Raw genomic sequence first — 57671 nt, forward strand, 5'->3', positions numbered from 1 at the left:
GTATTTTGGAGAGGCGGATAACCGTCTCAGGCAGAATATTTACGGAGGAGCGACCAGGAATATTATATACCATTAATGGAAGTTTCGTTTTTTCTGCGATTGCCTTGAAGTGCTGATACAGCCCTTCCTGATTTGGCTTATTGTAATATGGCGCAACGATCATAATTGCATCTACACCAATTTGCTCTGCTTTTTTCGTTAATTCAATTGACTCATAGGTATTATTGCTGCCAGTACCGGCAATAACAGGTACACGTTTGTCAGCCACTTTAACTGCGTGCTGGAACAGTGCCAGCTTTTCCTCTTTTGACAGGGTTGGCGACTCCCCGGTTGTTCCTGCGACAACGATTGACTCTGTACCGTTTTCGATTAGATGGTTGATAAGCTGCGTCGTTTTAGGGAAATCAATATGTCCCTTATGATCGAACGGCGTTACCATTGCAGTGGATACTCGACCAAATAAAACCATTTTTACACTCCTTGCGGCTGTTCAAAAAGTCTTGGAAAAGCGGCCAAATCTCATTGCTTCTCCGACCTTTCCCTTCACTTTTTTGAACTTTTATATTTTTTCAACAAATTAAATAAAGTTAGATATCTGTTCTCTCATATTCTGTCAGATCTTCTTCAAGATGAAAAGCATCATGCAAAGCGTTAACAGCTTTTGTAAGATCTGCTTGCTTTACCAGAACCCAGATGGTTGTATGGCTGTCTGCGGATTGCAAAATGCGGATGCCCTGCTCGGATAGTGCTGTCACAATTCGTGAGGCCACACCAGGAACCCCCTGCATGCCTGCTCCGACTACAGATACTTTGGCACACTCTCTTTCCACTAGCGGATCATGGCCAAGGCTCTTTAGGATACCAATGGCTTTATCGGTCATTTCTTCCGTTACCGTATAATTTACGCCATTTGGATAGATGTTGATAAAGTCTACACTGATCCCCTGATTTGCCATTGCCTTAAATACCTCTGATTGAAGATCATATTGGTCTTTCTTAGCAAGAACCTTAATCTGGGTTATATTGGAAAGGTGTGCGATTCCGGTAACAGACCGTTCCTTAATATCTGTACCGCGCCTGTCTTTATTAAGAGTTGTGACAAGAGTTCCGAGACTGTCCGAATAAGTTGACCGGATCCGAATTGGAATCTTTGCCTGCATAGCAATTTCTACTGCACGAGGGTGGATGACCTTTGCACCCTGGTATGCCATGTTGCAGACCTCAGTGTACGTTACTACTGACAGGGGCCGTGCATTTTCTGCAATGCGCGGATCAGCTGTCATAATGCCTTCCACATCAGTAAAGATATCAATCCACTCTGCATTTAATGCAGCACCTAGCGCAGCTGCGGAGGTATCGCTGCCTCCTCTGCCGATTGTGGTAACTTCACCGTTCTTCGAAGACCCTTGGAAGCCTGCCACGACGACGACATCATGCTCCTCTAATTCTTTTAGGAGCCTGTCGCATTTCATATCAATAATTTTTGCGTTTGTATGATCATTATTGGTCCTGAATCCTGCCTGCGCACCCGTTAAGGCTGCCGCATTAATGCTGTTTTCTCTGAGCATGTTGGAAAAGACAACACTTGAAATCACTTCACCGCAAGATAAAAGAAGGTCTGTTTCCCGCTTGCTAATCTTGCTGTTGCTTCCTTCTACAAGGGAAAGCAAGGTATCTGTTGCATATGGATCACCTTTTCGGCCCATTGCTGAAACTACAACTACAACTTTATATCCATCAGCCAGCGCTTTTTGAATATGCTTAAGCGCATGTTCACGGCTATTTTCATCACGTACTGATGTGCCTCCATATTTTTGAACGATAATATTCATTAAAACACCTCTAACTTCTCTTTACATGAAGAGAAACTCGTTAACTACTTGACTAAACCAAGTTTAATTAAGCTCTCGGCAATTTGCACGGAGTTCCATGCTGCCCCTTTTAGAAGATTATCAGAAACAACCCATATATGGAAGCCTTTATCCTCATCTAAGTCTTTGCGGATACGGCCGACGAATACATCATTTTTCCCAACACAATCAGCAGGCATCGGGTAGATCTGGTTTTCCGGATCATCCTGCAGGACAACGCCTGGAGCATTTTCAAGAAGGCTCTTTACTTCATTTGACGTAACACCATTTGAATCCACTTCGAAATAAAGTGATTCCGAATGGCCAGTTGCCACCGGAAGGCGCACGCAGGTAGCTGCCACTTGCAGTTCCGGCATATGCATAATCTTTTTCGTTTCATTAATCATTTTCATCTCTTCAAAAGTGTATCCATTATCCTGAAACTTATCAATTTGCGGAATGGCATTGAATGCAATTTGATAGTGCTTTTTATCGCCTTTGACCGGAAGGATTGCCGGCTCATACTCTTCATTATTAATAATTGCCTTTGTCTGCTCGTTAAGCTCTTCTACAGCTGCTGCTCCTGAACCTGATACAGCCTGGTAAGTAGATACTATCACTTTTTTCAAGCCGTACTTTTCCTTAACTGGCTGAAGGGCAACTACCATTTGGATTGTAGAACAGTTTGGATTCGCAATAATGCCATTATGCTTGTTAAGATCGTCTTCGTTAACCTCAGGAACAACAAGGGGCACATTCGGATCCATACGGAAAGCACTTGTATTATCTACCACGATTGCGCCGTGTTCAACCGCATGGGGAGCGAGTTCCTGTGAAACGCTTCCTCCAGCACTGAATAAGGCAATATCCACCCCTTTAAAGCTCTCAGGCTTTGCTTCCTGAACGGTATACTCCTTGCCTTTAAAAGTTACCTTTGAACCTGCAGAACGGGCAGATGATAAAAGAGTTAATTGAGAGATAGGAAAATCTCTGTTTTCAAGTGTTTGAATCATTTGCTGGCCAACTGCGCCAGTCGCACCTACTACCGCTACATGAAATCCTTTTTTCTGTTCCAATTTCATTTTCCCCTTCCAGTACTAATATATTTTTCTAGCAAAATTAGTTTTTAATGAACGAGCAATATGCCTAAAATTTAATAGAACGGCGGCCAAAGTAAATTGGCAGCCGCCTTCCTGCCTTTAATGTTTAGAAAGGCATGTATCCATTTATATTAACAGCATATTAGCCATACCTCCAAGATGTTATTAAGCTCTTTTAAACATAGCTTGGAGGTTGGTTATCTTAATAACCTTTATTCTAACATATTCGTTCACTAAAGGACTAAATTTTTTTGCTAGAAAAAATAGGGGCTATTGGTCGTCTTTATACCTTTCCACCACAACAGGCTGAAGCTGCTTGCCCTCCATTGCATGCAGAATTGTATCTGATAATGCAGTCATTCTTGCTACCATTGAATTTGGCTTTTTCACAGGGTCATCCTGGCCGTAAGGGATAAAATAAATATTTTTGGTAGCCATCAGTCTCATTAAGTTTACGCCATTCAGGCCAAGCGCATCATTTGTGGAAATTCCCAGAACAACTGGTTTTCCATTTCTAAGTGTGGCTTTTGCAGCCATTAACACCGGTGAATCGGTCATGGCATTTGCAAATTTGCTCATGGAGCTTCCAGTCAATGGTGCAATTACCATGCAATCAAGCGGAATCTTAGGGCCAAGCGGCTCCGCCTTTACGATCGAATCTATCACCTTATTGCCTGTTAAATCTTCAATTCTTTGTACCCAATCTTCCCCTTTTCCGAACCTTGTTTCCGTATTTTTCACTGTAAAGGTAACAACAGGAAGCACCTCTGCACCTGCGTTAACCAGCTTTTCTATTTCCGGAAATACTGCATCATACGTACAGTGGGATCCCGTTAATCCAAATCCGATTCTTTTCCCTTTTAAACTCATATTGTATTCCCCTTTCTCTTTTGCAAATCTTCCTTAATCAATTGAGAAAGAACATTCGCCAATATTTGCCCTGCCGTCTTTGGTGCGACAATGCCAGGCAATCCTGGTGCAAGCAGAGCTTTAACTCCGCGCTTTTCCGCATAGCGGAAATCAGTGCCCCCTGGCTTGGAAGCAAGGTCAATAATGAGGGTATGTGTCGGCATTTTGGAAATAACAGAAGCTGTTACAACTAAATGGGGTGCTGTATTGATGCAAATATCTGTATCCTTTACCGCATCCTCGATATCTTTTAAGTAAAATGGAGTAAGCCCCATTTCTGTAATCCGGGCAATATGCTCACTCTTCCTTGCCCCGACTTTCACTTTTGCTCCCAAGGCATGGAATGTTCTGGCTACACTCATTCCTACTCTTCCAAGTCCAATTACCGCAATATTGGAACCATGGATGGTAAAATCCGTATGCTGGATAGCCATCATAATGGTTCCTTCAACAGTTGGAATGGAATTGTAGATGGCCACATCATCTCTCTCGAATAATTGTACGAGTCGGCGATCTGCCTGCTTTGTAATTCCTGTTAAATAAGAATTTGTTATTCCTGAATAAACTGTACAATGTTGCGGGGTTTGCGAAAGAATTTCTTCCTCAAAAACCACCTTTTCATTGGAGAAAATCGTCTCAATCTGGCCCTCCAGACCCGTGCCAGGCACTGGCAGAATAATGCCGTCTATATTGGAAAAATCCACTTCATCTATTTTTTCTTTTACCGCACCAGAGAACGCATGATCCAGCTGCTCGAAACCAATCAATGAGAGCTTTGCATCAAGCTCGGTTAGTTTCCGGATGATTTCCAGCTGCCTTGCATCACCGCCGATAACTGCAATTTGGGTTCCTGTCAGCATGCAACACTCACCTTCTTTTTTCTTTCTTTTTTGAAGAAAGCATTTATTTTTGAAGCCATTTATCGCCTGGCTTCGGGTAAAAATGTCCTCGCACCGGCAACGCCACTGTACAATAGCTGCGGCACGAGACAGCAATTGCATAAGCAGGTTTACCTTTGATTGAAATGTGGCGTACTTCATGGCCGGGAATTTCATGTAAATTCCATATAGGAATTGTAATATTGAACTACTTCAACATCTTATGTACGCACGGCGCATTAGGTGAGTTTTCCACCTAAAAGAAAAAAGGTTTATAAACGAAAAGAAGCTTTTTGGGGAGAGGAAATTCAGAAAAAGAAAAAGGAGAAAGCAAAATGGGAAAATATGTGGCGGTTTGCGGGAAATACCTTGTATGATATAGGTTTTATCCGGCAGTTTATTGAGTTTATCTAACCCGATTTAAGTTTTGCCCAGCAAGTCTAAATATTATCAAATATATTGCATAATTTACCGCTAAACTGCAGTGAGCAGAAATAAAAAAGGACCTTTCCCGGCCCTTCTTCATCATCATTATTCAATTTCTTCTTCGTTTTCCGGGATATCGATAATAATCATGTCATTGCCGATTTTTCTGATATGCTGCCACAAAACCCTGATTTCATCTCCCTGACGCTTAAAACCAAACCATTTCAGTGAGGGAATGAGCAAAGCCTGAATCTGCCCGCTTTTTTCATTAATCTCTAGATCTGTCTGCCCAAGGACTCCCAGTCGTTCTGCCCTTTTTACATCAACAATTTCTTTTCCGCTTAACTCACTTAATCTCATGATCAGCCCTCCTTATCTTCCTCTATATATCTTTATCGCTCATCCGAAGTTTTTAGAAGTCTTGGACAAAAGAAAACAGCCTGTCATTGGCTCAGGCTGTTTTAAGTATATTTATACTGATCTTAAAGGTTTTTAGGAAGTTCGCCATCCGGGCTGATCAAAGCCACAGAGTATTTATCCGTAAAAATGGTGTTCGCCATATTGTTCACACCCTGCATGGATACGGCATCAATTTCCTCCACAATTTCATCCATAGAGCGGTGGCGTCCAAGCAGAAGCTCATTTTTGCCGTTTCGGCTCATTCTGCTATTTGTGCTTTCAAGGCTCAGCATTAAGCTGCCTTTAAGCTGCTCTTTGCTGTTGTTCAGCTCTTTATCAGTAATGCCATCTTGTTTAAGGGTAGCAAGGGTTTCCTGGATTGTATCAAACAGGACGTCCAGCTGTTTTGCGCCCGTTCCGCCATAAAGCGTCACAATGCCGCTATCCTGGAATGCAGAATGATAGGAAAAGACAGAATAAGCCAATCCTCTTTGCTCCCTGACATCCTGGAACAGACGGCTGCTCATGCTTCCGCCCAGAATATTATTTAAGACAATAAGGTTGTAAATATCTTTATGCCCCACCTGCAAGCCTTCAAATCCAAGGCATAGGTGTGCTTGTTCAGTATCCTTTTTGCGGGCAATGTGGTTTGAATGGAATTCAGGTTTCTGTTCTCTTCTTTCTCTATTGCCGCCTTCGTAGGAACCAAAATATTTTTCTACTTCTTTAATAAAGGATTCGGTAATATTTCCGGCAATGGAGATAACGACATTTTCTGGTGTGTACGTTTCATGCATGTATTGTTTCAATGTATCACCGTTAAAAGCAGCAAGAGTTCCTTCAGTTCCAAGTATCGGATAACCGAGAGAATGATTTTCATAAATCGCTTTGCTTAAAAGATCGTGAACGATATCATCCGGTGTGTCCTCATACATTTTGATCTCTTCGTAAACGACATTTTTTTCTTTATTCAGTTCTTCATCAACAAAAGTGGAATTAAAGAACATATCCGAGAGTACTTCAAGGGCAAAATCCGAATGTGTATCCAGAACCTTCGCATAATAGCATGTATACTCTTTTGAAGTGAAGGCGTTAACCTGGCCCCCAATACTATCAAAACTCTCAGCAATCTCTCGGGCAGACCTTGTTTTCGTTCCTTTGAAAAACATATGCTCGAGGAAATGGGAAATCCCGTTATTTTCAGTATTTTCGTTCCGTGAGCCTGTTCCGATCCAAACTCCTATCGCAACGGAACGGACGGTTGGAATATTTTCTAGTACGACTCTTACTCCGTTTTGGCAAGTATATTTCTTAATCAAATAAATTCCTCCTGTTCTGAAACCCTAGACATACGCTTCCATTAGTTTATATCATTAATGTTATTTTTTCCAAAACCCTGATTATTATTTTCCCAATATTGGATTCTCTTTTCACTTAATAGTTCAGAAACCGTTCCAATTTGGAGATTCTTCTGCTTTAGTCCCATAATTAATTGATTCAGTGATTTTTCAGTTGAATCAGTTGGATGCATTAAAATTAAAGCGCCATTATGGACCTTGCTTAAAACCCGATTGATTAACTGCTCTGGAGATGGCTTTTTCCAATCTACCGTATCGACTGTCCACATAACCGTCCCGAGGTTCTCTTGTGCTGCGATTTTGACAATTTCGTCTCTATAGCTGCCGCTCGGCGGGGCAAACCAAGTAATCGGCTTGCGCGTTTTTTCAGCCATTGTCGCTTCAATCACATCGTTGGTCTTCTGAATTTCTTCCCTCGCTTTTGCAGAAGAAATCACTTTCATATCCGGATGAGTATATGAGTGATTGCCAACTTCATGGCCTGCGTCCATGATCAATCTGGCAAGCTCTGGATTATTCTTTACCCATCTTCCCTCCAGGAAGAAACTCGCAGATACATTATGTTTTTTCAAAGTGGCAAGCATTCCCGATAAATATTCATTTCCCCATGCAACATTAATAATGAAACTGACCATCGGTTTATCAGGATGGCCTTTATATACAGGGGCCGGGGGAAGATCGCTTAACTTTACTTTTGGTTCCACCTGTTTAAAAACAAGCTTTTCTTCGTTAAACTTTTTCCCTGCCTTCATTTTTTTATAGGAAGCCTCAACATCAACCGCTATTCCATTATAACCTGGTATGGCTTTCCAGACGGGATCTATTTTTGCATCCTGGGCAGGTATGCTGTATTCAGCTGCTTTTGCCTCTATTTCATCATAAAGGGAGTCCTTAGGCTTTGATACAGCCACTGCCCCCGAATCCTCTTTCAATCCTGCAACGTATTGATCTGTAAGCGGATTATTGACAAACACTAATGCAATAACAAACATGATAGCAATATGGATAAACTTCCTCATTCTGCATGCCTCCTTCAATTCATATTATGATTTGAAGGGACAAGGTAGAACGAAAGGGTTTCGTAAAGATATGTAATAGGCAGCCGAAGCCTCAAGAATTTAAATATGTAAAAAGCCAGGGTTTCCCCTGGCTCTATAGGAAGTTAAGCCAATTCAAACTAACAGCTTCCTGTATTATTGCTGAGCTTTTTCCTTTTGCTCGCGCTGTTCACGCAATACCGCTTTGCGGGAAAGGTTTACGCGGCCCTGCTTATCAATTTCAGTTACTTTTACAAGAAGTTCGTCGCCAATGGATACCACGTCTTCCACTTTTCCAACGCGCTCTTCAGCAAGCTCGGAAATGTGGACAAGCCCGTCTTTACCAGAGAAGATCTCAACAAATGCACCGAATTTTTCAATGCGTTTTACCTTGCCAAGGTACATTTGTCCAACTTCAACTTCACGAACAATGTCTTCAATAATTTTCTTTGCTTTTTGGTTCATTGCTTCATCTACAGATGAAATGAACACTGTTCCATCCTGCTCGATATCGATTTTAACGCCTGTTTCTTCGATGATCTTATTAATTTGCTTACCGCTTGGCCCAATAACATCACGAATCTTATCAGGGTTGATTGACATCATTAGAATCTTAGGAGCATATTCAGAAAGCTCTTTTCTCGGCTGTTCAATCGTGCTCAGCATGGAGTCAAGAATCTGCATGCGGCCTTTCTTCGCCTGCTGCAGTGCTTCCTCAAGGATTTCACGGGATAAGCCCTCAATTTTAATATCCATTTGAAGGGCAGTTACACCCTTGGAAGTCCCCGCAACTTTGAAGTCCATGTCGCCAAGATGGTCTTCCATGCCCTGGATATCAGTTAAAATGGAGTAATGCTCACCAGATTTAATAAGTCCCATTGCAATACCGGCAACTGGGGCCTTAATCGGAACACCAGCATCCATCATCGCTAAAGTACTTGCACAGATACTTGCCTGGGATGTTGAACCGTTTGATTCCAATACTTCCGAAACAAGGCGGATTGTATATGGGAAGTCTTTCTCAGAAGGAATAATCGGCTCCAACGCACGCTCGCCCAGAGCACCATGACCGATTTCACGGCGGCCCGGTCCTCTAATAGGCCCTGTTTCACCCACACTGAAGTTAGGGAAGTTATAATGGTGCATAAATCTCTTTTCTTCTTCAATTCCCAAACCATCCAGAATCTGAACGTCTCCAAGTGCACCCAATGTACAAATGCTCAGCGCCTGGGTTTGTCCACGCGTAAATAATCCTGAGCCATGGGTACGAGGAAGCAAGTCAACTTCAGAAGACAGCGGGCGGATTACATCCAGGCCGCGGCCGTCAGGGCGTACTTTATCTTCTGTTATTAAACGACGCACTTCTGCTTTGACAATTTTATCAAGTATTTGCTTGATTTGCTTAAGCTTATCGTCATCCGCTTCTTCTGCTTCATATTTAGCTGTAATTTCTTCTTTTACAGCTTTTATGGCAGCTTCACGAGCATGTTTTTCCTGTACTTGAATTGCAGCAATCATATCCTTCTCACAGATGCCGCGCACTTCAGCCTCGAGATCCTGGTCAACCTGGTATAAAACCACTTCCATTTTCTCTTTGCCAATTTCAGCTGCTATCTCTTCCTGGAAGGCAATCAGGCGCTTAATTTCTTCATGCCCGAACATGATGGCTTCAAGCATTATCTCTTCAGGTACTTCTTCAGCGCCAGCTTCAACCATGTTGATCGCATCCTTTGTTCCGGCTACAACAAGGCTTATGTCGCTCTTTTCTGCCTGGTCCACAGATGGGTTGATGATGAACTCGCCATCAATCCGGCCGATACTTACACCGGCAATCGGTCCTCCGAATGGTATATCAGAGACGCACAGCGCCAATGACGAACCAAACATTGCAGCCATTTCGGATGAACAGTTTTGGTCCACACTCATTACCATGCTGACTACTTGTACATCATTTCTGAATCCGTCAGCAAATAATGGTCTAATCGGCCTGTCAATTAAGCGGCTTGCCAATATAGCTTTCTCACTTGGACGGCCCTCTCTCTTGATGAAACCGCCTGGGATCTTACCTACAGCATATAAACGTTCCTCGTAATTAACTGTCAGTGGAAAGAAATCCAGGTTTTTCGGTTCTTTTGATGCTGTAGCTGTACTAAGAACTACAGTATCTCCATAGCGCACTAAAGCCGCTCCGTTAGCCTGCTTAGCCAGCTGGCCAATTTCAACGGTCAATTTGCGCCCAGCCCAGTCAAGGCTGTAGACATGTTTATCTTGTCCCATATTTTTACCCCTCTCTACATTTCACTTGAAGACCGGCGTCTCATCTGCCTGGTCTATTCAATCATTATTTATCCTGCATTGGCTTCCAGTAATCCTGCAAAAGCACTTGAAGTCTTGGTACTGGCGTTACCTGCCAATACTCCTGGCTGAAGTATACCTGCAGCAGATTTAGTTTTTTATATAGAAAAGCAATAAATGCTCTTAAATCATAATTAAAATATGCATATTATAGTATGCACAGTTTTTCCGTCCGCTAAAATAAGAATAGATTATGTATGTACAAAAAGAAAAGCGTAAGGCCCCCGCTTATCGTGGACAAGTCCCTCGAGCCGATGCCCTCCTCCTAAAAGCTACCGCTTTTAGTCGTGCGCAGGAAATTCTGTCGAAGCCCTACTTGAGAAGCTAGACAGTTCTTGTAAAAAGCATATGATTTGGAACAAAATTCAACTTTTTAAAGCTAATAAAAAAGCGGGAAAAAATCCCGCTTCTGTTGATTATCGACGTAAGCCAAGCTTATTGATTAACTCACGGTAACGCGCAACATCTTTGTTACGAAGGTAAGTCAATAGATTACGACGCTTACCAACCATTTTCAAAAGACCGCGACGTGAATGGTGGTCTTTCTTATGAGTACGTAAATGGTCGTTCAAATTGTTGATTTCTTCAGTAAGGACAGCGATTTGAACTTCTGGAGATCCAGTATCGCTTTCATGAGTTTTGAACTCATTGATTAGCTCATTTTTACGTTCTTTAGTGATTGCCATCCGGTTCACCTCCTAATTTTTCAATCCCCTGTTACTGAGCAAGCGTCGGTGACTCGACTTGCCAAGCAAAGGTTCATTTGGTACGTTACTAAGAATACAACTTTTTGTGACAAAAAGCAAGGCTAAACCCTGTTTTTCTCAAAATATTGCAGTGCCTGCTGTTTATCTTTTCCGATTTGTCCGATCAATTCCTGAACACCTGAAAATTTTTGCTCGCTTCTCAGATGTCTATGCCATTCAACGGTAACTTTCCGGCCATAAATATCTTCAGAGAAATCAAATATATGGACTTCTACCGAAGGCTTGTCCGCTTTTTCTTTATTGAAAGTGGGTTTATAGCCAACATTACATACACCCTCATGCCATTTGCCGTCCGTTAAAAGCCTTACGGAATATACCCCGACCGGCGGAATAATATATTCATCAAAAAGGTCGATATTCGCGGTTGGAAAACCGATTGTCCGCCCTCTTTTATCGCCATGGACGACAAATCCTGAAGTTGTATAATGCCTCCCCAAAAGCTCTGGAAGTTCTTCTGTTTTCCCTTCCCGGATGTATTTTCGTATAAGCGTGGAGCTTATTTTTTCATCTCTATTGGAAAGCTTTTCAATAACAGAATATTCGAATTGGCCTCTTGAATGAAACAAAAGTGTTTCCATTGTACCGCGGCCCATGCGGCCATATGAATAATCAAAGCCTGCAACCACATGTTTTGCATTAAGGGCAATCAAATATTGATCCACGAACTCCTGCGGCAAAAGATTTGCAAATTCTCTTGTAAAATGGACGACAAATAAATAGTCGACGCCAAGATCTGCCATAATGCTGATTTTATCCTGGAGAGGCGTAATATATTCTACATGCTGAACGCTTTTTCCCAATACCACTGAAGGATGGGGATCAAATGTCATAACCGCACTTTTTAAACCTTTTTGACCGGCAATTGCTTTTGCTTGGAGAATGACTTTTTGGTGTCCGCGATGCACTCCATCAAAATATCCAAGTGCTATTGCCATCTCAGGCATGTTATTCTTTTCTATATTATGGGGATGTTGAATATGAATTACTTCCATACTTTCATTTCACCTTTTCTCTACAGAGCCTAGACCTTTAAGAATGCCCAAAAAGACCCTCTTTTTGAACAAGGACTTTATATATCATTTCTTAACACTTTTACTGGCTTCATCAAACCCGGTTTCCGGGAGTGATGTTCATATATAGCTAACACCAAGCCGCCAAGGGTTTCAATGGCTATTGGACCTTTGGTGTCAAGCAAATGATCAGGGATAGTTAATACAGCCCCATTTTTTACTTTCTCTGCTACTTTATCACTTATTTGAAATTTCGGCAAATGAGAAAGCGCGGCTTCCATAGGCCGGAGAATCTCGGTAAAAGTTCCTTTCTCCATCCGATCTTCAATCTCTTCAAATGTAAGGCAATCTTCCAGTGTAAGAGCTGCAGACTGAATTCTTACAAGCTCTGACATATGTGCCGGGTAACCAAGCTCACTACCAATCATGACAGCGAGTGTCCGGATGTATGTCCCTTTGCTGCAGGCTACCCGGAATCGGAAGGTGATGTTCTCACCTGTGAAAACAGCTCTGTCATCCAAAAGTTCAATCGAATAAATATGGACTTGCCTTGAGGGCCTTTCCACTTCAATTCCCTGTCTTGCATATTCATATAGCCGTTTGCCATTCACTTTAACAGCTGAAAACATTGGCGGAGTCTGTGTAATTTCACCGGTCAGACTCTTCAATACTGCCAGTATTTGCTCTCGGGTAATTGGTGCATTTACATCTTTCCGCTCCACCACTTCACCGGATGCATCTTCCGTTGTAGTGGAAAAGCCAATCGTTACTTCACCTTCATAGGACTTCCCTGCATCTGTTATGTACTCTGCCACCTTCGTTGCCCTCCCAAGACAAATAGGAAGAACTCCAGTTACATCCGGATCGAGTGTACCAGTATGGCCGATTTTTTTCATCCTTAAAATCTTGCGCAGCCTGAAGACACAATCATGGGATGTCATGCCTTTTGGTTTAAAAAGCGGTAAAATTCCTTCCATATTATGTACCACCTTATTTAATGTTTAAATATGTTAAACTTGCCTGTTGCTTTCAGCTCAAGAAGCTCAGCAAAAACCGCGCGAAGAAAATGCGAATGCATTTCGAGGATTCCGCATCTTCCGCCTATTTCATAGTGCCAAAATAACAACGGGCTTTAACATAGCCTAATGTTTAGAAAAAAATGGATAGACAAATGTCTATCCATTAAAATTATTCTTCATCTTTAGCGGAATCTTCGTCTTTGGAACGGCCTTCATCCTGAATCTGATGAAGCAATGATTCAATACGGTTACCGTAGTCAATGGATTCATCAAATTCAAACAGGATTTCCGGTGTTTTTCGGAGCCGGATTCTCTGTCCGATTTCAGATCGGATAAATCCTTTTGCTTTAGCCAGTCCGCGAAGTGTATTTTCTCTCTGCTCCTCATCACCCAAAACAGAGATAAACACAGTTGCCTGCTGGAGGTCACCGGTAACTTGAACATCTGTTACTGTAACAAATCCAACCCGCGGATCCTTTATTTTCCGGCCGATGATTTCGCCCAGTTCTTTTTTCATTTGTTCTCCAACTCGATTTGCTCTAAGGCTCATTTCTATTTCACCTCTTCTTAAAGCCACTCTAAATCAGTAATTGTCCGTTCAATTTCGGGGAACGAATCAATCATTTTCAGCGCATTTTGCAGCTCATGTTCCGTTGAAACCTGGGTGGACGAGACAGCCACAATGGCAATTTTGGTTCTTTGCCATAGATCCTGGTAATCCACCTCTGATACAGAAACATTATATCTTTGCTTCAAGCGGGTGATTATCCGCTGCAAAACAGCCCGCTTTTCTTTTAATGAGTGTGTGTCATAAATAATACATTCACAGGCAGCAAGGCCAATTACCATTAACGTTCCACTTCCTGCATAATATATGCTTCGATAACGTCGCCTTCTTTTACGTCATTGAAGTTTTTAATGGTAATACCGCATTCATAGCCCTGTGCTACTTCTTTGGCGTCATCTTTGAAACGCTTCAGCGCATCAACTTCCCCTTCAAAGATAACAACGCCGTCACGAATCAGGCGGATTCCGCTGTCACGCGTAATTTTTCCATCCGTAACATAGGAACCGGCAATTGTACCGATTTTGGAAACTTTGAAAGTCTGGCGGACTTCAGCTTGCCCGATAATTTTTTCTTCAAACTCAGGATCAAGCATACCCTGCATTGCCAATTCAATTTCCTCAATAACTTTATAAATAATGCGGTGCAAGCGGATATCAACATCTTCTGCTTCTGCTGCACGTTTCGCATTATTGTCAGGGCGAACATTAAATCCGATTACGATAGCGTTGAAGGCTGCTGCCAATGTAATATCGGATTCATTGATGGCACCTACACCCGTATGAAGGATACGTACATTTACACCTTCTACGTCAATTTTATGAAGGGCAGCAGTTAAAGCTTCAGCTGAACCTTGAACATCGGCTTTTACTACGATGTTTAGGTCTTTCATTTCCCCTTGTTTCATATGTTCAAACAAGTTATCAAGACTTACGCGGGTTTTTTCGTTGCGCTGAGCCTGCAAAGCCTGTGATGCACGTGCTTCACCAACTTGGCGGGCTGTCTTTTCATCATCAAGAACAACAAAGCGGTCTCCAGCCTGCGGTACATCATTTAGACCCGTTATTTCTACAGGTGTTGACGGTCCCGCAGTTTTAACTCGGCGGCCAAGATCATTCACCATTGCACGAACACGGCCGAATGTATTTCCAACAACGATCGGATCCCCTACCTTCAATGTACCGTTCTGCACAAGAAGTGTAGCGACTGAACCGCGGCCTTTATCTAGCTGTGCTTCGATAACTGTACCAACTGCATTGCGGTCCGGGTTTGCTTTGTATTCTTCCACTTCACCGACAAGCAAAATCATTTCAAGAAGTTCGTCAATTCCTTCGCCCTTAATAGCTGAAATCGGAACAAAGATTGTATCTCCGCCCCAAGCTTCAGGAACAAGGCCATGCTCAGTTAGTTCCTGCATAACTCGATCCGGATTTGCACCTTCTTTATCCATTTTGTTAACAGCCACAATAATTGGCACCTCTGCTGCTTTTGCATGGTTGATTGCTTCAACTGTCTGAGGCATTACACCATCATCGGCTGCAACAACCAGAATCGTGATATCTGTGATTTTCGCACCGCGCGCACGCATTGTTGTAAATGCAGCATGTCCTGGTGTATCAAGGAATGTAATCTTTTTCCCGTTTTCTTCAACCTGGTAAGCCCCGATATGCTGAGTGATACCTCCGGCTTCACCCGCAGTAACCTTCGTATTGCGGATGGAGTCTAGCAATGTTGTTTTACCATGGTCAACGTGGCCCATGATTGTAACAACAGATGGACGTTCAATTAATTCCGCATCTTGATCTTCTGTGAAGTATACTTCAAGATCAGTTGTATCAACTAATACTTCTTCTTCTACTTCAACGCCGTATTCACCAGCAATCAATTCGATGGCATCTTTGTCAAGGTCCTGATTAATGGTTGCCATAACACCAAGCATGAAGAGCTTTTTAATAATTTCAGAAGGTTCGCGGTGCAACTTCTTTGCAAGTTCCGCTACTGTCAGTGATTCGCTGAAAGTAATTTTTGAAGGAAGCTCCTTCACTTTCTTAGGAGCAGGGGCTGCCTGTGTCTGCTGCTGTTGCTTGCCTTTGTTGTTTTTGTTCTTATTATTGTTTCTATTATTATTTCTGTTGTTATTATTGTTTCTATTATTGTTGTTATTGCCTCGGTTATTGCCGGAGAAGCTTTTGGACTGGCTGCCCTGTCCCTGGCTTTTGCCTTCACCTGATTTATTTTGAGGCCTTCCTTTTTGGCCTGATGAATTTTTATCATCAGTCTTGTTGGAAGCCGGTTTTGGACTCCCCTGTGGTTTTTGCTGGTTTTGAGGCTGCTGGCCTGCTTTTTTGCTGAAGATGCCGTCAAGCTTTTGTACTGCATCCGGCTCTATTGTTGTCATATGATTTGAAACCTCAATATTCATGTCTTTTAATTTAGTAATAACATCCTTGCTTGAAATGTTATGTTTTTTCGCATATTCATAAACGCGCATTTTACTCATACTTTCACCCCCGCTAGTATTAATCGAGCAACGTTAACAGCTTTTTTGCAAATCCGGCATCTAATACTGCCACAACAACGCGGGCTTCTTTCCCTATAGCTTGGCCGAGCATTTCCCGGTTTTCTATAAGCTTATAAGGGACCCCGTATGATTTACATTTATCTGTAACCTTTTTTGCCGTATTTGCGGATGCATCTGCAGACAGCAAAACAAGCTTTGCTTTGCCGTTTCTGATATCTTTAACAGCAAGCTCTTCTCCCGAAGTAATTTTCCGTGCCCGATTGGCTAAGCCAAGCAATGACATCCATTTATTTGAGTTCATTTGGATTGCCGTTTCTCCTTCTCTATTAACTCCAAAAGTTCTTCATAAATAGATTCATCTATGGAAACTTCTAATTGATTGGCTAAGATATTCTTCTTTTTGGCTAGTAACACTGCTTCCTTTTCTTTGGAAAGATAAGCGCCGCGCCCTGATTTTTTCCCGGTCGGGTCTACAGAAACTTCTCCTTCTTTGGAGCGAACGATGCGAACGAGTTCTTTTTTCGGTCTCATTTCACCGGTGGCGACACATTTTCGCAAAGGAACTTTTTTACGGCTGTTCACAATCATCCACCTCTTTCCCTATTCTTTCTCCTCTAAGTCATCCTGAAAAGCGAAGTCTGCATCACTATCATACTCTTCGTTTTCATACTCATCATTGTCAAAGTTCAACAAAGTCTCTTCACGCGGATAGATACCGGATTCGCGAGCCTCTGTTTCTGATTTGATGTCAATCTTCCAGCCTGTAAGCTTAGCCGCCAGTCTGGCATTTTGGCCGCGCTTGCCGATTGCTAATGAAAGCTGGTAGTCAGGTACGACAACAGTTGTCGCTTTGTCATTTTCATTCACAATGACATCAAGCACTTTTGAAGGGCTCAGCGCATTAGCAACGAATACGACAGGATCCGAAGACCATTTAACAATATCGATTTTTTCGCCCTTTAGCTCGTTTACAACCGCCTGGACACGTGTTCCCTTAGGCCCTACACATGAGCCTACCGGATCCACTTCTTCATTATCGGAATGAACAGAGATTTTGGAACGGTCTCCGGCTTCACGGGCAACAGATTTGATTTCTACAGTTCCATCATAGATTTCAGGAACTTCAATTTCAAATAATCTTTTTAGCAGTCCAGGATGTGTTCTGCTTACAAAGATTTGCGGTCCCTTAGTTGTCTTTTCAACTTTTGTGATAAAGACCTTAATGCGGTCATGGGGCTTGTAGTGCTCATTCGGCATTTGTTCATTCGCAGGAAGGATCGCTTCAATCTTGCCAAGGCTCACATAGATGAACTTAGGATCTGTACGCTGCACAATTCCCGTCATGATATCTTCTTCACGGTCGATAAATTCAGAATAAATGATGCCTCTTTCCGCTTCACGGACACGCTGTGTAACGACCTGCTTGGCAGTCTGGGCAGCAATTCGCCCAAAATCCTTAGGTGTTACTTCCATTTCTACAACATCTTCCACCTGGTAGTTAGGATTGATTTTTTGAGCGTCTTCCACAGAGATTTCAAGACGCGGATCAAACACCTCGTCTACAACTTCTTTGCGGGCAAATACTCTCATTGTTCCATTTCCAAGGTTTAAATCGATGCGCACATTTTGCGCCTGGTTAAAGTTTCTGCGGTAGGCTGACACCAGCGCCGCTTCAATTGCTTCGATAATCACATCGCGAGAAATGCCTTTTTCTTTCTCAAGCAATGTCAGAGCATCCAAAAGTTCACTGCTCATGAGATTTATATCCCCCTTTTTTCTCTTTTAAAATGATCAGGAATAGCGAAGTCCCAATATGCCGAATAGCAAATTAGCTTAATTATGGCCTCTGTTAAGCTTGGCTGTTGAATTCCGCTGAATGCACTCAGCGAACCGCGGACGGTCCGTCGCTCCTCGGTGATTCAAATCTGCGGGGTCTCCCGCTGATACGCTTCTCCCGCAGGACTTTGAATAAGCATCCTTGAACAAACACCACGCGAAGGAAATGCGAATGCATTTTCGAGGATCTTGTGCCCTTCCGCTCAAATAAACGGGTGCTAAAATCAACAACTAGCTTTTACACACCTTATTAATAAGCAAGCCCGCAATAGGCCGCATTAAAAAACAACGGCCAAACGGGCATTGGCTACCTTCTCATAAGGAATTTCCACATTTTTCTTTCTGGTTTTGATTTTAACTTCCACCGTAACGGTCTCGCCATCAAATTGTGTTAAAACACCTTCGAACGTCTTTTCTCCATCAATCGGCTCGTATGTTTTAATGAAAACATTTTTGCCGACTGCTTTTACAAAATCTCTGTCTTTTTTTAGAGGGCGTTCAGCTCCCGGCGATGAAACTTCCAAGAAATAGTTGTAAGGAATCGGATCTGCGGCATCAAGTTTTTCACTTAATTTTTCACTTACCAGCCCGCATTCCTCAATATCAACACCAGTTTCTTTATCAATAAATACGCGAAGGAACCAGTCTTTCCCTTCTTTTACATATTCAATGTCGACTAATTCTAAATTAAGCTCATCCACTATAGGGGTGACTAATTCTTCTACCGTTTCAGTCACTTTGCTCATTCATTTCCCTCCTTTAACTTGGATTCTTAGCTCTTGTTTTTTCAAAATTTATATAAGTTATTAGGAAAAAACCGTACACAACACGAAAGAGTGGGTTGCCCCACTCTTCCTTTTGCGAGAGTTATTCTTAGTATTTCCAATAAAACTATACCATAACCAAATTTTTTATGCAAATGGAATAGCTGTCAGCACAAGGGTTTGGACCATACCAAGTCATTTTTTCTGCTGTTCTTTAAACTAGAACAGAGACAGCTGGTTTTGCTCAGGAAGGGATTCAAGGCATCCGTGATTATCTAAATACTCAATAATAGTCTTGGATACTTTACCGCGCTGCTGCAAATCTTCCTTAGAAAGGAATTCCCCTTCCTCTCTTGCTTTAACAATATTGAAGGCCGCGTTCGTTCCCAGGCCTGGAATTGAATTAAAAGGCGGGATTAAAGAATTTCCATCAATAATAAACTCATTGGCGCTTGACCGGTATAAGTCCACCTTCTGGAAGTTAAATCCTCTTTCGTTCATTTCCAAGGCAAGCTCCATTACGGTTAAAAGGTTCTTTTCTTTTGTAGAAGCATCAAGTCCCTTTGCATTGATTTCTTCAATGCGGGCCCGGATGGCCTGTGATCCCTTTACCATGGCATCTACATCAAAGTCCTCTGCTCGGACAGTGAAATATGCAGCGTAGTACATCAGCGGATGGTGGACCTTAAAGTACGCGATCCGGACAGCCATCAATACGTAGGCTGCGGCATGGGCTTTAGGGAACATGTATTTTATCTTTTTGCAGGAATCAATATACCATTCCGGCACTTCATTCTTTCTCATCTCTGCTTCCATTTCGTCGCTAAGGCCCTTACCTTTACGGACAGACTCCATTATTTTAAAAGCAAAGGCAGGCTCAAGACCTTGATAAATCAAATAAACCATAATGTCATCACGGCAGCCGATTACTTCGCTCAAGTTACAAATATTATTATGGATCAATTCCTGGGCATTTCCGAGCCAAACATCCGTACCATGTGAAAGGCCTGAAATCTGGACAAGCTCTGAGAAAGTCGTCGGCTTTGTATCTTCAAGCATCTGTCGGACAAACCGTGTACCAAACTCAGGGATTCCAAGTGTTCCGGTTTTACACATGATTTGTTCTTCCGTTACCCCGAGGGACTCTGGACCGCTAAAAATCTTCATCACTTCAGGATCATCAGTAGGAATTGTTTTTGGATCAATGCCGCTAAGATCCTGCAGCATCCTGATGACAGTCGGATCATCGTGCCCTAATATATCCAGTTTAAGAAGGTTATCATGAATGGAATGGAAGTCAAAGTGAGTTGTCTTCCATTCGGATGTCCGGTCATCTGCAGGGAACTGGATTGGCGAGAAATCGTAAATATCCATGTAATCGGGAACAACGATAATACCGCCCGGATGTTGTCCGGTTGTCCGTTTTACCCCGGTGCAGCCGGAAGCCAGCCTATCAATTTCCGCGCCCCGAATTTGCAGGTTGTTGTCCTGCTGATACGCTTTTACATAACCGTAAGCCGTTTTATCTGCAACAGTGCCAATTGTTCCTGCACGATAGACATAATCTTCCCCGAACAGCACTTTGGTATAATTATGGGCTCTTGGCTGGTACTCACCCGAGAAGTTCAAGTCGATATCGGGAACCTTGTCCCCTTTGAAACCGAGGAAGGTTTCGAATGGGATATCATGGCCATCTTTTTTATATTTTGCTCCGCAATTCGAACAATCCTTATCAGGCAGGTCGAAACCGGACCCGACTGATCCGTCATTGAAGAACTCTGAAGTTTTGCATTCAGGGCATACATAATGCGGCGGCAGCGGGTTTACCTCTGTAATTTCAGTCATGGTTGCGACAAATGAGGATCCGACTGATCCACGCGAACCAACAAGATAGCCATCATCCAGTGATTTTTTTACAAGCTTGTGGGAAATCAGGTAAATGACCGCGAACCCATGCCCGATAATACTCTTCAGCTCTTTTTCGAGGCGGGCTTCAACAATTTCCGGAAGCGGATCCCCATAAATTTTTCTGGCCATGCCATAACTCATGCTGCGCATCTCTTCATCTGCGCCTTCAATTTTAGGCGTATACAAATCATCTTTAATCGGTTTTATTTCATCAATCATATCTGCTATTTTATTGGTATTTTCAACGACTATTTCCTTCGCTTTCTCTTTTCCAAGGAAAGAGAAGGCATCGAGCATTTCATTTGTTGTCCTGAAGTGAACATCAGGCAGCTTATGGCGGTTAAGCGGATTAGCGCCTCCCTGGGAATTAACGAGAATCTTTCGGTAGATTTTATCATTAGGGTTAAGATAGTGTACGTTTCCAGTAGCCACCACGGGAAGTCCCAGCTTGTCGCCAAGCTTTACAATATTGCCGATAATCTCCTCGAGCGCTTTTTCATCTCTTACCAGTTCAAGCTCCAAGAGGTGGGCATATACTTCTTTCGGATGGACTTCAAGATAATCATAGAATTGGGCCGTATCTTCCACTTCATCAGGTGATTTCTGCATCATGCCTTCAAATACTTCGCCTTTGTCACAGGCTGATCCAACCAGAATTCCTTCACGATGCTTTTGCAGCACGGATCTGGGAATTCGGGGAACTCTGTAAAAGTACTCAAGATGAGCAATCGATACAAGCTTGAAAAGATTTTTCAGGCCTGCTTCTGTTTGGGCAAGCAGTGTGCAATGGTATGGTCTTGCACGCTGGTAAGCATTGCCCTGGCCCATATTATCATTAAATTGATCATGGAATTCAATCCCTTTTTCGTCTGCATGCTTCAGCATCTTTAGAAGCAGATAACCAGTAGCTTCCGCATCGTAAATGGCACGGTGATGCTGGGTAAGTTCAACATCAAACTTTTTCGCCAATGTATTCAGACGATGATTTTTCATGTCCGGATATAAAAAGCGGGCAAGTTCCAGCGTATCAATCACAGGATTGGTCGCCTTTCCTATGCCGATCTTTTTATAGCCGACATTTAGGAAACCCATATCGAAGGATGCGTTATGGGCTACTAAAACGGCGTCCCCTGTCCACTCATGGAATTTTTGCAGAACCTCTTCTACTTCTGGTGCATTTTCAACCAGATCATCCGTTATTCCCGTCAAATTAATGGTTGTTGCCGACAACGGATGATGAGGATTTGCAAAGGATTCAAACCGGTCAATGATTTCACCATCATGTATCTTTACAGCCGCAAGCTCGATGATCGTATCGTAAACGGCTGATAAACCTGTTGTTTCAACGTCAAATACCACATAGGTATCTTCAGTCAATCTGCGATGGGCGTCATTATAAGCAATCGGGACACCATCATCTACAAGGTTTGCTTCGATTCCATATAAAATTTTGATGTCATTCTTTTTCCCGGCACCGAATGCTTCAGGAAATGATTGGGCTACAGCATGGTCCGTGATGGCGACTGCTTTATGCCCCCATTTTTTTGCTTGGGAAACCAAAGCGCTCACAGATGAAACGGCATCCATTTGGCTCATTGGTGTGTGAAGATGCAGTTCCACTCTTTTTTCCTCAGCAGGTGCAGTATCCTGCCTTTGTATAGGCTTAATTTCATTTATATCATTTCCAATCATGACCAGGTCACGGACAAAGGTATCATTTTGAATGCTGCCGCGGACCTTAAGCCACATACCTTTTTGAACGTGCTGGAAAAGGGCTGCATCCTCTTTGTCACGCGAGAACATTTTTACGAGGATGGAGCTAGTGTAATCAGTAACTTTAAAAGTTAATAGTGTTCTGCCGCTGCGGAGTTCCCTTGTTTCAGCGGCAAAAACATATCCTTCAATCGCAACGCGCCGCTCTTCATCTATGATATCGATCAATTTGCGGTAATCCGCATCATCTTTAATCGTAAGACCGATTGTTAGAGGACCTTGAGGAGCTGAATTGTCAGCTGATTCTGCTTCAGCTTCTTTCTTTTGCATTTCAATCGCTGCCTGAAGTCCGCGCTCCTGGTCCTCTTTCCGTTTTGCCTCCATGAACTTTTCATACTCTTCATTAGAGCCTTCTGCAGAAACCTCTGTATCAATTACTAATGCAGGAAATCCAAATAGCTGAAGTACATCTGAAATGGTGCCAGCATATTTCTTTTTAATTGAGAGGCCTTCCAATTCATTTCGCACCTTGATGATAATCTTATTGCCCTGTACAGAAGGAACTTGTTCATTCAGGAGCTTGATTAGCGGCGGTGCCATGCCATCCATCTCCTGAATGCAGCTGTGCCAGTATTCAAGAATAAGCTTTTCAGTAAAATCCTGATTTTGCACAGAAATGCTATAAGAGATTTCTGCAATATGGGAAAATGACTTTTCCAGCTGATCTGTAAAGCGGCTATAGACACTGCAAGGCAAAATGCGCGGAAAGACAAAATAAAAATGCCATTTCCTTGTCTGTCTTTCCACTACGACCCTTTCAATCTGGGCATCATGAAAGTGTTGGACAAAGGCATCTTCGGTAAGCTGCATCTGCTGGAGCAAGAGCTGGAATCTAGACGGTTCGCTCATCTTTCTCTCTCCCATCCATTCAATAATCTAGTACTCTATTTTTAATTGTTTTATCAGTTAAGTTTTAATGTCACAAACGCTATTACCATAGCAAACATGACAGACGGACTTTATTATAACATATAGACTCTGCTAAAAAACTTCATTTATTTTCTAGTGATTTGAAAAAACGGATTCCGTTTTGGAACCCGTTTATCTGGATTAGCGATTGGATGCTATTGTAAAAAGGGCAGCTGGCTTAAGCCCAAATTACTTAAGCAGTCCAGTTTATAATGCTGACATCATTTCAGTAATTTTTTCTGCAAGCTGGTCTTTATGGATTTCCTGCATGTCGCCTGTTTTCCTTACCTTTACTTCAACAATGCCTTCTGAAGCTTTTTTGCCTACTGTAATACGGATTGGTAAACCGATAAGGTCAGAATCTGCAAATTTGACCCCTGGACGTTCCTGGCGATCATCCATTAGCACGTCATAGCGATTTTGCTTCAACGCAGAATATAATTCCTCTGCAAGGGCGGCTTGAGCTTCATCTTTCATATTAATAGGAATCAGGTGAAGGTCAAATGGTGCAAGCGCACTTGGCCAAACGAACCCATTTTCATCATTGAATTGCTCAGCAACTGCAGCCATTGTCCGTGATACTCCTATACCATAGCATCCCATAATCATCGGCTGGGTTCTGCCGTTTTCATCTAAGTAAGTCGCTTCCATCGCTTCGCTGTACCGTGTTCCGAGCTTAAAGATATGGCCAACTTCAATTCCTTTGGCAAATTGAATTATCCCTTGTCCATCTGGTGAAGGGTCTCCCTCTTGAATGAATCGAAGGTCTGCGTACTGGCTCACACTGAAGTCCCGATCAGGATTAACATTTATATAATGGGTACCCTCTTCATTTGCACCGCATACTCCATTAACAATTGCTTCCACTGCATGATCGGCAACGACATCAATATCTTTCACTCCGATTGGTCCTAATGAACCTACCGCACAACCCAGCACTTGCTTTGTTTCTTCAGCACCTGCAAGATCTACAGCGGCAGCCTCAAGCAGATTTTTCAACTTGATATCATTCACTTCATGGTCTCCGCGCACAAGAACAAGAACATATTTTTCATCTGCTTTAAAAAGAAGTGACTTAATGCATTGCTCTTTTGCAACGTTCAAGAAAGACGAAACTTCGTCAATTGTTTTCTGGTTTTCTGTTGCAGCCTTTTCAAGTTCTTTAGCTTCCTCATCGCTCTTCTTGTATTCAGCAATTACTGGAGCCATTTCAATATTGGCTGCATAACCCGATGTATCAGAATAGGCTATTGTATCTTCCCCTACATCTGATAGGACCATGAATTCATGTGTGTCTTTCCCGCCCATTGCGCCAGAGTCGGCAATAACTGCTCTGAAATTCAAGCCGCAGCGTCTAAACACATTCGAGTATGCTGTATATAGCTTGTCGTACATTTCATCAAGGCTTTCCGCAGAAGAATGGAAGGAATATGCATCCTTCATTATAAATTCACGACCGCGGAGAAGTCCAAAGCGGGGGCGTTTTTCATCACGGAATTTGGTCTGTATCTGGTAAAGCGCCAATGGCAATTTCTTATAAGATTTTACCGCATCGCGAACAAGGCTTGTTATCACCTCTTCATGAGTAGCACCCAATGCGAATTCACGCTCATGGCGGTCCCTCATTCTCATAAGTTCAGGTCCGTATGTATACCAGCGTCCCGATTCCTGCCATAATTCAGCCTGCTGAAGAGCTGGCATTAGAAGCTCAGCTGCTCCGGCATTATCCATTTCTTCTCTAACAATCGCTTCAACCTTTTGCAGGACTTTTTTAGCCAATGGCATATAGCTGTATATTCCGCTTGCGTTTTGGCGGATAAAGCCCGCTCTAAGCAATAATTGATGGCTGCGTATTTCTGCATCTGCCGGTACTTCTTTAAGAGTAGGAATAAGCGTCATGCTCTGTTTCATTTAATAGCACCTCTATTTATTATTATCAAATATGATATTTTACTGCTTTATTAATAAAGTTTCTGTTAAATTTCCGTGTTGATTTCCGCTGCAGGCACTCAAGCTTTCAGCGGGTAACCGGGAGCCTCCTCGGCGTTTACGCCTGAGGGGTTTTACTGAGTACGCTTTTCCCGCAGGACATTGAATGAGCCTTCTCGAGTAAACATCCCATGAAGGAAATGCGAAAGCATTTTAGAGTCTCGCACCTTCTGCTCCAATCAACCCAGTAACTAAAACACCGATTAGCTTCGACAAAGCCTGAATAAAAGAAAGGGCAATCCCTGTCCTTCCGGAAATCGGCATTGGCTGCTATCCGGATGGCCGAAGACTTTACCCTTCTCTTTCATGAAACTTTTGTGAATTTTACAGGAAAAATCTCTGGATATCGTTCCAAGTGACCACAAGCATTAAAAGCATCAGAAGGGCAAAGCCAATAAAGTGGACCATTCCCTCTTTATGGCGGTCAATTGGTTTACCTCTTACAGCTTCAACAGCAAAGAACATCAATCTTCCGCCGTCAAGAGCAGGAATAGGAAGCAGGTTCATAATCCCAAGGTTAATACTCAGAATGCCCGCCCATTTCATCAGATAATAGATGCCCGACTTAGCGACTGTATCTGTAGAAACATAAATGCCTACAGGACCTGATAGGGCATCAATTGAGAATTGCCCTGTTACCAGCTTTCCAAGCATAATAAAGATTTCTTTTGTCCAGAAATATGTTTCTTTAGCTCCATAGGTAATGGCTTTTAACGGTGATTTTTCCATAGGGCTGTAAACACCGATAATCCCAATTTTTTCGCCTTCAACATCCTGAACCTTTGGTGTAACAGGAATGGTTAGTTCTTCACCATTTCTGTCCACCGAGAATTCAAGCTCTTCATTCGGGTTTTGGCGGATGATCTCAACAACGTCTGACCAGCTTGAAATTTCAGCTCCATCAACACTGTGGACAATATCCCCTTCTTTTAGACCAGCCTCATAGGCAGCACCATCAGGAGTCAATTTTCCAAGTGCAGGCTCATTTGTTGGAATCCCTTGCAATAAGGCAATTAACACAAATACGATAAAGGCAAGCACAAAATTCATCATAGGGCCGGCGAATATCGCCATCGTTCTTTGCCCCAATGTCTTTGAAGCAAATTGGCGGTCATATGGAGCAATAAGTGTTTCTGCCCCATCCTCAATTAAGACGGCAGAAGGACTGATCTTAAACACTTTGAGTGTTTCTTCCTCTTCACCTTCTACATACCCTTTAATCACAAGGTCGTGCTCAATATCAGCGTGTTCAACTTCAATGATTCTTGCTTCCGGATATTTTTCTTTATTATTTAAAATAATTTTGCTTACTTCTTCTTCGTTTCCATCGAGGATCAAACCAATGCGATATCCAGGCTTGATTTCCACCATTTCGGGGTCTTCTCCGGCCATGCGCACAAATCCGCCGATCGGAAGAAGGCGTATTGTATATACTGTTTCATCTTTCTTAAATGAAAATACTTTCGGTCCAAAGCCTATAGCAAATTCCCGGCATAGGATTCCCGCTCTTTTAGCAAAAATCAAATGTCCAAGTTCATGGAAAAATACCAATGCCCCAAATATAACGATAAAGGCTATTACTGTACTCAAGTTTTAACCACCTTTGTTTAGAGGTTGTTCAAATTATGCTGAAAAAAATATATGGCGGACCGTGCCAGCCACCCATTCAGCTTCGAAATTTCATAGAAGCTACTTTCAGCGTTTGAACTCAAGCTTATAGAAGCGAGTTAACATATTTTCTCGTTTCCAAATCTGTCTCCTGAATCTGGGAAAGACTTGGATTGGAGATTTTATCATGGTTGCTTAATGCTCTTTCGATGAAGTCTTCTATTTGCAGGAATGTTATCTTTCCATCTAAGAAGGCAGCAACAGCAGCTTCATTTGCTGCATTAAGTACGGCAGGCATCGTACCGCCGGCTTTTCCCGCTTCATAAGCAAACTGCAGACAGCGGAAACGCCCGAAATCCATTTCTGCAAAATGGAGTTTGCCAATTTCAGCAAGGTTCAGCCGGGTAGCTGAAGGCAGCGGCAGCCTGTCAGGATAAGTTAATGCATATTGAATGGGGACTCTCATGTCCGGGGTACCCAGCTGTGCAATAACGCTGCTGTCATGGAACTCCACCATTGAATGAATAATGCTTTCCTTGTGAAGCAAAACATCTATTTTGCTGTAATCCATGGAAAAAAGCCAATGGGCCTCAATTACTTCAAGCCCTTTATTCATCATTGTGGCAGAATCAATGGTGATTTTCGCACCCATTGACCAATTTGGATGATTAAGTGCTTCTTTAACCGTAACATTTTCAAGCTCTTTGCGTGTACGGTCTCTGAAGCTTCCACCAGAAGCTGTCAAAATGAGCCTTTCAATATTCTTCTCCTTCTCTCCCTGCAAGGATTGAAAAATAGCAGAGTGTTCGCTGTCTACTGGAAGGAGCTGAACACCATTCTTCTTTGCTGCTTCCATTACAAGGTGGCCGGCTGTCACAAGTGTTTCTTTGTTTGCGATTGCAATTGTTTTCTTTTCCTCAATCGCCTGTAATGTTGGATCAAGTCCCACACTTCCCAATACTGCATTAACTAGAATATCTGATTTCGGGTAAACTGCCACCTCTATCAAACCATTGTGTCCATATGTAAATGTTATGCCGGGAAATTCAGCTTTAAGAGTATCAGCGAATTTTTTTTCTGAAACTGAAACAAGTTCCGGCTTAAAATCCCGGATCATTTTCCTGGCCAAATCTATATTCCTGCCGGCAGACATTGCTGCAAGCTTAAAATCCTCAGGGTGTTCCTTAATAATATCAAGGGTCTGAGTCCCAATTGAACCTGTCGAACCCATTAAGCTAATATGTTTCATAGTCTCCTCCTGTTGGAAAAAAGCAAATCTTATCTTTCAAATGATTCTTAGGGCCGATTGAAAGATATTTTTTAATCTATAGTTTACAGCAAGTGAAAAAAGTGGAGCAATGGCAATACAAATAATAAGCTGTCAAAGCGGTCCAGGATACCGCCGTGGCCAGGAAGGATATTTCCAGAGTCCTTTACATTATAATGGCGCTTTAAAGCAGACTCTACCAGGTCGCCTATTTGCCCAAACACAGATAGTATTGCGGTAATAATTAAAAGCCCGATCAGGGACTCGTTTATATTTGTGAAAATAATAAACACTACCGCTACGGCAAGAGCACAAATCACTCCTCCCAATGAACCTTCTACTGTCTTGTTAGGACTTATTTCAGGCCATAGCTTTCGTTTGCCCATACCCTTGCCTATAAAATAGGCCCCCGAATCTGTTGCCCAAATGAGAAATAGCGCAAAAAAGATATAAGTCAATCCTTCGTCTGCAAACCGGGTTTCCATAAAGTAATAAAACCCTATCCCTACATATAAGGTAGACATGATGGAGAAGGCTACATCATCAAACGTAAACGTATTTTTCGTCGCAACAGTATAAGTTAAAAATAAAAGGACACCAAAAAGGGCAACCTCAATTTTAGTATAATTCAAATCATCGAGGATTGGCTGGAATTCTTTAGGTAAAAGAAAAACCCATAATAAAAACAAAGAAATAATTCCCGGGATAGAGAACAAACTTAATTTCCTCATTCTTAATAATTCATATAGCGCAATGGACGCCAGCAAATATGCCAGTATGATCATCGGCATTCCGCCATATATTATTACTGGGAGCAGGACCGCCCCAAAAATGATCGCTGTGATTACTCGTTGCTTCATTAAATTTTCAACACCTTTATTGTACTCCTCCAAAACGCCGCTGGCGGTTTTGGAATACTTCGATAGCTTCCAGCATTTGCTCTTCATCAAAATCAGGCCACAAAACATCTGTAAACCAAAATTCAGTGTATGCGAGCTGCCAGAGCATAAAATTGCTAAGCCTGATTTCACCGCTTGTACGAATTAACAAATCGGGATCTTGAAGCCCGCTTGTCATTAGGTACGATGAAAACTTTTCTTCATTTAAGTCATTTTCATCCATTATACCACTTTTACAATCTTTTAAGACATGTTTGACTGCTTCAAGTATTTCTGCCCTGCTGCCGTAATTAAGCGCAAAGTTTAATACCAGCCCTGTGTTATTTTTTGTCTCTTCCATCGCTCTTGCTACTGCATTACGGGTATGGGAAGGCAAGTGATCCATATAACCGATCATTCTCACCTGTACATTTTCTTCGACCAGCTCCGGAAGGAAAGTCCCTAAAAATTCCTCAGGCAGTTTCATCAGAAAGTCAACTTCCATTTTGGGCCTTTTCCAATTTTCCGTAGAAAAGGCATATAACGTTAAGGTTTTTACACCAATTTCATTGGCAAACTTTGTGATTTTCCGGACAACCTTCATACCTTCATGGTGGCCCGCAATTCTTGGCAAGGCTCTTTTTTTGGCCCATCTGCCATTCCCGTCCATTATAATGGCGACATGTTCAGGAATTTGCAGTTCCTTCATTTTTTCTACTCTCTCTCGGAGATCGGAAGAACTGTTTTGGGACTTCCATAACTTCATTTTATCAAACATATGACTGCTCCTTTAAAATAGGTTAATCCTCCGATAAAAGATAAATCAGAAAAGCGCAGGTGCGCTCTAAGCTGGACATCTGTCCTGGCTTAATTAAGATTAATTGTATCTTTTAGAGATTATTTTTTACTGGTAAAATTATGATATTTCCTATTTCCGCATGCTAATATCATACCAAAAATAAAAAAATATATCTCTATAAAAGAGTATGTATTCAAAACAAAATTAAGAATAGGCTGGTAAACCTCATATGACAGGTTCGCGTGCGGTTTCCCAGCTCCAAAAGCCTGGCTGCATTATATAAAGTTTATATTCCCAAAGTGTAAAAAAACCCCCTATTGATAGAGGGTTTTCATATATAACTGATTAAACATCAAGGATTTCTTTTTCTTTATCCTTCGTGATTACATCAATCTTGCTAATATGTTCATCAGTAAGCTTTTGAATATCATCTGAGAATCCTCGAAGATCATCTTCTGTGATTTCTCCATTTTTTTCAAGCTTTTTAAGATCATCATTGGCATCCCGGCGCACGTTGCGAATCGCCACTTTTGCTTCTTCTGATTCCTTTTTAACAACTTTTACAAGCTCTTTGCGGCGCTCTTCAGTCAACTGAGGAATTGCTAGCCTGATCACACTTCCGTCATTGGAAGGATTTAAGCCAATATCAGATTTAAGGATCGCCTTCTCAATTTCGCCAAGAATTGATTTATCATATGGCGTAATAACTAAAAGACGCGCTTCTGGAACAGAGACTCCAGCAAGCTGGTTAACAGGTGTCGGAGCACCATAGTAATCTACAGTGATTCGATCAAGCAATGAAGCATTTGCTTTACCGGCACGGATACTTGCAAGCTCACGAGTATAAGCTGAAATTGCTTTTGTCATTCTTTCTTTTGCATCTGAAATAACTTGTTTTGGCATTATTTTTTCCCCCTAACGATTGTTCCAATTGTTTCACCCAATACGGCGCGGTTAATATTGCCTTCTTCCATGATTGAAAATACAATTAACGGAATATTGTTATCCATGCATAAAGAGGATGCCGTTGAATCCATGACAGCCAATCCTTCCTTCAATACGTCAAGATAGGAAAGCTCGTCGTATTTCTTGGCATTTTTGTCAATGCGTGGGTCTGCAGAGTAGACTCCATCCACATTGTTTTTAGCCATCAAAATCACTTCTGCTTCAATTTCGGCCGCTCTTAATGCAGCTGTTGTATCGGTTGAGAAGTAAGGGTTACCGGTTCCCGCAGCAAAGATCACAACCCGCTTTTTCTCAAGATGGCGGATCGCTCTTCTGCGGATATATGGTTCAGCAACCTGTCTCATCTCAATAGAAGTTTGAACTCTTGTTTCTACCCCGAGATTTTCCAGGCTGTCCTGTAATGCAAGGGAGTTCATGACAGTAGCAAGCATTCCCATATAGTCGGCATTTGCTCTGTCCATCCCCATTTCCTCTCCGATTTTGCCGCGCCAGATATTTCCGCCGCCAACCACTACGGCAACCTCAACACCTAATTCAGCCAGATCCTTGACCTGAACAGCAATCGATTTAATTACAGAAGGGTTTATTCCAAAACCTTGCTCTCCTGCTAAAGCTTCACCACTTAATTTTAAGACCACGCGTTTGTATTTAGGGCTGCTCATAAGAACCTCCATATGTAGAATTAGAAAAGCGCAAGCGCCTTGGTTACCCACGACACCTCGATGGGCAGGCGCTGGAGCTAGACAGTTATCAAGCGCTGGCGCCTTTGAAAGACACCGGGCTAGACATAATTTAATCTTTTCTTGAAAAACAGGGAACACAAAGTGTTCCCTGAATCATAGCTGTTATCGCTGTTTTTTAATTACTATTATTTTTTAACCTGGTTCATTACTTCTTCAGCGAAGTTGTCTTCACGCTTTTCAATGCCTTCTCCAACTTCATAGCGAACGAACTCACGGATTTTTCCGCCTTTTGATTCAACGAATTTGCCAACTTTTTGGTCAGGGTTTTTAACAAAAGCTTGGTCGTTTACGCAAACATCTTCGAAATATTTGCCCAGGCGTCCTTCAACCATCTTTGCAACGATGTTTTCTGGCTTGCCTTCGTTAAGAGCCTGCTGAGTCAATACCTGGCGCTCACGCTCTACTTCTTCCTGTGATACTTCATCACGGGAAACATATTTAGGGTTTAGGGCAGCAATGTGCATTGCAACATCTTTCGCTGCTTCTTCATCAGTTGTTCCTTCAAGAACAGTTAACACACCAATGCGTCCGCCCATGTGCAAGTAAGCACCGAAAGCATCGCTGTCAGTTTTTGTTTTGATTTCAAAACGGCGAAGAGAAAGCTTTTCACCTATTTTAGCGATTGCAGTATTAATGTGAGACTCTAAAGTAGCACCATTAGCCATTGTTTGGCCCGCAGCTTCTTCAACAGAAGCTGGCTTGTTTGAAAGCAAATGCTCAGCTAATTCTTTTACAAGAGTTTGGAATCCTTCGTTCTTAGCAACGAAGTCTGTTTCAGAGTTCACTTCAAGGATAACTGCTTCGTTGCCGTCCACTTTAACTGAAGTAAGACCTTCAGCAGCAATGCGGTCACCTTTTTTAGCAGCTTTAGCGATTCCTTTTTCACGAAGGAAGTCGATTGCTTTTTCCATATCCCCTTCAGTTTCCTGAAGCGCTTTTTTGCAGTCCATCATACCTGCGCCTGTTTTTTCACGAAGTTCTTTAACCATTTGAGCAGTAATTGCCATTATAAGATCCTCCTTAAAATGAGTTATGTAATTATATCTTTACCATATATAGCTGTATGGAAAACAAAACTTTGCCCATTCTTTAAAAAAAGGTGATAAAGGGTGCTCCCTCTTATCACCTTCTTTAAATCAAGAAATAGCACTCTAGAGCTGTCCAGCTCCAGCGCCACAAGGCGCTTCCGCTTTTCTATTAAGCAGTTGTAACTTCTTCACCTTGTTTAGCTTCAAGGATTGCATCAGCCATTTTGCCTGTTAAAAGCTTAACAGCGCGGATAGCATCATCGTTTGCAGGGATTACAACATCAATTTCATCCGGATCACAGTTAGTATCAACAATACCAACGATAGGGATGTTTAATTTATGTGCTTCTGCAACAGCAATGCGCTCTTTGCGAGGATCAATGATGAATAGAGCATCTGGAAGGCTCTTCATATCTTTGATTCCGCCCAAGAATTTCTCTAAGCGTTCTTGCTCTTTCTTCAATTGAACAACTTCTTTTTTAGGAAGAACTTCGAAAGTTCCGTCTTCAGACATTCTTTCGATATCCTTTAAACGCGCAATACGCTTTTGGATTGTTTCAAAGTTAGTTAAAGTTCCGCCCAACCAGCGCTGGTTCACATAGAACATACCAGAACGGATTGCTTCTTCTTTAACAGAATCTTGAGCTTGTTTCTTAGTACCTACGAAAAGGATCGTTCCGCCGTTTCCAGCAAGCTCCTTAACGAAGTTATAAGCTTCTTCTACCTTCTTAACTGTCTTTTGAAGGTCGATGATGTAGATGCCGTTACGCTCAGTGAAGATGTACTTCTTCATCTTAGGGTTCCAGCGGCGAGTTTGGTGTCCGAAATGTACACCAGCTTCAAGCAATTGCTTCATTGAAATTACTGACATTTTGTGTTTCCTCCTAATGGTTTTTTTTCCTCCGCTTATATCATTTTTAACCGGCAACTGCATATAAACAGCACCATCCGGCTAAATCCATAAGCGTGTGTATTAACACCATTTGTTAATATAGCACAAGTGTTTTTGACAATCAAGCTATTCTTGCCGATTTTGGCGAAATTTAAGCATTAATGCAATTTCCGTTCTCCCTCTGCCAAGTGTTTTGGCAATATCGTCCTCCGTCATACCTTGCTTTTTCAATAATAGAACGTTATCAAGCAGAGATGGTGCATGGTGTCTTTGGCCTTCAGATTCTCTCTGTTTTTCTACTTTCACAGCAGATTCTTCACTTACAGAACCAAAATCAGATTCAGCCTTTAATTCCATTTTTTTATCTGCTTGACTATCGGGCTGCGTATTTTTTTTATAAGCTTTCACCGCCTGGTAGGCTGATGCCCTTGCAAGGCGGTTAGGCTTTTCATTTGCTTCCAAATTATCTTGAGTTTTAGCGCGTTTCTCTATCGATTCATCTTTTAAAGGCAATGCATTTATTTTAAGCTGTGAAACCCTATTAATAAAATCATCATTTTCTTCCTTCATCTGCACGAGGTAAGAGGAAATGACCTCTTCCATTTCATTAAACATTTTCTCCTGTTTTTTCTCTGTTTCCATAAGCTTGTTTTGCCGGAGATACAGCAGGATAATGGCCAAAAGTGCAATGAAATTCAATAACAGGCTTAACGCCAACAGAAAAGCAGTCATACGATCCCTCTATCCGCTGTAATCAATAACCTTCCCTTTAAAAGGGTGGCTTTGTTCTTTACTGCTGTCTTTTTTTTGTTTTTCTATTTGGCCAGGTTCGTCCCGGCCTTTGTGATTGTTTCTTTCTTCTTGGCCGAGACTCACGTTTTGTTTTTGTTCCTGTTTTATTACAGTGTTGCGGTTCTTTTCTTCCTCCCTGCGAGTCTTTTCAGCCGCAATCTCGCCCATCGCCTGGCCTCTTTGCTGGAGTTGTTCCTGAATCTTGCCGGCTTCAATAGTTCTCGGAAGTGCAACCTGCAGCTCGATTGATTTCAAGCTTATGTCCAGCCACTTCCTTTATTAAGGTTAGAATTCTCCTTGCCCAAGGGGTCAAATCGAATCTCACCCTTTGAGAAATAGAATCTTACACATCTGTTTCTTTGGTGGATCACTTTTGAGTATTTTCCAAAGTGTAAAGCTGTGTTGGGAAAGACGTTGTCATGAATTATTACAGAGGCGCCCATTTTTTCTTCTTTCTCCCTTTCCAGGGCTTCAAGCTTTTCAGTCATTTTTTTTAGTTCACTTTGTATATGGGCCTTGGTCGTACGCTGATTAAGGATGATCGATTTTTGCTCCTCTGTCAGTCTTCCTGTCAGCCTGGCCATTTCCAAAAGTTTTTTCTCAATGCTCTCCAGTTTTTTATGGTTATTGTGCAGCATGAGAGATTCATTCATAAGCGCTTTTTCCTTTTCTGCCAATGCAGTATCTATTCCGGCATGAAGCTCAGTTTTAGTGAATAAATGATTCCCGGATTCTTTAATTTCGATATCGGTCCCTGACACAAGCTCTCCTCCAATCACCATTGCTTGGCTGCAGCGGATTGCTCCTCCGGCATGCAAACGGCTATGAAGTACAGACTTTCTTATTACAATATCCTGTTCAGCTTTGATTATTGCCTGGTTAAGATAATCCGCCTGAACATTCCCTCCGGATATAACTGTCCCCCTATGGCTGCCGGAAATCCCACCTGAAACAATTATATTTCCGTCTGCCTTCAGAATGGAACCTTCCACAAGGCCAAAAACGATAATATCCCCGCCAGCTTTGATCTCATAACCCGCTGGGACATTTCCTCTAATTAAAACATTTCCGACAAAATCTATATTCCCTGTTTTTAAGTTAAGGTCTCCTTTCACCTCAAAAACCGGATTCACAGAAATGCAATTTGAGGTGAAACTTACCTGGCCATCTATTAAAGAATAAAATCCTTCACCATTTAAAATAACATTTTTGCCTGGCTTAATTCTTAATGGCTTGCCATTCTTTGCCGGGATGGAATTACCGAAAATATCCTTTCCGGGTGTGCCTGGTGTTTGGGGAATAATGGACGCTAAAAACTGTCCTTTTTGTACAGAAGGAATATGAAGTACATCTCTGAAGTTAAACTTTTCTCTTTTTGTTTTTTTCTCATAGCGGACTTCATTCAGTAAATACGCATCACTGCCGTTTTCTGCAGGAACCCCTTCAGCGATGAGGATAGGATATTGCACCGAAAGGGGGTCTTGGCAAATCTTTTTTATCGCTTCTTCATTAATCCCAAAGGTTATTTTCTCCCTGTTAAGAAGCGATTTTATAATTCCTGATGAAATGGTCCCTTTTATTTCATTGCAGTCTAAGGGCTGCAGCATGGCAGATAAGCGATTTCTAACAAATAAAATCTGGAACTGAAGTTCCATACTGATTCCTTCTTTCTGCAGTTAGCGGCTGGGCAGAGTTTTTATAAAACCTTCTCCAGCGACTGTCTGAGCTTAAAAATAGCTTTGGAATGAATCTGGGATATTCGCGAGGTTGACAATCCCATCACTTCGCCGATTTCCGTTAAAGTTAATTCTTCCTTATAAAATAAGCTGATTACCAGCTGTTCTTTTTCATTCAATTGCGAAATTCTTTCGGCCATTTCTTCCAGTATCTCGTTTTTCAAAACCTTCTCTTCCGGAATAACTGCTTTATCATCCTTTATGGCAAATGAACCGCCTTCTTTATCCTCAGAATCGCCAGGCTGTTCATCGATTGACAATACGTTTGCATAAAAATGTTCATTCATTACAGAGTAGACTTCTTCTTCCCCCATCTGAACCTCGCCAGCAACTTCCGCTGCCGTGGCATTTCGCATCAGCCGCTGTTCCAGCCTTTCTATAGCTGCCTCAATTTTCTTGGCTTTCTCCCTTGTACTTCTGGGCAGCCAATCTTCTTTTCTTAATCCGTCCAAAATCGCACCCCGAATACGAAAGGAAGCGTATGTATCAAACTTTAAATCTCTCTTAGGATCAAATTTTTCCAAAGCATCGTATAAGCCCATCATACCAAGGCTTCGAATATCATCTCTTGAAACACTTTTAGGAAGATTCACTGATATTCGCTGCACATGATAGCTTACGAGAGGCATATATCTCTTTACCAGAAAGTTCCCCGCTTGAGCATCACGAGAGTCGACCCATTTAGCCCAGTATGTATTTTCTTCAATCGTTAGCTCCGCCATGGCCATCCTCCTCAAACGTTTCCATTTCTATTAATTATCGCTATTATATCAAAATATTTCCTCTATTAATATAAATTAAAGAGTGTGTCCAGCTTATAATCCGAGGCTTCTTCTGCTTAACAATAAGGTTTAAACAGGGATCCAGAGAGACGCTTTACCGAAAAGCGCAGAAAATTAATAAGAGTAAATCAGCTTTATGGATTAATAGCTGATTCGATTAGATAACCCAAAAAGAGGAATTCGGCAACCCTTAAATCACGAATTCACCTTTATTGACAGTCCGGATATTTAATTTGCCTGTATTCGGGTTAAATTCAATGGTTCTCCCGCTGTTTCCGCCTACATCTTCTGCTAAAATGGCAATCTTTAAAATTGCCAGCTCCTTTTTTACAGCTTCCACGTTTCTGGGACCGATCCTCATTAAATCACTGCCGGAAGAAAACTGAAACATCTGGGCTCCACCAGCAATCTTTGCTTTTAAACAGGAAGACCTAGCGCCGTTCTTCGACATGCGGCTGACGAGTTCCCTGATTGCTGTATCTGCATATTTAGCAGAGTTAAAGGCAGCTCCTTTAGCAAGAGATGAATCAGGCAGCATCACATGGGCAAGCCCTGCAATCCCGAAGCTAAGATCAAATACGACAACCCCTACACATGACCCTAATCCTGATGTCCTGATTAAATTAGGCGTTTTAACGATATTCATATCAGCTATACCAACTTTTACGGTTTCAAGCAGCTTATCCATGGTCCAGAACTCCCAATGCTTTAAAAATGATTTGAAAGGACTCAGGGTCCGGAAGCAGGAAGAAATGGCCTTTAACAGAATCCCCGTCAGATTGGCTTTCTTCGTTCAAGGCCGTATCAATCACGATGGCATAATCGCTTACTTGGGAAATTTCCAGCAGCCCCGTGCCAATAATCGCTCCTGCCATATCAATGCTAAGCATGGGCACAGATGGAAAAAGTGATAGATTTGTAAAATCTGATAAAGAAGATAAATATGAACCTGAAAGGATATTCCCGAGCTCCTGCAGGGCAGATAAAGCTAGTTCACTGTAAGGTGTTTCTTCTGCATTAAAAACAATGCATCCAGGCAAAGCGCGAATAAAAGCTTCTGCCTGCTTTAGCGGCAGGACAAAGAACATGCTGCCCGGCGCATCTCCTTCAATTCTAAGAAAAACCCCGGCCACTACATTCTCCGAACCCCCAGCCATGCCCATCATTTCCTCAAAGGAAACGACCCGGACATCAGGAACAGTCATATCTATTTTTTTATTCAGCAAAGTAGACAGAGCCGTCGCAGCATGGCCTGCACCAATATTGCCGACTTCTTTTAAAATATCCAAATGCATCGCGCTGATATTTTTTTTAATAAAATTCATCTTACATTCCTTTTGTTCCGATCTGGATTGCAAGTTCATCCGGGTTAAGAACTTTTTCCAAATCTATTAATATCATTAACCTTTTTTCAATTTTTGTAACGCCTTTAATAAAATCTGCCTCTTCGGTACCGGCAGTCTCAGGTGGAGGTTCAACTGATTCTGCCGAAACATCGATTACATCATTTGCAGAATCAACGATCAGGCCTACCTCCATATCTTCCAAAACAGTAATAATGACTCGTGTTTGGTCGGTATATTCAGCCTCTTCAAGATTAAACCTGCTTCTAAGGCTGATGATTGGTGTAACAACCCCCCGCAGATTTATAACCCCTTTCACAAAACCGGCTGTTCGCGGAACTCTCGTTATATGCTGCACCTTTTCAATAGAACGTACCTGGTTAACAGGAATAGCATACTCCTTATTTTTCAGTTGAAACACGATTAATTTTAAATCTGCCGCTCCCGCCTCAGTCATACTGGTCACTCCTTTATAAACGTTCAAATTAGTAAAACGACGATAATTGGACAATTAGGGCCTTAATGTCCTATTTAATCAATGCATTACAGTCTACAATTAAAGCAACCTGGCCATCTCCAAGGATGGTCGCTCCGGAAATGGCAAATACATTGGTTAGATAGTTTCCTAGCGATTTTAAAACGACCTCCTGCTGGCCGATAAAGGAATCTACAATCAGCCCAGCCATCTTTTCTCCTTTCCTAACTATGACAACAGATAAAAATTCGCCTTCCTGGTGCTCCGAAGGAACATTAAAGATTTCTTTTAATGAAAGAAGCGGTACAACCTTTCCTCTAAAGTCAATCACTTTCTGGTTGTGCGCACTCAGGATATCACCTTTTTTAATAATGGCTGTTTCGATGATGGAGGAAAGAGGAATGGCGAACTTTTCTTCCTCAATTTCAACGAGCATGACAGAAATGATTGATAAGGTTAGCGGAAGCTGGATAGAGAAAATGGATCCTTGGCCAACTTTTGAATCAATGGATACTGAACCGCCCAATGATTCGATTGTATTTTTCACAACATCCAGGCCGACTCCGCGCCCGGAAACATCTGATATTTTATCGGCAGTAGAGAAACCGGATGCAAATATTAGCTCATAAGCCTGCTTGTCCGATAAAACGGCAGCGGCTTGTTCAGTAATAATGCGGTTCTTAAGCGCTTTACTGATCACCTTTTCTTTGTTAATGCCAGCTCCATCATCCTCAATTTCGATGAAGACATGATTACCGCTGTGATAAGCCTTTAGAATGACACTTCCTTCTTCACTTTTTCCATTCGCTTTACGAATCTCAGGAGTTTCGACCCCATGATCGAGTGCATTGCGGATTAAATGCACAAGCGGATCACCGATTTCATCAATGACAGTTCGGTCAAGCTCAGTCTCTGCACCGACAATCTCCAGATTGATTTTTTTATTCAAATCCCTTGCCAGCTGTCTTACCATTCTTGGGAAGCGATTAAATACTGTTTCGATTGGAACCATTCTCATGTTAAGGATAATATTTTGCAAATCTCCCGAAATCCTTGACATGTGTTCTACAGTCTCATGCAGCTCCTGATTGTTTACTTCCCGGGATATCTGCTCAAGCCTTCCCCTGTCAATAACAAGTTCCTCAAACAAATTCATCAGGATATCCAATCTTTCAATATTTACCCTAATAGTTTTATTGCTTGCCTGCTTGGCTGCAGGCACTTTCTTTTCTTCCTTTGGCAAGGTTTCAGCCACTATGGAATCTGCAGGCGAGGAAGGGGTCCGAACTTCTTTCTCCTTCTCATGCTCTTGCTGGCGCAGGCCATCAAGAGATAGAGGCACAACATCTGCTTTTTCAACTTCAGAGACTTTCAACAGTTTTTGCTGGACATCCTCACGAGATTGCCGGGTCACAATTGTGACAGAGAATTCCTGGTCAAATTGCTCTTCTTCGAGCTGCTCTACAGAAGGAGTTGCTTTAATTACTTCCCCAATCTTCTCCAGTACTTCAAAAATCATATAAACTCTTGCTGCCTTCAGTAAACAATCCTCCCGCAATGCAACCGATATTTCATATGTTTCAAACCCTTGTTCCCTTGATTGCTGGATGACTGTCCATTCAAATTCATCATAGGTGCTTTTTACAGCAGCTGAAGGTTCTGCCAGTGCCACAGCAGCTTCTGCTTTTGCTTCTCCCTGTGCAGAGCTTTGCCCCATTTCAATCAGTTTTAATTTCGCAACAGCTTCTGAAACATCTCTTTTGCCGTCTCCGCCTTCAGCAATGGAATGGACCATTGCTTCAAGGTCATCAACCGCCTGAAAAACAACATCCAGTATTTCTGCATTCACTTTCATTTTCTGATTTCTGATGGCATCAAGAACATTCTCCATTTGATGGGTAAGATTTGCGAGATCCTCATATCCCATTGTTGCCGACATGCCTTTCAGTGTATGTGCCGATCGAAAAATCTCGTTAACGATTTTAATATCTTCGGGTTTTTTCTCTAATTCAAGAAGCTGTTCATTGCATGCCTGCAAATGCTCCTTGCTTTCTTCAATAAATACCTCTAAATATTGGTTCATCTCCATGCGCCTGCACCCCTCGGCCTTAAACAAATTTCAATATGGATTCTGCAATTCGTTCAACATTTTGCACATCATCTATTAATCCAGCCTCGATTGCTGCTTTTGGCATCCCAAAAACAATTGAAGTTTCCTTAGATTCAGCAATCGCTTTTACTTCGCCGCTTTTTTTTATAGCAGCAAGGCCTTCTCTGCCGTCTGCTCCCATTCCAGTCATAATAACTGCAATCTTTCGAAAATCCTTCAGCTCACTCAAAGATTCAAACATGATATCCACTGAGGGGCGATGACCGTTTTTAGGAGGAGATTCATCCAAGTGAAGTACCAGGTCACGCCCTGACCTCCCCACCTTCAGATGGAATCCACCAGGAGCAATATAGGCTGTGCCTTTCTCGAGGATGTCTCCTTCCTCTGCTTCCTTTACAGTCAATTCGGACAAGCTATTCAGCCTGATAGCCAGTGATTTGGTAAATCCTGCTGGCATATGCTGGACGATAAGGACTGGAGCATTAATATTTCCAGGGAGCTCTGTTAACACTCTCTGAAGGGCTCTTGGACCGCCGGTTGATGTGCCTATACAAATAATTCGTTTGTCGTGTGTATCTGTTTTGAAAGCAGGACCATTTAATTGATCAATAGATTTATTTAGTTCTATTTTACTATAATTCCGCTGGAATTTCGTATGATTTTTACCAAGTGAGGAAATTCCACCCAGGTCCTTTATATTAGCATTGCTGGCCGAGACGACTTTCTCTGCTAATTCGGTTTTTATTTTATGTAAATCCAAAGAGATTGGGCCTGATGGCTTCGCAATAAAATCCACTGCACCATATTCCATAGCAGCGAATGTATTATCAGTACCTTCCCTCGTTGTACTGGAAAGCATCACAACCGGGACAGGCTGGGTTTTCATAATCATTTTTAAAGCTTCCAGTCCATTAAGGACTGGCATTTCAACGTCCATTGTTACAACATCGGGATTTAATTCTTTTATCTTCCTTAACCCTTCTTCTCCATTTCTTGCTGTGCCCACAACCTGCAGACGTGGATCTTGAGATAAAAAATCGGAAATAAGTTTCCTCATAAAGGCCGAATCATCTACGATAAGCACATTGATTCTCTTCATGCTGATTCACTGCCTTTCAAAAAGAAATCTCTTCAGTTTTGATATAAATTGATAGGAATGCTTATTTCCTGCTGCCGGATCGACTTGCCGGCTGCCGATTTTATCAGCCATAAGGTGAATAGCTTTGGAAGCAGGAGATTTTTCCTGGAAGAGGATAAAAGGAATTTGCCTTTTAACCGCCTGCTGGATGTTACGGTCGTCAGGAAGAATGCCAAGTAAAACAGACTCTCTCCCCAAAAATCTTTTTAAAGCATCGGAAATTCTTTTAAATGTATCCTGTCCTTCCTTTTCGCCTTGTGCCCTGTTTATGACTAAATAAAAAGGGATACTGTCATCCAGAAGATGTATTTGCTTCATAGCCGAATAGGCATCTGTAATCGAGGTAGGTTCAGGTGTTGTAATGACTGCAATCTCCTGGACTGAAAGGATAAATTTTGCCGATTCCTCAGTAATTCCCGCACCCATATCAAAAATCACATAATCATAGTTTCCCATGAGAATAGCAAGTTCCTCAGTATATCTGGCAATTTGTCCATCCTCCAGTTTTACTATATGGGGAAGTCCTGTCCCTCCGGCAATATAGCGGAGCCCATTGGGACCTTCCGACACAATATCGCTTAAAGATCTATTCTTTTCAAAGAAATCCGCGATTGAATAATTGGACGTTCTTCCCATTAGGATATCAAGGTTTCCCATTCCAATATCCATGTCAAATAATAAAACTTTATCGCCTTTTTGGCATAGGGAAATAGAAAAATTCAAAGAAAAATTGGATTTCCCCACGCCCCCTTTTCCGCTGACAACTGCTAATGTTTTGGGCATGGGTTGTTGGCTGCCATCCTTGAGCAGCCTGGCTCTCAGCCGCTCTGCCTGGTCGTTCATTTTATCGTCCCCAATAGTTGCTTTACAATAACATCCGGATCTGCAGCAAGGATATCATCCGGGACATCCTGTCCATTTGTTATATATGCCGCACCTTTTCTGTATTTATGGATTATGTTATACATTGCTCCATAGGTTGAGGTTTCGTCTGCTTTCGTAAAGATCAGTTTATCAATATCGATGATGGAAAATTGGCTGTAAATGTCCTCCATGTCCCTCTGCTTCGCTGTAAGGGAGAGGACTAAAAAAGTTTCCATATCCTTTTCAAAATCAATCACATTTTGCAAATCTTCCACATACTGTTTATTCCGGAAATTCCGGCCTGCTGTATCAATTAAAATTAGATCATTATCCTTAAGCTTTTCTGCAGCTTGCTTGAAATCTTCTATTGTATAGCAAACTTCCAGGGGCACATTTAATATTTTGGCATATGTTTTTAATTGATCGATAGCTGCTATTCTATAAGTATCTGTTGTGATAAATGCAACCTTTTTTTTATGCTTAATTACACACTCTGCTGCCATTTTTGCCAGCGTGGTAGTCTTGCCTACTCCGGTAGGCCCTGCAACATTGATATATTTTTTGCTAAAAGATATTCCCCCAAAAGGAATTCCATCTATCTCTTTTTCTAGCTCAGCTTCCAGACATGCAAGCACTTCGGTATCCACGGCACCTGCTCCGCTCAGATACCATTTTTCAAACAATACGGAAAGAACTTGATCCTGAAGGTTTTTATCCAGTTCTTGCTCATTTAGAAGAGCTTGAACTTTCTTGATTGCTTCAGGATAGGATGGTCCGCTTTGTTGGGTATTAGCCAAATTGGTCATCATTCGTTTAAGGTCGCTTATTTCCTTTATCAGTTCTGCCGGTGGCTTGATGTCTGATTGCAGGATAACGTCTCTTTTTGGTTCTTCTGCTTTCTCCGGCGGATGGGAAGCAGAAATCCTTTTCTGTGGAGAAGCATGCTTTGTTATAGGCTTCTTCCCTAATTCAAGTTTCGGTTCTGCTGCCGCCATCACTTCTATGCTTCTTTTTTTAAAAAAGCCGAGAACTCCGCCAGTATGGACAACTCTGGAATTTAAAATAACAGCTTCATTCCCAAGCTCTGCCCGAATTTGTTTCATTGCTTCAGGCATTGAAGATGCTATATATTTTTTTACCTTCATTCGACATTCACCACCCCAACACTTTGAACTTCCGCATTTGCTTCAAGCTCGTTATAGGAGAGAATCGGTATTTGCGGAAAATACCTTTCAGTTAATTGCCTTACATACATTCTTACAGCCGGTGAACATAACACGATCGGTGTCTGCTCCATCAGCGAAAGCTGTTCCACCTGTGAGGCAATGGACTCCAATATATTCTGCGATGCTGCTGGGTCCATGGATAAATAATTTCCGTGCTCCGTCTGTTGGATGCCATCAGCAACTAACTTTTCAACTTTTCCGGAAAGAGTTACCACTTTTATCGGGTCACCCTGCTGTGAAAACTGGTTTGTGATTTGCCTTGCCAATGCCTGGCGGGCATATTCAGTCAGCAAGTCTGTATCACTTGTCGTTTTAGCAAAATCAGCAAGCGTTTCAAAAATCACAGGAAGATTCCGGATTGATACATTTTCCCTTAAAAGCTTAGCCAGTACCTTTTGGACTTCACCCACCGACAATGGGTTAGGCGTAACCTCTTCCACTAGGATCGGGTAGCTTTCTTTCACATGGTCAATCAGCTGTTTCGTTTCCTGTCGGCCTAACAGTTCATGGGCATTGCCTTTGATCACTTCTGTAATATGAGTCGAAACTACTGATGGAGGATCAACAACCGTATAGCCAAAAATTTCAGCCTGTTCCTTCATTTCCTCTGTGATCCATTTAGCAGGAAGGCCGAAAGAAGGTTCTATCGTATCAATTCCTTCAATGCTGTCATCTTCAATTCCCGGGCTCATCGCCAAATAATGATCAAGCAAAAGCTCCCCGCGTGCCATTTCATTCCCTTTAATTTTAAGCCTATATTCATTCGGCTGAAGCTGGATATTATCGCGAATCCTTACAACAGGAATAACCAACCCTAGTTCGATAGCCAGCTGCCGGCGGATCATGACAATCCTGTCAAGGAGATCTCCGCCCTGATTCGTATCAGCAAGCGGAATAAGACCATACCCGAATTCAAATTCGATCGGGTCAACATTCAGCAAGTTAACCACACTCTCAGGGCTTTTCATTTCATCGGTTTCAAGTTCCTCTTCCATTTCCAGCAACTGCTCTTTGTCTGGCTCAGGAGTTCGGGCTATCATATAACCTCCAAAAATTAATAAGCCTCCGATTGGCAATGTTAAAACAATGCCAATTGGTGTGAGTAATCCTAAAAGAATAATGGTTCCGCCAGTTACATATAGCATTTTAGGATAGGCAAACAGCTGTGAAGTAATATCTTTGCCAATGTTTCCATCAGATGCTGCCCTCGTAACAACAATCCCTGTTGCAGTAGAAATTAAAAGTGCTGGTATCTGGCTGACAATTCCGTCCCCCACTGTCAGCATCGAATATTTCACAGCTGCCTCTGCAATCGGAAGCCCCTGCTGCATCATCCCAATGATAATTCCGAACATAAGGTTAATGAGGGTAATGATGATCCCCGCGATGGCATCCCCTTTTACAAACTTGCTCGCACCATCCATGGAACCGTAAAAATCGGATTCCCGGCTAATTTTGTCCCGCCGTTCACGAGCTTCGTGCTCTGAGATCATCCCTGCATTTAAGTCGGCGTCAATACTCATTTGCTTTCCGGGCATAGCATCAAGTGTAAAACGTGCTGCAACTTCAGAAACCCTCTCAGATCCCTTTGTAATTACAACAAACTGAATAATGACGAGAATTAAAAATACAACCAGCCCGACAATGACATTTCCTCCCGTAACGAAGGAACCAAATGTCTCAACGACCTTCCCGGCTTCCCCTTCAGATAGAATCGAACGGGTTGTTGATACATTCAAGCCTAGCCGGAATAATGTCATTAACAATATCAAGGAAGGAAAAATTGAAAACTCAAGCGCTTCTTTCATGTTCATTGCTGTTAATAGAACCATGAGCGCAAGTGCAATATTAATAATAATCAGTACACTTAAAAGCCAAGGCGGAAAAGGAATAATAAGCATGGCTACAATTAAAATTACACTCATTAAAACTGATAAATCTCTTAGTGGCATAGATTTCTCTCCTTACATGAAAAGCAGAAGCGCCTTGGCCGCCATTTTTCTTGCTTCCAAAGACTGGCTATTACTTAAAGATAACTATGGGATATACTTACTAGAATCAAATTTTGTTTTTTGTTCTGTATACATAAGCAAGAATCTCTGCAACCGCTTTGAAAAACTCTTCAGGGATTGCATCCCCTATCTCCGCCTGGCTGTATAGCGCCCTGGCAAGCGGCCTGTTTTCCACTGCGATTACATCGTGTTCTTTTGCAATTAATTTAATCTGTTGTGCAACAAAGTCTACCCCTTTTGCTACAACAATGGGTGCATCGCTCTTTGTTTCATCATATGTTAGGGCAATGGCATAATGAGTAGGGTTGGTGATCACAACGTCCGCTTTGGGAACCTCCTGCATCATTCTTCTCATCGCCATTTCCCGCTGCCTTTGTTTAATTTTGGACTTAATAAGGGGATCTCCCTCAATGTTTTTGTACTCATCTTTCACATCCTGCTTGGACATACGGATGTTTTTTTCAAAGTCGTATTTTTGGTAGAGGTAATCCAATACCGACAGAAACAAAAGGGCAGCAGAAGCTATTAAGCCCATTTGGACTGTCAGGCTTGCAATCGTAGCCAACGCAGCCCCCACTGATTTTTGAGAGAGAATAAGGATCTCGTCTATCCTCAGCCATAAAATTGTAAAGGCAGCCATACCTACAAAGGCTATTTTCAAGATGGATTTCAGGAGCTCTACGATGGCCCTCATGGAAAAAATTCGCTTAAAGCCTTTAATTGGGTCCAACTTTTCAAGCTTTGGCTGTATCGCTTCTGTTGAAAAAAGTACGCCAACCTGCATAAAGTTTGCTGCAACACCGGCAACCATGGCGATAATCATAATTGGCCCCAGGAATAGCACCAGTTCTTTTAAAATATCAAGAAAAATCACCTGAATGTTCGCTTCCGTTAATTCCATCATCATATAATCGTTAAATGAATGTGTGAAAATATAGAGAATGATACCCTTCAAATACGAGCCTGCAAACAGCAGAAATAGAAATACAGCCAATAAAACAACTGCTGTATTAACATCCTGGCTTTTGGCCACCTGCCCTTTCTTCCTGGAATCCTGCCTCTTTTTGGGTGTGGCTTTTTCTGTTTTTTCTCCAGCAAAATACTGAAGATCCAAAGATAACAATAACTTCATATCATCATGAACCTCCCATAAGATCCATTAAGCCCCTCATCGTGCCCAGCATTGTTGCAAACAGCTGGGAAACTGCAAAGAGCAATACACTCATGACGGCGATGAGGATAATGAAGCTGACACCAATTTTCAAGGGAAGCCCCACGACGAATACGTTTAGCTGCGGCACTGTCCTGGCTACAACTCCAAGTGCAACATCTACAAGAAAAAGACTTCCGACAACGGGTATGGACATTTGAAAAGCAATGATGAACATGGTATTCAAAGCCCTTATTACATATTCAGCCATATTTTCGTTCCCAAAGGGAATCCAAGGCTGCTCCAACGGTATAAAACGATAGCTGTAAAATACTCCATCCAGCATGAGATGATGGCCATTTACCGTCAATAAAAAGAAAAGGGCAATCGTATATAAATACTGTCCCATCAGCGGACTTTGCGCACCCGTTTGCGGATCAATCACATTTGCAATCGCAAACCCCATCTGGAAGTCAATGAAACCTCCCGCTATCTGGATGGCAGAAAGCATTAAATAAGCAATAAAACCGATCATCAGCCCAACCAAGGCTTCTTTTATAATCAAGAAAAAATACGTTCCGCTGATTTCCAAAGACGGCACTTCCATTCCCAAAAACATGATCCAGGCCAGAAAGAAACCCAGGCCTATTTTATGTGAAGCCGGTATGGATCTGTATGAAAACAGGGGCATCATCAAAAAGAAAGATGTCACCCTCACAAAAATCAGTAAAAAAGCAGGGAAAGCAGGCAAAAAATCTAACATGCTATCAGCCTACAAACCTGGTCAAATTAGAGAAAATCTCATTCGCGTATGAAAGCATATGACTTAGCATCCACGGGCCAAAAAAAACGACGCCAACAAGGACTGCTACAATTTTCGGTATAAATGCCAATGTCTGTTCCTGTATTTGGGTTGTAGCCTGAAAGATACTGACGATCAAGCCAACCACTAGCGCCAGGATAAGCAAGGGGCCGCAAATTAAAAGTACGGTGATGATCCCTCTTTCTGCAATGGATATTACTGTTTCTGGAGTCATTATGAAAGTTCACCTGCTTAGAAGCTTTGTAAAAGAGATTTAACTACAAGATACCAGCCGTCTACCAGCACAAATAACAGGATTTTAAACGGCAATGAAATCATGACTGGCGGAAGCATCATCATCCCCATTGACATGAGGACGCTTGCGACCACCATATCGATGACAAGAAACGGAATAAAAATCATAAATCCGATTTGAAACGCGGTTTTAATCTCACTAATGGCAAAAGCGGGCACAAGGGCCGTTAAGGGAATTTCTTCAATGGAAGAAGGCGCTTCTGCCTTGGAGTATTCAAGAAACAAAGCCAAATCTTTCTGTCTCGTATGTGCACTCATAAATTCTTTAAAAGGCATGGAAGCTTTTTCATACGCCTCTTCAAGATTAATTTCTTCATTAAATAATGGTGTAAGAGCCTGCTCATTTACCTCCTGAAGTGTGGGTGCCATAATAAAAAATGTCAGGAACATGGACAATCCGATCAATACTTGGTTCGGTGGCATTTGCTGGGTAGCAAGCGCCGTTCTGACAAAGGAAAGAACAATTATGATTCTTGTAAAGCTGGTCATTAAGATGAGAATACTGGGTGCGAGGGAGAGAACTGTCAACAATAAAAACAGCTTCACAGATGTTGAAACATTCTCTGGAGAACTGCTATTGTAAAATTCCATGAATTCATTCATCGGTCGTCTGGCCCTTTCCTCTCTATCTCATCAAACAGCTTTCTTCTGCCCTTTTTGATTTCATCCAGCTGCTGTCCGAGCAGCGCACTAAATTTAGGGTTGTTTTGATTGTCTGACTGTTTTGTTCTTTTCATCACCTTTGTCACAATATCGCTTGGGCGGATAAGCTGTTCCATTTTGTCATTGTGCTCTGTGATGATCTGACTGTATTCTTCCGAATCGTCAATTTCCTTTAACAGCTGTATATTCTCTCCTACCCCTACTACAAGAATCCGGTTGCCAACTTTTATTAGCTGTACAGACCTGTTGGAACCCAAAGCGGCACCGCCCAAATTTTCAACAATCTGCGAACGATTGTATACCTTGCTTTTCTTATTAATGAATTTAAGAAGTACATAAAGAAGGCCTACAGTGAAGATGGTAGCCAGTATCATCTTAAAGAAGTCCCAAAATGTCAGGCCTACAGCTCCGCCTTCCTGCTGTGCTGTTGTTTCTTCTTCTGTTGTTATTCCTTCTTTTCCGCATTCCTCCGGATTTTCCATGCATTCCTTTACACTATTATTTAATTGTTCTGCGTGGGCAAGCGGCTGCATGCCCAGCAGAACAATTGATATAAGAAGCAGCAAAGCAAGCATTTTTCTTACATTCAACACAATTTTACACCCTCTAAAAATAATAGTCACTAGCCCAATGTCTTGCCGATCGCTTCCAGTACTCTATCTGCCTGGAATGGTTTAACGATAAAGTCCTTCGCTCCTGCCTGGATCGCATCAATAACCATTGCCTGCTGCCCCATTGCAGAACACATAATGACTTTTGCATTCGGATTTAATTTTTTTATTTCTTTCAACGCTGTTATCCCATCCATCTCAGGCATTGTAATGTCCATAGTGACCAAATCCGGCTGTGTTTCTTTGTACTTTTCAACAGCTTGGGCACCATCAGCAGCTTCGCCTACTACCTCATAGCCATTCTTTGATAAGATATCTTTTATCATCATTCGCATGAAAGCTGCGTCATCTACAATTAAAATTTTGTGTGCCATATTTCTTTACTACCTCCATGAATTATCTGAGTTTTTTAATACGGTCGCTCTGACTGATAATATCTGTAACGCGGACACCGAAGTTTTCATCAATGACCACAACCTCTCCCTGGGCGATTAACCGGTTATTCACCAAAATGTCTACTGGTTCACCCGCAAGCTTGTCCAGCTCAATAATTGATCCAGAAGCCAGCTCAAGAATTTCCTTTACCGAACGTTTTGTTCTCCCAAGCTCAACTGTTACCTGAAGTGGAATATCCAAAAGCATATCCAAATTTTTCGTTCCAGTTTCCTGCATCTGGTATGGTTCGAAACTCGAGAATACCGCTGGCTGGACATTCGGCTGTTCACTACTCTGGTAGGCTCCTCCGAAGTGCTGCGGGCTCGCATGCTGGGCTGTATTTTGTACAGCTTCCCGATGCTGTGGGAACTGCGCATGATTCATAGACTGCTGTGAATTGGATGCCTGTCCAGATGCATTTCCTGCTTGGGCATAGGTCTGTTCCTTGCCGCCTTCATATATTTCCGGTTGTTTTTCGAAACCTTGATGATGGTGGTTTGATTCTGGTTGAGTTTTGGGCATTGACTGCTCTTTAGACACAGTGCTTGATGTTGCACCTTCTATTCCCTGGCCCGGATTCAATAATTCGTTTACCAGACTTTTTCCAAAATCAAGCGGAAGAAGCTGCATGATATTTGAGTCTATTAAACTTCCTATTTTAAGCCGGAAAGAAATCCTGACAAGCTTGTCATCTGACGGCAATCTCTCCGTGCCTTCTCCTTGGGGCACGTCAAGGATGTCAATAGCAGGCGGTGAGATATCTACTTTTTTGCTAAAAATGGTAGACATCGAAGTCGCAGCGGAACCCATCATTTGGTTCATGGCCTCCTGGACGGCACTTAATTGGATTTCTCCCATGAGATCGGATGGATTGGTTCCATCTCCGCCAAGCATCAGGTCTGCAATAATTGCTGCATCTGATTGTTTAATCACTAATAAATTACTTCCGTAGAATCCTTCCGTATAGTTCACCTGGATTGCCACATAAGGATGCGGAAACTCTTCGGACAATTTTCCGCGCAGGACAATTGAAACGGCAGGTGTTGTAATTTCTACTTTCTGATTTAATAAAGTAGATAATGCCGTTGCAGAACTTCCAAAAGAGATGTTGCCGATTTCCCCTAATGCATCCTGCTCCATGTGGGACAGGTAATCTTCAGTTTGAAAAAACTCCTCTTTAAAACTTGTTAAATCATCATCATTGTCGTCGGCTCCCCTTAAAAGAGCATCAATTTCATCTTGTGAAAGCATATCATCGCTCATCATCCCCGTCTCCCCCTTTCACGGTATCCAAAATTTGTATTGCTAATTTTTTGTTCATTTTACCAGGCTGTCCCAAAAATTTCGGAATATCGCCGATCTTTATGACAAGAGGCTGGTCAATCGCCTGTGATAATTCAATGACGTCACCCACATCAAGGGATAAAAAGTCCTGGATGGCTATATCTGAGCTTCCGAGTTCACAAATGACAGGAACCTCTGCTTTGTGTATGTTCCGCTCAATCTTGGCGATTACTTCAGGCTCTCTTTCCTTTTTGTCGGTCTGCATCCAGTAATGGACGGACAGCTTAGGAATAATGGGCTCGAGCACGACATGCGGAATACAGATATTGATCATTCCGCTTGTTTCCCCAATGGTTGTATTTAACGAAATGACCACAACTGTTTCATTTGGCGATACCATTTGCAAAAATTGCGGATTCACTTCGAAGTCAGCCAATAGCGGATCAATATCTGCTATTGTGCTCCAAGCTTCCCTAAGATTTTCAAAAGCCCTTTCAAACGTGGCCGACATAATTTTTGTTTCAATCTCTGTTAAATTGTCCACTTTGTTAATGCTTGAGCCTTTGCCGCCCATTAGCCTGTCCATCATGGCGTAGGCTACGTTCGGATTTACTTCCATAAGGATTCTTCCATCCAGAGGCGGAACTTCAAACACATTCAGAATCGTCATTTTCGGAATAGACCGGATAAATTCTTCATATGGTATCTGATCAGCAGAAGCGACCGAAATTTGCACATATGTTCTTAACTGTGCTGAAAAAAAGGTTGTTAAGAGACGGGCAAAATTCTCATGTATTCTCGTTAAACTCCGTATCTGGTCCTTTGAAAACCTTAATGCTCTCTTAAAATCATATACTTTTACTTTTTTCTCTGACTGCTCTTTTTTCAGCTCATCCGCATCCATTTCACCGGTTGATAGTGCTGATAAAAGAGCATCTATTTCACTTTGTGATAAAACCTCACCCGACATGAATCCTCACCTCCGTCAATTGCAGTTTCTTATTTGGGTATCACTGGAGGAGAGACTCGGTAATGTACACCTTAACGATCTTTCCTTCTTGCATTAAGTCGTTAATCTTGTTTTTCAAATCATCCTGCAGCTTGATTTGCCCTTGTTTCCCCTGAATATCCTCAGCTTTCATTTCAGATAATTCCTGAATGATTAGATTTTTCACCTGAAAATCTCTTTTCTCAAGTTCCTCTTTGGCTTTTTTGCTTTCAGTCTGGATTTTGAAAGAGATCCTGATATAATCATTACTTGCAAGATTTGCTGTAACTTGCGGGATATCAACCGAAGCCTCAAGCACTTCATCAATAGTCGGTTCTTTAGTCCCTTCATCCCCCGTAAATTTCATCACTACCACGAGGGCAATAGCTCCTACCAGGGTGATCGCAACAAGCATAATTAACATAATCATTAACAGCTTATTATTCTTCATTTTCATTTCCCTCCACCAGCTGTTGCCCAAGAAGATTGACAGATTGATAGAATTTTATAATCAATTGCAAAACCGTATCTTCAGATTCCTTTACAACATACTTCTTCCCATTTGTGAGCGTAATCGTCGTATCTGGAAAAGACTCTACTGTTTCTATGTACAAGGCATTTAAAATAAATCCTTTGCCGTTCAGGCGAGATACTTTAATCAATGTCTTTATCAGGGCTAAAAGCTGAGGCCTTCAGCCCTGTCCCTCCCTTAACTTATCGTTTTAAATTAACAAGCTCCTGCAGGATTTCATCTGATGTTGTAATGATTCTTGTGTTAGCCTGGAAGCCGCGCTGAGCCGTAATCATTTCAGTGAACTCTTCAGATAGGTCAACGTTGGACATTTCGAGGGCTCCGGCAACAATTGCACCAGCTCCATCTTGCTGTGGAGCAGACGGAACAGCTTCTCCAGAGTTAGCTGACTCTTTAAATAGATTTTGTCCAACTTTCTGTAGTCCTTCTCCATTAGGAAACTTAGCCATGATAATCTGACCAGCTAGTTTCAATTTTCCATCGCTGTCAACATATTGTATTTCACCTTTGTCGGAAATACTGAAACTTTGTGCGTTTGTAGGTATTTGCACGTCTGAATATCTAGTATTGTTAATACTTCCATCAGCATTTACTGCATAGCTTTTTAAATACATACCATCTGCGTTTACCAAAAATCCTTCTTGATCAAGATACATATTTCCGGCTCTTGAATAGCTCTTATCAAGGACATCAAAAGTTGTGGTTCCAGTTGTCTTTGGAGCAAGAACAAAATATCCGTCACCAGAAATCGCCAAATCAAGCGGTCTTCCTGTTGTCTGAATACTACCTTGTGTATGAATTGTATCAATAGTTGAAAGAGATGAACCTAACCCTACCTGCTTAGGGTTCACTCCTCCCATGTTATTTGATGGTGCACTTGCCCCCGAAATAGACTGGCTTACCATATCCTTAAAATTCACACGGCCCTTTTTATATCCAAATGTATTTACATTCGCAATATTATTTCCAATCACATCAAGCTTTGTTTGGAAGTTTTTCATTCCGCTTATTCCTGAATACATTGAACGTAGCATTTATTCGTTGCTCCTCTCGTTTATGCTGCTTCTGTCAGTCCGCAGCTTAGGCTTCCTGTGAAGGTCCAGCCTTAAATTTATTGGTCCAGAATAATTGTTCCATTGATATTTGTGAATATTTGCGTTCCGGCTTCTTCACGATCCATCGCCGTAATCACGGTATTATTTTTTGCACTGACAATGAGTGCTGCATCCTTTAGAAGTACAAGCGATTCCTTTACGCCCATCTTTTTGGCTTCCTGCATCTTTGTTTCGATTTGCTGCCACCGTTCATCAGTTATTTGTATTCCTCTCTGGCGGAGCCTCTGTTTGGCATGTTTGCTGACTATTAGCTTGCTGTCAGTTTCCAAAGCTGTTTGCAAATGCGCTGAAAAACGATTTTGTGTTTGTTTTCCTGTATGGACGCCATTTGTCTTTTGTGTGATTACCGGCTGTGTATGGATCGGGCGAAACATAAATTTATCCATACAATCGCTTCCTTATTTTTTATTGATTTCCGATTATCCCGAGAGTGTATAGCCTTAATTCCATCATCCACTGGACAACTGTTTTGATTTTTTGCTAATGGCTACAAAATTTTTTTTACGATTCATTCACCTGAGAAATATTTGCAGGTTCCAGCTTTGTTCCGTCTTCCAGTATAAAAACTGCTCGATTGTCCTTAAACTGAATGGAAACTATTCTTCCATTTCCTTCTTCAATGTTTGGAGTCTGATTTGAATCACTTGTTTCAGTCAGTTTATGCCAGGTTACATTCTTGCCTAAAAATTGATTGTAGGACATCAGCTGGTTTTGCTCCTGAAACATTAGAAATTTTTCCATTGTCTTATTCATATTAGTCATTTGCTCCAAGGATGAAAAGGTTGCCATTTGTGCAATAAAATCCTTATCCTGCATAGGATTCATCGGATCCTGATTTTGCAGCTGTGTCATTAGTATTTTAAGAAAATCATCTTTGCCTAAAATATCCGAGCCTGTCTTACGACTTTGGCTTTGATAATTTGATAGCATTAAAGATGAGTCAATTGTGTTTGCCATTACCTATCACACCTATACTTCAGTATTGAGAAGTGCTTCTTCAAATGAGTTATTAAATTTGCTTTCAGGCTTTGGGTTTTTATCTTCTTGGTTTTGCTGCTGTCCCTGTCCTTGATTCTGTGGATCTTTATTAAATGTACGCTCCTGCTGGGTCATTTGCTGTGAGATTTCAATTTTTTCAACCTGTAAGTTTTGTGAACTGAAAGCCTGTTTAAGCCCATTTAATTGTGAATCCAAAATCTCTTTTGCTGATGCAGTCGATGTAACAATTCTAGCGATCATCGTCGAATCCTTTTGGATTAGCTCTACACGAAGGGCTCCTAGATGATCTGGATTCAGCTTTATAAATAGCTTTTGCATTCCTCCCGTTTTCAGGAAACTGCTTTTCGATAAAATGCTTTCAAATTGCTGAATCAATTGGTCTGCAGTAAGAGTCTTTCCCTGCTGGTTCATCATCAGAAGCTGTTCAGGCTTTGAGAATTGCTGGATATGAATATGTCCCTGTGAGCCGCCATCAAATCTTGAGAGCATTTTTGAAAGTGAATCTCCAGAGCTTTCAGTTCCGACAGATTTTTTTTGCTTAATCTGGGTTATTTCATCAATAAGCGGGGTAAAAACTTTTTGTAATGTTTCAGCTTTATCAAATGAACCATTACTATTCTTTAATAGCCCCTCGAGCTTTGCCTGAACATCTTTTAAAAAATCTTTTAAGTCAATCCTGCTGCCGATAGAATCCTGGTGTGCTGTCAGCATGTCAAATAGTTTTAAAGCTTTTAAAAACTGTCCTGTTTCTTTTCCTTTTACCAGATTGAATTCCTGTACATCAAGCAATGCAATATTTGCAATCAGGGCATCAATCTTTAACTCTGCAGAATTACTCTTAATTAATTCATCAGGATATAGACTCTCTATACTAATGTTAGGGCTAAGTTTTCCTGCAAACCCTTCCAGCATTTGAAGAAGCTCTTCTTTTGAAAGATTTAATTGTTCGGCTATTATACTCACTTTACTTGTTTCTGTTTGCAGAACAGCTTTCTCAATGAGTTCATGCCCATTTTCCAATTGGAACAAATCGATAAGCCCCAGAAAGTTGCTTATTTCTTCTAATTCCTCACTTGTCATTCCCTTTTCTGCTGTATGAGCCGCTATGCTTTCCCTGCCACCTACCAGGTTTGAAAACAGACTGGCAAAACGGCTGGTCCCTATTCCTGGAAAAGAAGCTTTGCTTTCCGAGGAGTACTGTGAATGTATAAATCCTAATCCGCCAATTTCCACTTTTTCACCTCCTTTCAAGCCTCTTATTAAATCATAAATCAATTATTTTGAACGTCACTCTCTTTAGCTGCAGTGAGAAGTGCCGTATAGTGCGCTGCATCTTCAGGATCCATTTTCTCCATAATCGCAGCCAATGTATCTGCCTTAACATTTGATAAAATTTTTAAAGCTTCTTCATCCTTCATTTCAGTCAGGATAGGTGCTGCTTTTTTGGCAGAGATTGATTCATAAGTTTTCACTATATCTTTAAATGCCCGTTTATTTTCTTCCTTGATAGCTGTCAGTTCTTTGATTTCCTGTTCCAGGCGCTGTTTTTCCAGCCCCGCCCTCTCAATTTCCAGTTCTTTGCTGTCAAGCTGGCTTTCCAGCTGCGTTATCCTTGCTTCACGATCTTTAATTTCTGCTTCCAGTTCAATAAGCTGTGATTCCATAACCTCTGAATTAGAGCTTTCTCCATTAATAATAGAAGAAAGTAAAGGTACTTTTTGGCCATATTCTTTAACCGTTACAAAGATGTTATTGCCTGATAACGTAAAAACCAATAGTGCTACAGTTACAGCAAATAGAATCGGAATGAAGAAAGCGAATAAAAACCATTGAAACTTACTTGCTTTCTGAGATCCTTGTTCTTCTGGCATTCTTTCCATTTAACCACCTAATTTCCCCGGTTCATAAAAAGCTGAATCGAGATATCATCCATATGCCTGCCTTCTGTTTGCTTTATACTTTCCATGAAGCTGGCTAAATCTTTTTCTTTCATTTTTTCATATTTTTTTACTTCTATATTCTTTTCCATTAGCTTTTCTTGCTGAAAATTCATCTGGCTCCGTGCATTGGCTACCATTTTTTGATAGTGATCAATTGTTTTTTCAAGACTATCTACAAAATGCTGATGGTGCCTGATTTCCTGCACTGGCAGTCCCATTGTAAGCCTTGATTGCTGGTATGCCGCCAGATCTTCCTTCTTTTTAAGAAGCTCGTATAATTTCCCTGCTGCTTCTTCAAAACGCTTGACTGCCTGACTATATACATCAAAAGCCTGATCTTTTTCTCTTTCTTTTATATGAAGAATTTTGTTGAATTTAAATTGATGCTGCATTTGTTATTCTCCTTTTCCAGCTATTCCTTTCAATTGATCCACGCTTTCCAAGTAAGAAAATTTTTCATGCGTTTCTTGTTTCAAGAAAGAGATAATCGAAGGATATGACCGGATCGCTTCATCGATTTCAATGGATGACCCCCGCTTATAGGCCCCAATATTTATTAAATCCTCAGCATTTATATAAGTACTCAGCATTTCTCTCACTTTTTCAGCGGATTTGATATGATTAGAATCTGCAATATGATTCATTACCCTGCTCACACTTTTAAGTACATTTATAGCTGGGTATTGGCCTTTATTGGCAAGCGCCCGATCTAAAACAAAATGCCCATCGAGAATTCCCCTGACTGTATCTGCAATTGGCTCATTCATATCATCCCCATCAACCAACACAGTATAAAATGCAGTAA

General features: G+C 41.7%; 58 protein-coding genes (2 of these 58 cut by a window edge). All 58 read right to left on the reverse strand.

Annotation, left to right across the window (positions count from 1 at the left end; translation table 11 throughout):
* A protein-coding gene (gene dapA / locus DFO73_RS15485) for a 4-hydroxy-tetrahydrodipicolinate synthase (RefSeq protein ID WP_110065639.1) crosses the window boundary here: on the reverse strand, positions 1-469 show its 5' portion. 398 nt of this gene lie to the left of the window's left edge; the window shows 469 of its 867 coding nt (coding positions 1-469); the start codon lies at positions 467-469; its stop codon lies beyond the left edge, outside the window.
* Between the two features lie 118 nt (positions 470-587).
* Positions 588-1832: an aspartate kinase gene (gene dapG, locus DFO73_RS15490; protein WP_110065640.1), complete on the reverse strand. Its 1245-nt coding sequence runs from the start codon at positions 1830-1832 to the stop codon at positions 588-590.
* A gap of 44 nt (positions 1833-1876) precedes the next feature.
* A complete protein-coding gene (gene asd, locus DFO73_RS15495; RefSeq protein WP_142669530.1) occupies positions 1877-2926 on the reverse strand; it encodes an aspartate-semialdehyde dehydrogenase in 1050 nt (349 codons plus the stop codon).
* A gap of 294 nt (positions 2927-3220) precedes the next feature.
* Positions 3221-3820: a dipicolinate synthase subunit B gene (dpaB, locus tag DFO73_RS15500; protein WP_110065642.1), complete on the reverse strand. Its 600-nt coding sequence runs from the start codon at positions 3818-3820 to the stop codon at positions 3221-3223.
* Entirely contained in the window at positions 3817-4719 is a 903-nt protein-coding gene (dpaA, locus tag DFO73_RS15505) for a dipicolinic acid synthetase subunit A (RefSeq protein WP_110065806.1), read from the reverse strand. Before dpaA ends, dpaB begins: the two co-directional genes overlap by 4 nt.
* A 549-nt stretch (positions 4720-5268) precedes the next feature.
* Positions 5269-5523: a YlmC/YmxH family sporulation protein gene (locus tag DFO73_RS15510; protein WP_110065643.1), complete on the reverse strand. Its 255-nt coding sequence runs from the start codon at positions 5521-5523 to the stop codon at positions 5269-5271.
* 122 nt (positions 5524-5645) lie between these two features.
* Positions 5646-6881 carry a M16 family metallopeptidase gene (locus tag DFO73_RS15515; RefSeq protein WP_110065644.1) on the reverse strand — a complete coding sequence of 412 codons (1236 nt, stop codon included), beginning with the start codon at positions 6879-6881 and terminating at the stop codon, positions 5646-5648.
* Positions 6882-6922: 41 nt separating this feature from the next.
* Complete coding sequence (locus DFO73_RS15520) at positions 6923-7939, reverse strand: polysaccharide deacetylase family protein (protein ID WP_110065645.1); 1017 nt, start codon at positions 7937-7939, stop codon at positions 6923-6925.
* A gap of 174 nt (positions 7940-8113) precedes the next feature.
* Positions 8114-10234 carry a polyribonucleotide nucleotidyltransferase gene (gene pnp / locus DFO73_RS15525; RefSeq protein ID WP_110065646.1) on the reverse strand — a complete coding sequence of 707 codons (2121 nt, stop codon included), beginning with the start codon at positions 10232-10234 and terminating at the stop codon, positions 8114-8116.
* Between the two features lie 494 nt (positions 10235-10728).
* A complete protein-coding gene (gene rpsO / locus DFO73_RS15530; RefSeq protein ID WP_009330698.1) occupies positions 10729-10998 on the reverse strand; it encodes a 30S ribosomal protein S15 in 270 nt (89 codons plus the stop codon).
* 122 nt (positions 10999-11120) lie between these two features.
* Positions 11121-12071 carry a bifunctional riboflavin kinase/FAD synthetase gene (gene ribF, locus DFO73_RS15535; RefSeq protein ID WP_110065647.1) on the reverse strand — a complete coding sequence of 317 codons (951 nt, stop codon included), beginning with the start codon at positions 12069-12071 and terminating at the stop codon, positions 11121-11123.
* Between the two features lie 77 nt (positions 12072-12148).
* Positions 12149-13066 (reverse strand): tRNA pseudouridine(55) synthase TruB, encoded by a 918-nt coding sequence (truB, locus tag DFO73_RS15540; protein WP_110065648.1) that lies wholly within the window; start codon positions 13064-13066, stop codon positions 12149-12151.
* A 211-nt stretch (positions 13067-13277) separates the two neighbouring features.
* Positions 13278-13658 (reverse strand): 30S ribosome-binding factor RbfA, encoded by a 381-nt coding sequence (gene rbfA, locus DFO73_RS15545; RefSeq protein WP_110065649.1) that lies wholly within the window; start codon positions 13656-13658, stop codon positions 13278-13280.
* 17 nt (positions 13659-13675) lie between these two features.
* Positions 13676-13957 (reverse strand): DUF503 domain-containing protein, encoded by a 282-nt coding sequence (locus DFO73_RS15550; protein ID WP_110065650.1) that lies wholly within the window; start codon positions 13955-13957, stop codon positions 13676-13678.
* Positions 13957-16173: a translation initiation factor IF-2 gene (infB, locus tag DFO73_RS15555; RefSeq protein ID WP_110065651.1), complete on the reverse strand. Its 2217-nt coding sequence runs from the start codon at positions 16171-16173 to the stop codon at positions 13957-13959. Before infB ends, DFO73_RS15550 begins: the two co-directional genes overlap by 1 nt.
* A gap of 19 nt (positions 16174-16192) precedes the next feature.
* Positions 16193-16495 carry a YlxQ family RNA-binding protein gene (locus tag DFO73_RS15560; protein ID WP_110065652.1) on the reverse strand — a complete coding sequence of 101 codons (303 nt, stop codon included), beginning with the start codon at positions 16493-16495 and terminating at the stop codon, positions 16193-16195.
* Entirely contained in the window at positions 16492-16776 is a 285-nt protein-coding gene (gene rnpM, locus DFO73_RS15565; protein ID WP_110065653.1) for an RNase P modulator RnpM, read from the reverse strand. The genes DFO73_RS15560 and rnpM overlap by 4 nt, the downstream gene beginning before the upstream one ends.
* 18 nt (positions 16777-16794) lie before the next feature.
* On the reverse strand, positions 16795-17949 hold the full coding sequence (gene nusA, locus DFO73_RS15570; RefSeq protein ID WP_110065654.1) for a transcription termination factor NusA: 1155 nt from the start codon (positions 17947-17949) through the stop codon (positions 16795-16797).
* A 359-nt stretch (positions 17950-18308) separates the two neighbouring features.
* Positions 18309-18776, reverse strand: coding sequence for a ribosome maturation factor RimP (gene rimP / locus DFO73_RS15575; RefSeq protein WP_110065655.1), 468 nt, complete (start codon positions 18774-18776; stop codon positions 18309-18311).
* Positions 18777-19013: 237 nt separating this feature from the next.
* The gene (locus DFO73_RS15580; RefSeq protein WP_110065656.1) at positions 19014-23324 is read right to left on the reverse strand and encodes a PolC-type DNA polymerase III; all 4311 of its coding nucleotides are present in this window, start codon (positions 23322-23324) and stop codon (positions 19014-19016) included.
* 267 nt (positions 23325-23591) lie between these two features.
* Positions 23592-25295 carry a proline--tRNA ligase gene (locus DFO73_RS15585; protein ID WP_110065657.1) on the reverse strand — a complete coding sequence of 568 codons (1704 nt, stop codon included), beginning with the start codon at positions 25293-25295 and terminating at the stop codon, positions 23592-23594.
* 402 nt (positions 25296-25697) lie between these two features.
* A complete protein-coding gene (gene rseP / locus DFO73_RS15590) occupies positions 25698-26963 on the reverse strand; it encodes an RIP metalloprotease RseP (protein ID WP_110065658.1) in 1266 nt (421 codons plus the stop codon).
* A 124-nt stretch (positions 26964-27087) separates the two neighbouring features.
* Positions 27088-28230: a 1-deoxy-D-xylulose-5-phosphate reductoisomerase gene (locus DFO73_RS15595; RefSeq protein WP_110065659.1), complete on the reverse strand. Its 1143-nt coding sequence runs from the start codon at positions 28228-28230 to the stop codon at positions 27088-27090.
* Between the two features lie 83 nt (positions 28231-28313).
* The gene (locus DFO73_RS15600) at positions 28314-29108 is read right to left on the reverse strand and encodes a phosphatidate cytidylyltransferase (protein ID WP_110065807.1); all 795 of its coding nucleotides are present in this window, start codon (positions 29106-29108) and stop codon (positions 28314-28316) included.
* A gap of 16 nt (positions 29109-29124) precedes the next feature.
* A complete protein-coding gene (locus tag DFO73_RS15605) occupies positions 29125-29904 on the reverse strand; it encodes an isoprenyl transferase (RefSeq protein ID WP_110065660.1) in 780 nt (259 codons plus the stop codon).
* Positions 29905-30270: 366 nt separating this feature from the next.
* On the reverse strand, positions 30271-30828 hold the full coding sequence (frr, locus tag DFO73_RS15610) for a ribosome recycling factor (RefSeq protein ID WP_110065661.1): 558 nt from the start codon (positions 30826-30828) through the stop codon (positions 30271-30273).
* A complete protein-coding gene (gene pyrH / locus DFO73_RS15615) occupies positions 30828-31553 on the reverse strand; it encodes a UMP kinase (RefSeq protein ID WP_110065662.1) in 726 nt (241 codons plus the stop codon). The genes frr and pyrH overlap by 1 nt, the downstream gene beginning before the upstream one ends.
* Positions 31554-31759: 206 nt before the next feature.
* The gene (tsf, locus tag DFO73_RS15620) at positions 31760-32641 is read right to left on the reverse strand and encodes a translation elongation factor Ts (protein WP_110065663.1); all 882 of its coding nucleotides are present in this window, start codon (positions 32639-32641) and stop codon (positions 31760-31762) included.
* Between the two features lie 190 nt (positions 32642-32831).
* Positions 32832-33533, reverse strand: coding sequence for a 30S ribosomal protein S2 (gene rpsB / locus DFO73_RS15625; protein ID WP_009330721.1), 702 nt, complete (start codon positions 33531-33533; stop codon positions 32832-32834).
* Between the two features lie 147 nt (positions 33534-33680).
* Positions 33681-34286 (reverse strand): DUF6115 domain-containing protein, encoded by a 606-nt coding sequence (locus tag DFO73_RS15630; RefSeq protein WP_110065664.1) that lies wholly within the window; start codon positions 34284-34286, stop codon positions 33681-33683.
* 9 nt (positions 34287-34295) lie between these two features.
* Positions 34296-34601: a hypothetical protein gene (locus DFO73_RS15635; protein ID WP_258309506.1), complete on the reverse strand. Its 306-nt coding sequence runs from the start codon at positions 34599-34601 to the stop codon at positions 34296-34298.
* 2 nt (positions 34602-34603) lie between these two features.
* Positions 34604-36001 carry a DUF342 domain-containing protein gene (locus tag DFO73_RS15640; RefSeq protein ID WP_110065666.1) on the reverse strand — a complete coding sequence of 466 codons (1398 nt, stop codon included), beginning with the start codon at positions 35999-36001 and terminating at the stop codon, positions 34604-34606.
* A 41-nt stretch (positions 36002-36042) separates the two neighbouring features.
* A complete protein-coding gene (locus DFO73_RS15645) occupies positions 36043-36804 on the reverse strand; it encodes a FliA/WhiG family RNA polymerase sigma factor (protein WP_110065667.1) in 762 nt (253 codons plus the stop codon).
* Between the two features lie 250 nt (positions 36805-37054).
* Positions 37055-37552, reverse strand: coding sequence for a chemotaxis protein CheD (locus DFO73_RS15650; RefSeq protein ID WP_110065668.1), 498 nt, complete (start codon positions 37550-37552; stop codon positions 37055-37057).
* On the reverse strand, positions 37545-38189 hold the full coding sequence (locus tag DFO73_RS15655; protein WP_110065669.1) for a chemotaxis protein CheC: 645 nt from the start codon (positions 38187-38189) through the stop codon (positions 37545-37547). The genes DFO73_RS15650 and DFO73_RS15655 overlap by 8 nt, the downstream gene beginning before the upstream one ends.
* 1 nt (position 38190) lies before the next feature.
* Positions 38191-38664: a chemotaxis protein CheW gene (locus DFO73_RS15660; RefSeq protein ID WP_110065670.1), complete on the reverse strand. Its 474-nt coding sequence runs from the start codon at positions 38662-38664 to the stop codon at positions 38191-38193.
* Positions 38665-38734: 70 nt separating this feature from the next.
* Positions 38735-40771, reverse strand: coding sequence for a chemotaxis protein CheA (locus DFO73_RS15665; protein ID WP_110065671.1), 2037 nt, complete (start codon positions 40769-40771; stop codon positions 38735-38737).
* A gap of 19 nt (positions 40772-40790) precedes the next feature.
* A complete protein-coding gene (locus DFO73_RS15670; RefSeq protein WP_110065672.1) occupies positions 40791-41891 on the reverse strand; it encodes a protein-glutamate methylesterase/protein-glutamine glutaminase in 1101 nt (366 codons plus the stop codon).
* A 6-nt stretch (positions 41892-41897) separates the two neighbouring features.
* A complete protein-coding gene (locus DFO73_RS15675) occupies positions 41898-42773 on the reverse strand; it encodes a MinD/ParA family protein (protein ID WP_110065673.1) in 876 nt (291 codons plus the stop codon).
* On the reverse strand, positions 42770-43939 hold the full coding sequence (gene flhF, locus DFO73_RS15680) for a flagellar biosynthesis protein FlhF (protein WP_110065674.1): 1170 nt from the start codon (positions 43937-43939) through the stop codon (positions 42770-42772). The genes DFO73_RS15675 and flhF overlap by 4 nt, the downstream gene beginning before the upstream one ends.
* Positions 43936-45972, reverse strand: coding sequence for a flagellar biosynthesis protein FlhA (flhA, locus tag DFO73_RS15685; RefSeq protein ID WP_110065675.1), 2037 nt, complete (start codon positions 45970-45972; stop codon positions 43936-43938). Before flhA ends, flhF begins: the two co-directional genes overlap by 4 nt.
* 106 nt (positions 45973-46078) lie before the next feature.
* Entirely contained in the window at positions 46079-47164 is a 1086-nt protein-coding gene (gene flhB, locus DFO73_RS15690; protein ID WP_110065676.1) for a flagellar biosynthesis protein FlhB, read from the reverse strand.
* 4 nt (positions 47165-47168) lie between these two features.
* On the reverse strand, positions 47169-47945 hold the full coding sequence (gene fliR, locus DFO73_RS15695; protein WP_110065677.1) for a flagellar biosynthetic protein FliR: 777 nt from the start codon (positions 47943-47945) through the stop codon (positions 47169-47171).
* 4 nt (positions 47946-47949) lie between these two features.
* A complete protein-coding gene (fliQ, locus tag DFO73_RS15700; protein ID WP_110065678.1) occupies positions 47950-48219 on the reverse strand; it encodes a flagellar biosynthesis protein FliQ in 270 nt (89 codons plus the stop codon).
* A gap of 17 nt (positions 48220-48236) precedes the next feature.
* Positions 48237-48902 (reverse strand): flagellar type III secretion system pore protein FliP, encoded by a 666-nt coding sequence (gene fliP, locus DFO73_RS15705; RefSeq protein WP_110065679.1) that lies wholly within the window; start codon positions 48900-48902, stop codon positions 48237-48239.
* Positions 48899-49555, reverse strand: a complete 657-nt coding sequence (locus DFO73_RS15710; RefSeq protein WP_258309507.1) for a flagellar biosynthetic protein FliO — start codon at positions 49553-49555, stop codon at positions 48899-48901. Before DFO73_RS15710 ends, fliP begins: the two co-directional genes overlap by 4 nt.
* A gap of 29 nt (positions 49556-49584) precedes the next feature.
* Positions 49585-49947: a response regulator gene (locus DFO73_RS15715; RefSeq protein WP_110065680.1), complete on the reverse strand. Its 363-nt coding sequence runs from the start codon at positions 49945-49947 to the stop codon at positions 49585-49587.
* Between the two features lie 22 nt (positions 49948-49969).
* A complete protein-coding gene (fliY, locus tag DFO73_RS15720; protein ID WP_110065681.1) occupies positions 49970-51274 on the reverse strand; it encodes a flagellar motor switch phosphatase FliY in 1305 nt (434 codons plus the stop codon).
* Positions 51261-52262 carry a flagellar motor switch protein FliM gene (gene fliM, locus DFO73_RS15725; protein ID WP_110065682.1) on the reverse strand — a complete coding sequence of 334 codons (1002 nt, stop codon included), beginning with the start codon at positions 52260-52262 and terminating at the stop codon, positions 51261-51263. The genes fliY and fliM overlap by 14 nt, the downstream gene beginning before the upstream one ends.
* A 40-nt stretch (positions 52263-52302) precedes the next feature.
* Positions 52303-52731: a flagellar basal body-associated protein FliL gene (gene fliL, locus DFO73_RS15730; RefSeq protein WP_110065683.1), complete on the reverse strand. Its 429-nt coding sequence runs from the start codon at positions 52729-52731 to the stop codon at positions 52303-52305.
* Positions 52721-52942 (reverse strand): flagellar FlbD family protein, encoded by a 222-nt coding sequence (locus DFO73_RS15735; protein ID WP_110065684.1) that lies wholly within the window; start codon positions 52940-52942, stop codon positions 52721-52723. Before DFO73_RS15735 ends, fliL begins: the two co-directional genes overlap by 11 nt.
* 52 nt (positions 52943-52994) lie before the next feature.
* Entirely contained in the window at positions 52995-53846 is an 852-nt protein-coding gene (gene flgG / locus DFO73_RS15740) for a flagellar basal body rod protein FlgG (protein ID WP_110065685.1), read from the reverse strand.
* A gap of 77 nt (positions 53847-53923) precedes the next feature.
* Positions 53924-54313, reverse strand: coding sequence for a TIGR02530 family flagellar biosynthesis protein (locus tag DFO73_RS15745; protein WP_110065686.1), 390 nt, complete (start codon positions 54311-54313; stop codon positions 53924-53926).
* Between the two features lie 115 nt (positions 54314-54428).
* Positions 54429-54884, reverse strand: coding sequence for a flagellar hook assembly protein FlgD (flgD, locus tag DFO73_RS15750; protein WP_110065687.1), 456 nt, complete (start codon positions 54882-54884; stop codon positions 54429-54431).
* A 12-nt stretch (positions 54885-54896) separates the two neighbouring features.
* A complete protein-coding gene (locus tag DFO73_RS15755) occupies positions 54897-56159 on the reverse strand; it encodes a flagellar hook-length control protein FliK (RefSeq protein ID WP_110065688.1) in 1263 nt (420 codons plus the stop codon).
* A gap of 38 nt (positions 56160-56197) precedes the next feature.
* Positions 56198-56806, reverse strand: a complete 609-nt coding sequence (locus DFO73_RS15760; protein ID WP_110065689.1) for a MotE family protein — start codon at positions 56804-56806, stop codon at positions 56198-56200.
* Between the two features lie 8 nt (positions 56807-56814).
* The gene (gene fliJ, locus DFO73_RS15765; RefSeq protein WP_110065690.1) at positions 56815-57258 is read right to left on the reverse strand and encodes a flagellar export protein FliJ; all 444 of its coding nucleotides are present in this window, start codon (positions 57256-57258) and stop codon (positions 56815-56817) included.
* Between the two features lie 3 nt (positions 57259-57261).
* On the reverse strand, positions 57262-57671 hold the end of the coding sequence (gene fliI, locus DFO73_RS15770) for a flagellar protein export ATPase FliI (RefSeq protein ID WP_110065691.1). 907 nt of this gene lie beyond the right edge of the window; only the last 410 of its 1317 coding nucleotides appear in the window; its start codon lies off the right edge, out of view; its stop codon occupies positions 57262-57264.

The sequence above is a fragment of the Cytobacillus oceanisediminis genome, from assembly GCF_003182355.1.
Classification (GTDB): domain Bacteria; phylum Bacillota; class Bacilli; order Bacillales; family Cytobacillaceae; genus Cytobacillus; species Cytobacillus oceanisediminis_A.

What these genes read in the sequence shown, in the direction of transcription:
- rpsB (WP_009330721.1), bottom strand. Translation starts at nt 33,533, where the DNA reads ATGTCAGTAATTTCAATGAAGCAATTGCTTGAAGCTGGTGTACATTTC.
- dpaB (WP_110065642.1), bottom strand. Translation starts at nt 3,820, where the DNA reads ATGAGTTTAAAAGGGAAAAGAATCGGATTTGGATTAACGGGATCCCAC.
- dapG (WP_110065640.1), bottom strand. Translation starts at nt 1,832, where the DNA reads ATGAATATTATCGTTCAAAAATATGGAGGCACATCAGTACGTGATGAA.
- DFO73_RS15715 (WP_110065680.1), bottom strand. Translation starts at nt 49,947, where the DNA reads ATGGCACACAAAATTTTAATTGTAGATGACGCAGCTTTCATGCGAATG.
- DFO73_RS15640 (WP_110065666.1), bottom strand. Translation starts at nt 36,001, where the DNA reads ATGGAACTTCAGTTCCAGATTTTATTTGTTAGAAATCGCTTATCTGCC.
- DFO73_RS15560 (WP_110065652.1), bottom strand. Translation starts at nt 16,495, where the DNA reads ATGAACTCAAATAAATGGATGTCATTGCTTGGCTTAGCCAATCGGGCA.
- dpaA (WP_110065806.1), bottom strand. Translation starts at nt 4,719, where the DNA reads ATGCTGACAGGAACCCAAATTGCAGTTATCGGCGGTGATGCAAGGCAG.
- DFO73_RS15675 (WP_110065673.1), bottom strand. Translation starts at nt 42,773, where the DNA reads ATGAACGACCAGGCAGAGCGGCTGAGAGCCAGGCTGCTCAAGGATGGC.
- flhF (WP_110065674.1), bottom strand. Translation starts at nt 43,939, where the DNA reads ATGAAGGTAAAAAAATATATAGCATCTTCAATGCCTGAAGCAATGAAA.
- DFO73_RS15585 (WP_110065657.1), bottom strand. Translation starts at nt 25,295, where the DNA reads ATGAAACAGAGCATGACGCTTATTCCTACTCTTAAAGAAGTACCGGCA.
- DFO73_RS15665 (WP_110065671.1), bottom strand. Translation starts at nt 40,771, where the DNA reads ATGGAGATGAACCAATATTTAGAGGTATTTATTGAAGAAAGCAAGGAG.
- DFO73_RS15580 (WP_110065656.1), bottom strand. Translation starts at nt 23,324, where the DNA reads ATGAGCGAACCGTCTAGATTCCAGCTCTTGCTCCAGCAGATGCAGCTT.
- DFO73_RS15660 (WP_110065670.1), bottom strand. Translation starts at nt 38,664, where the DNA reads ATGACTGAGGCGGGAGCGGCAGATTTAAAATTAATCGTGTTTCAACTG.
- nusA (WP_110065654.1), bottom strand. Translation starts at nt 17,949, where the DNA reads ATGAGCAGTGAACTTTTGGATGCTCTGACATTGCTTGAGAAAGAAAAA.
- DFO73_RS15630 (WP_110065664.1), bottom strand. Translation starts at nt 34,286, where the DNA reads ATGACTGCTTTTCTGTTGGCGTTAAGCCTGTTATTGAATTTCATTGCA.
- DFO73_RS15645 (WP_110065667.1), bottom strand. Translation starts at nt 36,804, where the DNA reads ATGGCGGAGCTAACGATTGAAGAAAATACATACTGGGCTAAATGGGTC.
- DFO73_RS15520 (WP_110065645.1), bottom strand. Translation starts at nt 7,939, where the DNA reads ATGAGGAAGTTTATCCATATTGCTATCATGTTTGTTATTGCATTAGTG.
- DFO73_RS15595 (WP_110065659.1), bottom strand. Translation starts at nt 28,230, where the DNA reads ATGAAACATATTAGCTTAATGGGTTCGACAGGTTCAATTGGGACTCAG.
- rimP (WP_110065655.1), bottom strand. Translation starts at nt 18,776, where the DNA reads ATGAGCAAAGTGACTGAAACGGTAGAAGAATTAGTCACCCCTATAGTG.
- DFO73_RS15510 (WP_110065643.1), bottom strand. Translation starts at nt 5,523, where the DNA reads ATGAGATTAAGTGAGTTAAGCGGAAAAGAAATTGTTGATGTAAAAAGG.
- flhB (WP_110065676.1), bottom strand. Translation starts at nt 47,164, where the DNA reads ATGAAGTTATTGTTATCTTTGGATCTTCAGTATTTTGCTGGAGAAAAA.
- flhA (WP_110065675.1), bottom strand. Translation starts at nt 45,972, where the DNA reads ATGCCACTAAGAGATTTATCAGTTTTAATGAGTGTAATTTTAATTGTA.
- DFO73_RS15550 (WP_110065650.1), bottom strand. Translation starts at nt 13,957, where the DNA reads ATGGTAATTGGCCTTGCTGCCTGTGAATGTATTATTTATGACACACAC.
- fliL (WP_110065683.1), bottom strand. Translation starts at nt 52,731, where the DNA reads ATGAAGAATAATAAGCTGTTAATGATTATGTTAATTATGCTTGTTGCG.
- fliM (WP_110065682.1), bottom strand. Translation starts at nt 52,262, where the DNA reads ATGTCGGGTGAGGTTTTATCACAAAGTGAAATAGATGCTCTTTTATCA.
- fliR (WP_110065677.1), bottom strand. Translation starts at nt 47,945, where the DNA reads ATGTTAGATTTTTTGCCTGCTTTCCCTGCTTTTTTACTGATTTTTGTG.
- DFO73_RS15600 (WP_110065807.1), bottom strand. Translation starts at nt 29,108, where the DNA reads ATGAAGCAACGAGTAATCACAGCGATCATTTTTGGGGCGGTCCTGCTC.
- DFO73_RS15650 (WP_110065668.1), bottom strand. Translation starts at nt 37,552, where the DNA reads ATGGATAAGCTGCTTGAAACCGTAAAAGTTGGTATAGCTGATATGAAT.
- tsf (WP_110065663.1), bottom strand. Translation starts at nt 32,641, where the DNA reads ATGGCAATTACTGCTCAAATGGTTAAAGAACTTCGTGAAAAAACAGGC.
- fliY (WP_110065681.1), bottom strand. Translation starts at nt 51,274, where the DNA reads ATGATGAGCGATGATATGCTTTCACAAGATGAAATTGATGCTCTTTTA.
- flgD (WP_110065687.1), bottom strand. Translation starts at nt 54,884, where the DNA reads ATGGCAAACACAATTGACTCATCTTTAATGCTATCAAATTATCAAAGC.
- infB (WP_110065651.1), bottom strand. Translation starts at nt 16,173, where the DNA reads ATGAGTAAAATGCGCGTTTATGAATATGCGAAAAAACATAACATTTCA.
- fliJ (WP_110065690.1), bottom strand. Translation starts at nt 57,258, where the DNA reads ATGCAGCATCAATTTAAATTCAACAAAATTCTTCATATAAAAGAAAGA.
- DFO73_RS15605 (WP_110065660.1), bottom strand. Translation starts at nt 29,904, where the DNA reads ATGTTTGATAAAATGAAGTTATGGAAGTCCCAAAACAGTTCTTCCGAT.
- fliP (WP_110065679.1), bottom strand. Translation starts at nt 48,902, where the DNA reads ATGAATGAATTCATGGAATTTTACAATAGCAGTTCTCCAGAGAATGTT.
- fliQ (WP_110065678.1), bottom strand. Translation starts at nt 48,219, where the DNA reads ATGACTCCAGAAACAGTAATATCCATTGCAGAAAGAGGGATCATCACC.
- pnp (WP_110065646.1), bottom strand. Translation starts at nt 10,234, where the DNA reads ATGGGACAAGATAAACATGTCTACAGCCTTGACTGGGCTGGGCGCAAA.
- frr (WP_110065661.1), bottom strand. Translation starts at nt 30,828, where the DNA reads ATGCCAAAACAAGTTATTTCAGATGCAAAAGAAAGAATGACAAAAGCA.
- DFO73_RS15745 (WP_110065686.1), bottom strand. Translation starts at nt 54,313, where the DNA reads ATGGATAAATTTATGTTTCGCCCGATCCATACACAGCCGGTAATCACA.
- truB (WP_110065648.1), bottom strand. Translation starts at nt 13,066, where the DNA reads ATGGAAGGAATTTTACCGCTTTTTAAACCAAAAGGCATGACATCCCAT.
- DFO73_RS15655 (WP_110065669.1), bottom strand. Translation starts at nt 38,189, where the DNA reads ATGAATTTTATTAAAAAAAATATCAGCGCGATGCATTTGGATATTTTA.
- flgG (WP_110065685.1), bottom strand. Translation starts at nt 53,846, where the DNA reads ATGCTACGTTCAATGTATTCAGGAATAAGCGGAATGAAAAACTTCCAA.
- DFO73_RS15760 (WP_110065689.1), bottom strand. Translation starts at nt 56,806, where the DNA reads ATGGAAAGAATGCCAGAAGAACAAGGATCTCAGAAAGCAAGTAAGTTT.
- pyrH (WP_110065662.1), bottom strand. Translation starts at nt 31,553, where the DNA reads ATGAGCAGCCCTAAATACAAACGCGTGGTCTTAAAATTAAGTGGTGAA.
- rbfA (WP_110065649.1), bottom strand. Translation starts at nt 13,658, where the DNA reads ATGAGCCTTAGAGCAAATCGAGTTGGAGAACAAATGAAAAAAGAACTG.
- rpsO (WP_009330698.1), bottom strand. Translation starts at nt 10,998, where the DNA reads ATGGCAATCACTAAAGAACGTAAAAATGAGCTAATCAATGAGTTCAAA.
- ribF (WP_110065647.1), bottom strand. Translation starts at nt 12,071, where the DNA reads ATGGAAGTAATTCATATTCAACATCCCCATAATATAGAAAAGAATAAC.
- DFO73_RS15670 (WP_110065672.1), bottom strand. Translation starts at nt 41,891, where the DNA reads ATGAAGAGAATCAATGTGCTTATCGTAGATGATTCGGCCTTTATGAGG.